Origin of the sequence: Pseudomonas putida (assembly GCF_016406145.1) — a bacterium.
In the GTDB taxonomy this organism is placed as follows: domain Bacteria; phylum Pseudomonadota; class Gammaproteobacteria; order Pseudomonadales; family Pseudomonadaceae; genus Aquipseudomonas; species Aquipseudomonas putida_E.
The window spans coordinates 56188-112901 of record NZ_CP066306.1 but is presented as its reverse complement, the minus strand read 5'-3'; the positions used below and the strand labels follow the sequence as shown (position 1 = coordinate 112901).

The following is a 56714-nucleotide window of genomic DNA, read 5'->3' as shown; positions in this document are numbered from 1 at the left end:
GATGCCTCCTGGTCACTCGGTTACGTATCTATGGGTTCAGAGGCTACCCACCTTCGGCAAGTTCAGATCAATCGCACCGCAAGCATTGAATCTTCCGAATGTGCCCATACAGAGTTTAAAAGGCCTTCGGCCAATCACTTTTGCGGAGGCTCCAATGACGCAGCTGCGTGACCTGAAAATTTCCACCCTCGACCTGGTGCCGGTACGGGCCGACTCTGGCCCGGCGCAAGCGTTGCGCAATTCGCTGGACCTGGCCCAGCATGTCGAGCGCTTTGGCTACAACCGCTTCTGGGTTGCCGAACACCACAACATGGACGGCATCGCCAGCTCCGCGACCTCGGTGCTGATCGGTTACCTGGCGGGGGGTACTTCAACCATCCGTGTCGGCTCCGGTGGCGTCATGCTGCCCAACCATGCCCCCTTGGTGATCGCCGAGCAGTTCGGCACGTTAGCCAGCCTTTATCCAGGGCGTATCGATCTGGGCCTGGGCCGTGCGCCGGGCTCCGACCAAATGACCGCACGCGCCCTGCGCCGAGAGCGTTCGGGCAGCGCCGATGATTTCCCGGACGATGTCGAAGAATTGTCGCGCTACCTTGGCCCGCGCACAGATGATCAAAAAGTGATCGCCGTACCTGGCCACGACACCGAGGTGCCGATGTGGCTGCTCGGCTCCAGCCTGTTCAGCGCACAGCTGGCCGGCATGCGCGGCATGCCCTACGCCTTCGCCTCGCACTTCGCGCCGCGCTACATGCATGAGGCGATCCGTATCTACCGCGACCATTTCAAGCCGTCTACCACGCTCGACAAGCCTTACGTGATGCTGGGCATTCCGATGGTGGTGGCCGAAACCGACGACAAAGCCGAGTTCCTGGCCACTTCGGTGTACCAGCGTATTCTTGCCCTGATACGCGGGCAGAGCCTTATGCAACGCAAGCCGGTACCGAGCATGGATGGGCTGTGGCTGCCACATGAGCGCGATGCGGTGGGTAGCTTCCTGGGCCTGGCGATGATCGGCAACCCGCAGAAGGTGAAGGCCAAGGTCGAGGTGCTACTGGAGCAGACCGGGGCGGACGAGCTGATCTTTACCTGCGACCTGTATGAGCATGAGGACCGGATCAGGTCGTATGAGTTGTTGGCGCAAGCCTTGAAATCGGAGTAGGCCCCATTCGCCGGCAAGCCGGCTTCCACTGGGAACTCCAAGGCCGCGAGATATTGGAAACGCAGTGGGGCAGGCTTGCTGGCGGTTGGGCCAGCGCTCAACCACGCCGGTAGACAATTTCCTTGCTGCCACCTTCACAGCTCCCCACAACCTTGCCAGCGGGGTCTCCCTTACTGACGATCTCAAGTGTGTAGCCCTTCACACCTTTGGCATCCAGCTTCGCGGCAATCTCGGCCTTGAGCTCCTCGCAAGGCTTGCCCGCCGCCAGCGCGCCACCCGCCAGCGTCATCAGGCCCACCGCCAGAATCAGTTTCTTCATCACTCGCTTTCCTTGTGCAGATGAAAATGGGAAGGGGCGCCGGCAAAGGCGCCCCTGTCTGTATTACGCCATCACGCCGGCCTTTGCCAGCCAGACCCTGTTTCAGCTATTGGCGATGCGGAAGCCCACTTTGAGCGTGACCTGAAAGTGCGCCACCTTGTTGCCTTCGATGTGGCCACGGGTGTCGACCACTTCGAACCATTCCAGATGCTTGATGCTCTTGGCCGCTTCGGCCAAGGCATTGTTTATTGCGTCTTCGATGCTGGTGGTCGAGGAACCTACCAGCTCGATCTTCTTGTAGGTGTGATGATCGGTCATGAGCGCTCTCCTTGGGTGACAGTGAAATTGAGCCTAGCAGTGCCGGCCTGGTTTACCTGCGAGCCGTCAGGCTGGGCGAAAGTTCGATCGCACTTTCGCCCCGGGCCGCAGTCGCAATCCATACAGTCCATACTGCAAAGGAGAGTCACCATGCACCGCAATTCGCTGCGTAAAACATCCCTGGAAAGCATGGAAGCGGAGATCGAAAGCCTCCTTAAGAGCCTGGAGAGCCTCAAGCATGATGCGTCGGAGGAGTCGCAGAAGTCTGTGAAGGCAATCCGCAGCAACGCCGAAAGCGCGTTGAAACACTCGCGCAGCCTGCTTAGCGATGCTTATGAGGAAGTGAAGACCCGCACCCGCCAGACCGGTATCGCAACCCGTGATTATGCTCAGGAGCACCCGGTGACCACTGCTGGCGTAGCCATCGGCGCGCTCGGCCTGCTCGCGGCGTACCTGTTGTACCGCCGCAACTAACCTGCCTGCCGCTCCAGTTCGCGGCGCAGCCACTGCGCCAGCTGCTCGGCGCGCCCGTCTGCGGCGCGCCGTGGCACCCAAAGTGCCAGCGCCGCTGCAGTAGGGGAAAAGCCCCACGGTGCGCTGAGTCGCCCGGCACGCAAGTCATCCGCCACCAGCGGCTGCGGTGCGATAGCCACCCCCAGCCCTGCCACAGCCGCCTCCAGCAGGTAATACAAATGCTCGAAGGCCTGCCCATACTGCAGTGCAGCCGGGTCCAACCCCTGTTGTCCGGCCCAGGTCGGCCACGCCTGCGGGCGTGAGGTGGTATGCAGCAAGGCTTCGTCCAGCAGCGCCACGGTGGGCGCACTGCGCAACCGCTCGAAACCGGTAAAGTGTGGGCTCAACACTGGCCCGATACGCTCTTCGGCCAATACATGTACCTGCATGTCCGCAGGCCAAGGGGGTTCGGCATACACCAGCAGCGCATCGAGCCCCGGCCGACGCGGATCAAGGTCGCCTTCCCCTGCTGACAGATGCAGCCGCAACTCTGGTAGGTCTGCTTTCAGGCGCCCAAGCCGGGGAATGAACCATCGCGCCAGCAGGCTACCCGAGCACCCCAGCACGAATGGCGCCTCGCTGACATCCCGGCTGAGTTCGGCGCAGACACTGCGCAGCCTGTCGAACGCTTCACCACTGGCATCACGCAGCCTGACCCCGGCATCTGTGAGTTTGATGCCACGCCCGTCCTTGACGAACAAGGCCACACCCAGGTGTTCCTCCAGCACCTTGATCTGCCGGCTCACGGCGCCATGAGTCACATGCAGCGCTTCGGCAGCCTGGCTGACGCTATTGAGCCTGGCGGTGGATTCGAAGGCCCGCAGGGCGTTCAGGGGAGGGAGGTCGTGGGCCATTTGACGTGTGAGTTTTCCTGACAGGTTTGCGCAATCTTATCGGTTTTCAGCCGGGCTTGCCGTGGTTAGAGTAAAGCCCATCACTCATTCATTACGCCCTGGAGCGCCCCATGACCCAGTCCCAATACCGCCCCGGCCCCGACGCCAACGGCCTGTTCGGCTCGTTCGGTGGCCGCTATGTGGCCGAAACCCTGATGCCGCTGGTGCTGGATCTGGCCCGCGAATACGAAGCCGCCAAGGCCGACCCCAAGTTCCTCGAAGAACTGGCCTACTTCCAGCGCGACTACATCGGCCGCCCCAACCCGCTGTATTTCGCCGAGCGCCTGACCGAGCATTGCGGCGGCGCCAAGATTTTCTTCAAACGTGAAGAGCTCAACCACACCGGCGCGCACAAGGTGAACAACTGCATCGGCCAAGTGCTGCTGGCCAAGCGCATGGGCAAAAAACGCCTGATCGCCGAAACCGGCGCCGGCATGCACGGCGTGGCCACTGCCACCGTCGCCGCACGCTTCGGGCTACCCTGCGTGATCTACATGGGTGCAACCGACATCGAGCGCCAGCAGGCCAACGTGTTCCGCATGAAGCTGCTGGGCGCCGAGATCGTCCCGGTTACTGCCGGCACCGGCACACTGAAAGACGCAATGAACGAAGCCCTGCGCGACTGGGTCACCAACGTCGACGACACCTTCTACCTGATCGGTACCGTGGCCGGCCCGCACCCGTACCCTGCAATGGTCCGCGATTTCCAGTCGATCATCGGCAAAGAGACCCGCGCCCAGTTGCAAGAAAAGGAAGGTCGCCTGCCCGACAGCCTGATTGCCTGTGTTGGCGGTGGCTCCAATGCCATGGGCCTGTTCCACGAATTCCTCGAAGACGAGAGCGTCAAGATCATTGGTGTGGAAGCCGGTGGCCATGGCGTGAACACCGGCAAGCATGCGGCCAGCCTCAACGGCGGCGTACCCGGCGTGCTGCACGGCAACCGTACCTACCTGCTACAGGACGATGACGGCCAGATCACTGACGCCCACTCGATTTCGGCCGGCCTCGACTACCCGGGCATCGGCCCCGAGCATGCCTACCTGCATGAAGTGAAGCGTGTGGAGTACGTCAGCATCACTGACGATGAGGCCCTCGACGCGTTCCACGCCACCTGCCGCCTGGAAGGCATCATCCCTGCCCTGGAAACCTCGCACGCCCTGGCAGAAGCGATCAAGCGCGCGCCGAACCTGCCCAAGGACCACCTGATGGTCATCTGCCTGTCAGGCCGTGGCGACAAAGACATGCAAACCGTGATGAACCACATGGCCGCCCAGGAGAAACAGGCATGAGCCGTCTTGAACAACGCTTTGCCGAGCTGAAAGCCGAAGGCCGCTCCGCACTGGTAACCTTCGTCACCGCCGGCGACCCTGGCTACGATGCCTCACTGCAGATCCTCAAGGGCCTGCCGGCGGCCGGTGCCGATGTGATCGAACTGGGCATGCCGTTCACCGACCCGATGGCCGATGGCGTAGCCATCCAGCTGGCCACGCTGCGTGCGCTGGAAGCAGGCCAGAACCTGGCCAAGACCCTGCAGATGGTGCGTGAATTCCGCGTCGACAACCAGGCCACACCGATCGTGCTGATGGGTTACTACAACCCGATCCACCGCTTTGGTGTAGAGAAATTCGTCGCAGAAGCCAAAGAAGCGGGTGTCGATGGCCTGATCATCGTCGACCTGCCGCCGGAGCACGATGCTGAGCTCGCCACCCCGGCCCAGGCCGCTGGCATCGACTTCATTCGCCTGACCACCCCAACCACCGACGATGCGCGCCTGCCACGGGTGCTGGAGCGCAGCTCCGGGTTCGTCTATTACGTGTCGGTGGCAGGCGTGACCGGCGCCGGCTCGGCAACCACCGAGCACGTGACCGAAGCCATCGCCCGCCTGCGTCGGCATACCGATCTGCCGATCAGCGTTGGCTTCGGCATTCGTACACCAGAGCAGGCCGCAGCGATTGCGCGCCTGGCTGATGGCGTGGTGGTGGGGTCGGCGCTGGTCGACAAGATCGCCCAGGCCAAGGACGCCGATCAGGCCGTTGCCGATGTATTGAGCCTGTGCTCTGCGCTGGCTGAAGGTGTGCGCGGCGCTCGACGCTGATCCGCTTGGCCTCTTCGCGGGTTTGTCCGCGAAGAGGCCACCACATCGCTAACCGCCAAAAACCGACAACTTCAAAGGCCGCAAAGCCCCCATCCAGATCGCATGATCGCGGTGATCCGCCAGCTCATCCCCGGTCAGCGGGTGCAGAAACACCACCAACCCCTTGCGATACAACGCCAACCACGGCAACACCACGCCCAACACCTCCGGCCCGAACGCCAGCTGGCAGCTCCAGTCCGGGTGCGGCCCGACCGGCTTCTCGTGCATGCGCCCCATGGTCACGGGGAACAGCCGCGCCGCCTCCTCGCACAGCTCACGCGCTTGCTCGATAGTCGATGCGTCGTAATAAACGTGGGCGTGATAGCCCTTGATCCTCTGCACGATGTCTCCTGATTGCGGTCAAACCATCACCCACCTGCAAAGGGAGTGATGCAGTGAAAAATGCCGAAACCCCAGTATTCAAGCTGGTGCTGTTCGGGGCTGAAAGCAGCCTGGGCAGTGCCCTGATGGTCGAGTTGCTGTCACGTCAGCACGAGGTCACTGCCGTGGTCGATGACCTCAACCGCCATGCTCCGCGCCCGGGCCTGCATTTTAAGATAGGCGGGCTGGGTGATGCCGACCAGGCGGAGCAGGGCGCAGCAGGGGGCTCGGCGGTGATTGCCCTGTTGTCGGCGCTGGCGTCGGGTGACCTTGCAGCGCAAGGTCGGATGAGCGAAGCGTTGGTGGCCGGGCTTTCTCGCACGACTATACGCCGGGTGCTGCTGGTGGGCGATTTTGATGTGCTGGATGCGCCGGGCAAGTACACCGAAGCGGAGCGTGAGTGCGTGGACCAGGTTGTGGATGCACTGCAACGCAGCCCTTTGCACTGGACATTGATCAATGCGCCACAGGCACTGATGGACCTGGAGCGAATGGCGGCGGGGATGGCCGATATGCTCGAGCTGGATCTGCATCGGGGCGAGCATCTGAACTTCGTGACGTAGAGCGCCGGGGCCTACAGGTACTGCGCGAGCTCAAGTCCTGCCATGGACCCGTGGGAGCTGGCTTGCCGGCGATGGGCTGCGCAGCAGCCCCAATCACTGACTCCGCTCATCTTCCAGCCAATCCACAAACCGCTCGATCAGCGCCCCACGCCGCTTGCGCGGCGGCAACACCACGTAATACCCCCGCGCCGAGCGCAAGCTCCCCTCCAGCGGCCGGCACAGCAACCCTTGCTCGACCAGCCCATCGACCAGATGCCGCCAGCCGATCGCTACCCCTTGCCCGGCAATTGCCGCCTGGACCAACAGCGTGTAGTTATCGAACCGAAGCTGCCCGGGCGGCGGCGGGCTTTGCACGCCAAAGCCACGAAACACCCCCGCCCAGTCGAACCAGCGGCTGGCCTGTTCGCCACGCAGATGAAGCAGTGGCAAGCGTTGCAAAGCCGCGGCTGACAAGGGTTTGCCATGAGTCAGCCGAGGGCTGCAGACCGGGAATACTTCTTCATCGAACAGCCAGCGGCTCTCGCCTTGATGGAACCGCCCATCCCCAAACAACACCGCCACATCGATATCCGGCCGCAGCATCCCCTGGCTGCGCTCACCGGTCACCAGGCTAACGTCCACCTGTGGATAAGCGTCGTGGAACCGCTGCAACCGCGGCATCAGCCAGAACGCTGCGAAGGCGAAATCGGTGGCCACCTGCAGTACTTCGCGCTGGCCCCGCCCGCTGGCTTGGGCAATGCCGTCATCCATGGCCTGCAGGCCTTGATGAACCTGCTCGAACAATAGCTGCCCGGCATCGGTCAGCGCGATGCCGCGGTAGATACGGTCAAACAGACGCGTGCCCAACCGAGCCTCCAGCCGTTTGACCTGCTGGCTTACCGCCGGCTGGGTAGTGCCCAACTCCAGCGCCGCAGCCGTGAAACCACGCAAGCGGGCAGCGGCCTCGAAAACGCGCAATGCGTCGAGCGACAAGTCGGCAAGGTGATCAAACATAAGCTCAGCTAATCCCAGGCATTGCCCGCGATGGGCTTTACCCAAGTTATTCACAGCCGCATCTTGATAGGCAAGCAGTTCGCATAACCTTCAACGATGGAATCGAACCATGACGCAACCGAATATCCTGTTCATCATGGCCGACCAGATGGCCGCGCCGATCTTGCCGATATATGGCCCTTCACCGATTCAGATGCCCCATCTGAGCCGCCTGGCCGATCAGGCGGTGGTGTTCGATTCTGCCTACTGCAACAGCCCGCTGTGCGCACCCTCGCGCTTTACCCTGGTAAGCGGCCAGTTGCCCAGTCGTATTGGCGCCTACGACAACGCCGCCGACTTCCCGGCCGATATCCCGACCTACGCCCACTACCTGCGCCGGCTCGGCTACCGCACCGCGCTGTCGGGCAAGATGCATTTCTGCGGCCCGGACCAGTTGCACGGCTACGAAGAACGCTTGACCAGCGACATCTACCCCGCCGACTACGGCTGGGCAGTTAACTGGGATGCCCCGGACAAGCGCGCAAGCTGGTATCACAACATGTCATCGGTATTGCAGGCCGGCCCTTGCGTGCGTACTAACCAGCTGGATTTCGACGAAGAAGTGGTATTCAAGGCCCGTCAGTACCTTTACGACCATGTCCGCGAGAACGATGGTCGGCCGTTCTGCCTCACCGTGTCCATGACCCACCCCCACGACCCGTACACCATCCCCAAGCGCTACTGGGATCGCTACGAGGGTGTGGATATCCCCATGCCCCGTACCGAATTCGGCCAGCACGAACTCGACCCGCACTCACAGCGCCTGCTCAAGGTGTACGACCTGTGGAACAAGCCCCTGCCTGTGGACAAGATCCGCGATGCACGCCGTGCCTACTTCGGTGCCTGCAGCTACATCGACGACAACATCGGCCAGCTGTTGCAGACCCTGGAGGAGTGCAACCTGGCCGACGACACCCTGGTCGTTTTCTCTGGCGATCACGGCGACATGCTTGGCGAGCGCGGGCTCTGGTACAAGATGCACTGGTTCGAGATGTCGGCGCGGGTGCCGCTGCTGGTCCACGCGCCCAAGCGCTTCGCCCCGACGCGGGTCAGTGCTTCGGTATCGACCTGCGACCTGCTGCCGACGCTGGTCGAGCTTGCCGGCGGTACTGTGGATAAAAGCTTGCATCTGGACGGCCAATCGCTGCTCGGCCACCTGCAAGGGCAGGGTGGCCATGACCAAGTGATCGGCGAGTACATGGCCGAGGGTACCGTCGGACCATTGATGATGATCCGCCGTGGCTCGTACAAGTTCGTGTACAGCGAAGACGACCCATGTTTACTCTATGACCTGAGCCGCGACCCGCACGAGCGGGAGAACCTCACCGGCAGCCCGGACCATCAGGCGCTGCTGCAGGCATTTGTCGACGAAGCACGCCAGCGCTGGGATATCCCCGGCCTGCGCCAGCAGGTACTGGCCAGCCAGCGGCGCCGCCGCCTGGTTGCCGAAGCGCTGGCCATCGGCAAACTGAAAAGCTGGGACCACCAACCGCTGGTGGATGCCAGCCAACAGTACATGCGCAACCACATCGATCTCGACGACCTCGAGCGCAAGGCACGTTATCCACAGCCCGCACCCCTGGATTGAGAAGAGAAGCCGCCATGCAGAAGTTCTCCACCATCGTGTTCGCCCTGGCCCTGAGCCTGGGCACCGCCACGGCCCACGCCGAAAACGCGCAATGCAGCACCGTAAGGATGGCCGACCCCGGCTGGAGCGACATCGCCACTACCAACGCCATCGCCCGCTTGCTTCTGGAGAGCCTGGGCTATCAGGTGAAGATCGACAGCCTGGCGGTGCCGATCATCTACGGCGGCCTAAAGGACGGTAAGGTCGATGCCTTCCTGGGTAACTGGATGCCGGCGCATCAGGGTTTTCATGACAAGTTCGTTGCCAATGGCGATGTGCACCAGCTGTCGCGCAACCTTGAAGGCACCGAGTTCACCCTGGCGGTACCCGATTACGTGTGGGATGCCGGCGTGAAAAGCTTCGCCGACCTGCAACAGCATGCCGATCAGTTCGACAAGAAGCTGTACGGAATCGGCTCGGGCGCGCCCGCCAACCTGTCGCTGAAGGAGATCATCGACAAGAATGAATTCGATCTCGGCCAATGGAAGCTGGTCGAATCAAGCGAACAGGCAATGCTGGCGCAGGTCGACCGCGCCGTGAAGAAAAACCAGTACATCACCTTCCTGGGCTGGACCCCGCACCCGATGAACGTAAAACTGAAGATGCATTACCTGACGGGCGGGGAGAAGTGGTTCGGCAGCAAGGGTGAGGTCTATACCCTGACGCGCAAAGGTTATCCACAAGCCTGCCCTAACCCCGCAAAATTGTTGGGTAACCTGACATTCACCCTGGACATGGAAAACAGCATCATGGCTGAGGTTGTAGATAAGAAGATCAGTTTCGATGAAGCGGCCAAGGCGTGGGTCAAGGCGCATCCAGATCTGCTTCAAAAGTGGCTTGATGGAGTGACCACCAGTTCTGGCGGCGATGCCAAAGAGGCTGTCAACGCCAAACTCTGATTGGTTTATCTGTTAGGTTGCTGGGGCCGCGTTGCGGCCCATTCGCGACGCAAGGCCGCTCCTACACGCAGGGTACGATTTGGCGTAGGAGCGGCCTTGTGTCGCGAAACGAGGGCAAAGCCCTCGCCTGCGCTCTTGAATCAGGAACTGCCCATGCCCCGCTTAAACCACCTGCTGCCCTTCTTGACCTGGCTGCCCCGTCAATCGGGCCGCAGCCTGCGCGAGGACCTGCTGGTCGGCCTGAGCGGTGCCATCCTTGCCCTGCCGCAATCCATCGCCTATGCCCTGATCGCCGGCCTGCCTGCCGAATATGGTCTTTATGCGGCCATCGTGCCGGTATTGGTCGCCTGCCTGTGGGGCTCGTCCTGGTACCTGATTTGCGGACCGACCGCCGCCATCTCCATCGTCCTTTACGCCAGCATCAGCCCCTTGGCGGTGGCCGGTAGTGCCGATTACGTGACCCTTGTGCTGCTGCTGACCTTTCTCGCTGGCATCTTCCAACTGCTGCTCGGGCTGCTACGCTTCGGCGCACTGGTCAATTTCGTTTCCCATTCGGTGGTGCTTGGCTTCACCCTGGGCGCCGCCATCGTCATTGCCCTCGGCCAGTTACCCAACCTGCTGGGTATGGACTTGCCGAGCCAGGCCACGGCGTTTAAAACAGTACAAGACTTGGCAAGCCATGCTGGTGAGGTCGACTTGCCGTCCTTGATACTGGGCTTGGGCACCGTCCTTGTCGGTATGGCCTTCAAACTTTGGCGGCCACGCTGGCCGAGCCTGTTGATAAGCCTCATCGTAATCAGCCTGGTGGCGTGGCTGCTGCCTGGTTTCTTCGGCCATGTACCGCGGGTGCCAGCGTTCACCGGCCAGCTCCCCCCAGTCAGCCCACTGCCGTTACTGGATGTGGAGCTGATGCTGCGCCTGCTGCCCAGTGCCGTGGCGGTGGGCATGCTGGGCCTGGTAACCAGCCTGTCGATTGCCCGTTCGCTGTCGGCACGCTCCGAACAGCTTATCGACGCCGACCAGGAAATCCGCGCCCAGGGGATGTCGAACATCGTCGGTTCATTTTTTTCCGGCTACCTGTCTTCTGGCTCCTTCACCCGCTCTGGGCTCAGCTACGACGCTGGCGCCCGCTCGCCCATGGCCGGGGTGTTCTCGGCGCTTTGGGTGGCGCTGTTCGCCGTCACCGGTGCAGGGTTGATCGCACACCTGCCGATACCGGCCATGGCCGGCAGTATCCTGCTGATCTGCTGGGGCCTGGTGGACCACCGGGGCATCCGTGCGCTGTTCAGGGTCAGCCGGTCGGAGTTCCTGGTTATGGCCCTGACTGCTGCAGCAACCTTGCTGCTGGAGCTGCAGACAGCGATTTATGCCGGTGTGCTGGCTTCGCTGTTCTTCTACCTCAAGCGCACTTCACGGCCACGCGTGCAGCAGAGCCGCGAAGGGCAGGCCGACGTGCTGCGGGTGGGCGGGTCGATCTTCTTCGGTGCGGCGCACTACCTGCAGGTGCGCCTGCAGCGTTGCCAGGGCCCGCATGTGGTGATCGATGCACGCCAGGTGAATTTCATCGATTACTCGGGTGTGGACATGTTGCACCGCGAGGCACGGCGGTTGCGCCGGGCCGGAGGGAGCCTGACCTTGCTTCGGGCAAGGCCGCAGGTGGTCGAGGAATTGCAGAAGCTGGAAGGGGTGGAGCTTTGCCCCATTCAATTTGCGGAGTGATCTTCGGGGCTGCTTGCCAAGGCCTGAGGCCGGCGCTGTACCTGTAGGAGCTGGCTTGCCGGCGATGGGCCGCAAAGCGGCCCCAGAAATCTCAGCCCCGAGCGAGCTGCCGGCGCAACTCAGCCAGCACCGGCGCCGTTTCCGGACGTACCCCACGCCAGATGAAGAACGCCTCCGCCGCCTGCTCTGCCAACATGCCCAGCCCATCCAGCACCTTGGCCGCCCCCAGCTTGCTGGCCCACTGGCAGAATGGCGTCGGCTCCTTGCCATACATCATGTCGTAGCACACGGTGCGCCCGGCCTCGACCAGGCTGTCGGCAATCGGCGGCAGCTCGCCGGACAGGCTCGCCGACGTGGCGTTGATGATCACGTCCACCGGCTCCTGCAGCCAGGCGAAACCGCTAGCCATCACCGGCCCCATCTCATCGAACTCGCGTGCCAGCTGCTCGGCCTTTTCCAGTGTGCGGTTGGCAATTACCAAGGACTGAGGGTCATGCGCCAGGATCGGCTCCAGCACGCCGCGCACTGCGCCGCCGGCGCCAAGGATCAGAATACGTTTGCCAGTCAGTTCAACCCCGGCATTCACTGTAAGGTCGCGCACCAGGCCGGCGCCATCAGTGTTATCGCCCCGCAGCGAGCCATCGGCCAGCTTGCTCAAGGTGTTCACCGCCCCGGCCCGTTGGGCGCGCGGGGTGAGGCTGTCACACAGGCGGTAGGCCTCTTCCTTGAATGGCACGGTCACGTTGGCGCCACGGCCTTGCTTGAAAAAGCCCCGGGCGCAGTCACTGAACTCGTCTAGCGGCGCCAGCAGGGTGGCGTACTCCAAGTCCTGGCCGGTCTGTTCGGCGAACAGGCGGTGAATCAACGGCGACTTGCTGTGGCCGATCGGATTACCAAATACGACGTACTGGTCCATGAGGGCTCCTCGGTTATCCACAAGCTTAATGGGCAAGCCAATCGCGGTCTTGCAGGAAGTACTCGGTCAGGCGCGCTTCTTCGCTGCCAGGTGCCGCCTTCCAGTCGTAGCCCCAGCGTACTTGCGGTGGCAGCGACATCAGGATCGATTCGGTACGGCCGCCGGACTGCAGGCCGAAGAGTGTGCCACGGTCATACACCAGGTTGAACTCCACATAGCGCCCGCGGCGGTACTCTTGGAACTCGCGCTGCTCGGCGGTATAGGGCGTGTCCTTGCGGCGCTGGACGATCGGCAGGTAGGCATCGACGTAGGCATCGCCGATGGCGCGGATGAAGGCGAAGCAGGTATCGAAGCCCCACTCGTTCAAGTCATCGAAGAACAGCCCGCCGATGCCGCGCGGCTCGCCACGGTGCTTGATGTGAAAGTAACGGTCGCACCAGGCCTTGTAGCGCGGGTACACGTCGGCGCCGAACGGCGCGCAGGCCTGTTCGGCCACGCGGTGCCAGTGGATGCAGTCTTCCTCGTTGCCGTAGTAGGGGGTCAGGTCGAAGCCGCCGCCAAACCACCACACAGCTTCTTCACCTTCTTTTTCGGCGATGAAGAAGCGCACGTTGGCGTGGGAAGTCGGCACGTGCGGGTTATGCGGGTGGATCACCAGCGACACGCCCAAGGCCTCGAAGCCACGGCCTGCCAGCTCGGGGCGGTGGGCGCTGGCCGACGGAGGCAGGCCGCTACCGAACACGTGGGAGAAGTTGACGCCGCCTTTCTCGATCAGCTTGCCGTCGCCGATCACCCGCGTGCGGCCCCCGCCACCGGCTTCGCGCACCCAGGCATCCTCGACGAAGCGGGCGCCGCCGTCCTCAGTTTCGAGGGCAGAACAGATGCGGTCTTGCAGGTCGAGCAGGTAGGCTTTCACGGCCTCGGTGCGGCTAGTCATCGGGTCACCAGGAACGGGCAGGGAAGAATTCGCCGCGTAGCATACCACCGGCAGCTGGCGCGCCGCAGTTGACGGCGATCAAGCAAAGGCGTCCGATAGAAGGCCTTCCCCGATCCCGACAACAGGAGTGCGAGATGGCCAAGCGTATCCAGTTCAGCCAGCATGGCGGCCCGGAAGTATTGCAGCTGGTGGAGTTCGACCCGGCACCGCCCGGGGCGCAGCAGGTCCGAGTGCGTAACCATGCGATCGGTTTGAACTTCATCGACACCTATTTCCGCAGCGGGCTGTATGCCCCGCCTGCGCTGCCTTCATGCCTGGGCACCGAGGGTGCCGGGGTAGTCGAGGCGGTAGGTGAGGGCGTCACCCGCCTGAAAGTGGGCGACCGCGTGGCCTATGGCGGCGGCCCGCTGGGTGCCTACAGCGAGGTGCACACCTTGCCGGAGGCCAACCTGGTCAAGCTGCCCGACAACATCAGCTTCGAGCAGGCGGCGGCGGTGATGCTCAAGGGCCTGACCGTGCAGTACCTGCTCAAGCAGACCTACGCCGTGCAGCCGGGCGATGTGATCCTGTTCCACGCCGCCGCCGGGGGGGTGGGCTCGCTGGCATGCCAATGGGCCAAGGCGCTGGGGGCCAAGCTGATCGGTACCGTCAGTTCGGCCGAGAAAGCAGAGCGGGCCAAGGCACTGGGCGCCTGGGAGACCATTGACTACAGCCGCGAGGATGTGGCCAAGCGCGTGCTGGAGCTGACCGATGGCAAGAAATGCCCGGTGGTGTATGACGGCGTGGGTGCCGACACTTGGCTGACCTCGCTGGACTGCCTGCAACCGCGCGGCTTGATGGTGAGCTTTGGCAATGCGTCGGGCGCCGTGAGCGGGGTGAACCTGGGGATCCTGGCGCAGAAAGGGTCGCTGTATGTCACACGGCCGACCTTGGCCAGTTATGCCAACAATGCCGAGAACACCCAGGCCATGGCGGATGACCTGTTTGCGGTGATCGCCAGTGGCAAGGTGGTTGTGGATATCCAGCAGCGGTATCCGTTGAGTGAGGCGGCCAAGGCGCAGAGCGAGCTGTCGGCGCGGCGGACGGTGGGGTCGACTGTTTTGTTGCCTTGAGTGCCTGGCTTGGAGCTTTTAGAGCCTTTGAGATAGAGCGCCGTGCGGACGGCGCTCGTTCTACGCAAGAATGCAAAAACCAAGGCGAGCACCTGCAAGCCTCACAACTACCTCTGCTGCGCAGGCGCTGACTCGATGCCATCAAGCATCGCCTCTACCAACCCCTCCGCCATCTCGATCGCATGCAGGTTCGACCAGTACATGCCGCGGCCTTCTTCGCGCAGGTAATCGAGGGTCTTGTAGCCAGTCTCGTAGGCACAGCGCAGGTAGAGGGCTACGTGGACCAAGGCGTCTGCGGCGGAAATGTCGGGGTTTACGGTGAACAGCGCTGAATGGCCGGCGTCGCAGCGGCCGAAGGGGCGGGTGGAAGTGCAGGGAAGTGGTGGATCTGGGACGAGTTTCTTGATCATGGAAAATGCTCCTCAATGCCGCTACCAATCACTACCACGTGAATTGGGTGGCGACTGTCCGCGAGGTGGTAGACCCGGGCATTTTCCAATCCAGGCAGGCTCGAAAGCCTCCCGCGCACAGCCGCCATAGACTGTCATGGAAATGATGCATCCGGGCTACCACACCCGATCGCCAAGTTGTTCGGCGACGGTCTGAAGCCTAGAGACAGGACTTCCCACTGAGAAGGTGATGGTATTCGATGCGGGTTGTAGGAGTTTTCCCAAACTGATGTGCTGGCAGCATTCAGGGCCGCTTTGCGGCCCATTCGCCGGCAAGCCGGCTCCCACACAATTCCAGTGGGAGCCGGCTTGCCGGCGATTCGAGGGCGCAGCCCTCGCCAGCGTCAACCCGGGCGGACGATCTCGCCCGTGGCCAGGTTACGAATCACACTCGGATTCTTCCGCCCACCCAGGGCCCCACCCAGCACCATGTCCAGGTCACCATGAAAATACTGCTCCACTCGCAACCGGCTCTTCGCCGCCGGGCGCCCGCCCGGGTTGCAAGAAGTGGAAATCAACGGCCCGACCAGCGCGCACAACTCGCGCACCTGCGGGTGATCACTGACCCGCAGTGCCACGGTGTCATGCTGCCCCGTCACCCACTCCGGCAACAGGTCCTGGTGCGGCACCAGCCAGGTATTGGGCCCAGGCCAGGTGCTGCCCATGCGGTCGATCCAGTCCTCGGGGAAATCCTCGAACAGAAAGTCGAACTGGCGGATGTTGTCGGCGACCAGGATCAGCCCTTTATCCACAGGCCGCGACTTGAGCGCCAGCAAGCGATACACCGCGTCCTCGTTCCATGGGTCGCAGCCCAGGCCCCAGACCGCTTCAGTCGGGTAGGCGATCACCGCACCGGCCCGAATCTCACGCGCGGCTTGTTGCACACGCCAACTGCTCACCATTTGTGTCTCTCCGCATTTAAGCCATGCGCGCAGTTTACTTAGCCAGCGCGGGCAAACCAACGCCCGGCTTCATTGGTCACCCGGCCCTCGAGCTCCAGCTCGGTCAATTGCGCCAATACTTGCGCCAAGGGCAGCTCACTACAAGCAGCCAGTGCCTCGCTGGTCTGCGGTGCAGCATGCAGCAAGGCAAGCAATGGATGGGACGGTTTATCCACAACTGCCGGCGGCAGGTTCTGCCAACCCTGCAAGCTTTCCAGGATCTGCCCCACGCTTTCCACCAGCAGTGCGCCGTCGCGAATCAACTGGTGGCAGCCTTTGGCGCCGGGGTGGTGGATCGAGCCGGGAACGGCGTAAACCTCGCGGCCTTGCTCGGCGGCCAGACGGGCTGTGATCAAAGAACCGCTGGCCAGGCTCGCCTCAACCACCAGCACACCGAGTGACAGGCCACTGATGATGCGATTGCGTCGCGGAAAGTTACCCGGCAGCGGCCCGGCATCGAGCGGGTACTCGGAGACCAGCGCGCTACCGCTGTCGATCATCGCTTTGGCCAGGTCACGGTGGCGCTGTGGATAAAGTTTTTGCAGCCCAGTGCCTAACACACCGATCGTGCCTCCCCCGGCCTGCAATGCGGCCCGATGAGCGGCACCGTCGATTCCCAAAGCAAGCCCACTGGTGATGGTGAAGCCGGCCTGCGAGAGGTAACGGGAAAATGCCTTGGCGGTATCGAGCGCCGGGGGTGAAGCACGCCTGCTGCCCACTATTGCCAGCTGTGGCCTTTCGAGCAAAGCCGGGTCGCCTGCGACGAAAAGCAGCGGCGGGGCATCATCGATTTCGCCCAGTAGCGCGGGGTAGCCGGGGCTGTCCCACATCAGCAAATGCTGGCCCGGATGCTCTATCCAGGCCATTGCAGCCAGCGCTCCGTCGCGTACTTCGGCACTGCGCCGGGCGTCGATGGTGGCCTGCGCAATGCCCAGCGCACGCCAGGCGCCCGCCGGTGCACTGAGCGCTGAAGAAGCACTGCCAAAGGCTTGCAGCAAGGTGTGAAAGCGACGCAATCCCGTCTCGGGAAGGCGGTGCAGACGTAACCGCGCTTCCAGTTCGGCAGGCGGGCAAAGCGACGAATGGTGGAACGGCATAGAGATCATCCTTGATCGAAACAGGGCCATTTACGTGGCACAACCTGTGGATAAGTTTGTGGGTAACACTTTGAAAAGCTGTCCATTAAATGGACGCTATCAAGCCCATAAACACCCTAGACGAGCTTGCCAGGTGCCGAAATCGTCGATTCCCTTTATTATGTATGCTCAGTTTTCAACCGAACGCACAGTGATTGCCTGACCCTATGGCCATTTTGAACATTCTCGAATTCCCAGACCCGCGCCTGCGCACCATCGCCAAACCGGTGACGGAGTTCGACGACGCCCTGCGCCAGCTGATCGACGACATGTTTGAAACCATGTACGAAGCGCCTGGCATCGGCCTGGCTGCCACCCAGGTCAACGTCCACAAACAGATTGTGGTCATGGACCTGAGCGAAGACCGCAGCGAGCCGCGGGTCTTCATCAACCCTTCGGTCGAAGAGCTGACCCACGACATGGGCCAGTACCAGGAAGGATGCCTGTCGGTGCCGGGCTTCTACGAGAACGTCGACCGCCCGCTGCGGGTTCGCGTCAAGGCGCAGGACCGTGACGGCAAGCCTTTCGAGCTTGAAGCCGAAGGGCTGCTGGCGGTATGCGTGCAGCACGAGTTCGATCACCTCAACGGCAAGCTGTTCGTCGACTACCTGTCGCAGCTCAAGCGCGACCGGATCAAGAAGAAGCTGGAAAAGCAGCACCGCCAGCAAGCCTGATCCCACCTTCCAGAAGGCTTGCTCCGGCAAGCCTTTTTCTTTTTTGAAGCGAGAACTCCATGCGCATCGTCTTTGCAGGCACTCCAGAGTTTGCCGCCGAACACCTCAAGGCCCTGCTCGACAGCCCCTACGAAATCGTGGCCGTCTACACCCAGCCCGACCGCCCGGCCGGCCGTGGCCAGAAGCTGATGCCAAGCGCGGTCAAAGCGCTGGCGGTGGCCCATGACATCCCGGTGTTCCAGCCGCCAACCCTGCGCAATGAAGATGCCCAGGCGGAACTCGCCGCGCTCAAGCCGGACCTGATGGTAGTGGTCGCCTATGGCCTGATCCTGCCCCAGGTGGTGCTGGACATCCCGCGCCTGGGCTGCATCAACAGCCACGCCTCCCTGCTGCCACGCTGGCGCGGCGCGGCGCCGATCCAGCGCGCCGTGGAAGCCGGCGACGCCGAGAGCGGCGTCACCGTGATGCGTATGGAAGCCGGCCTGGACACCGGGCCGATGCTGCTGAAGGTGGTGACCCCGATCAGCGCTGACGACACCGGTGGCAGCCTGCACGACCGCCTCGCTGCAATGGGCCCGGCAGCCGTGGTGCAAGCCATCGCCGGCCTGGCCGACGGCAGCCTGCAAGGCGAGGTGCAGGACGACGCCCTGGCCACGTATGCGCACAAGTTGAACAAAGACGAGGCACGCATCGACTGGAGCCGCCCGGCCGTGGAGCTTGAGCGCCTGATCCGTGCCTTCAACCCTTGGCCGGTGTGCCACAGTACCCTGGATGGCGAAAGCGTGAAGGTGCTGGCCGCCAAATTGTCCACAGGTGAAGGCGCCCCTGGCGAGATCCTGTCAGCCAGCAAAGACGGCCTAGTGGTCGCTTGCGGTGACCAGGCCTTGAGCCTTACCCGCCTGCAATTACCAGGCGGCAAAGCCCTGGCCTTCACCGACCTGTTCAATAGCCGCCGCGAGAAATTCGCCACCGGCAAGGTGCTTGGCCAATGAACCCACGCCTCGCCGCCGCCCGTGCCTTGGCCGCTGTGCTCAGTGGCAAGGCCTCGCTGAACAGCTCGCTGCCTGCGCAACTGGACAAGGTCGATGAACGCGACCGCGGCCTGACCCAGGACCTGGCGTTCGGTACCGCCCGCTGGCAGCCACGCCTGGACCTGCTCGCAGCCCAGCTGCTGCAGAAGCCATTCAAGGCCGCTGATGCCGATGTACAGGCACTGCTGCTGATAGGCCTGTACCAGTTGTTCTACACGCGCATCCCGGCCCACGCCGCCATCGGCGAGACAGTCGGTTGCGCCGACAAGCTGAAAAAACCGTGGGCCAAGGGCCTGCTCAACGCCGTGCTGCGCCGCGCCCAACGTGAAGGCGAGGCACTGCTCGCCGGCATGGAACGCGACCCGGTTGTACGCACCGCCCACCCACGCTGGCTGCAGAAAGCCCTCAAGGCGTTCTGGCCCGAGCAGTGGGAAGCCATTTGCGCGGCCAACAACGCTCACCCGCCGATGATCCTGCGGGTCAACCGCCGCCACCACAGCCGCGATGCCTACCTTGCCCTGCTGACCGAAACCGGCGTTGGCGCCAGCGCCTGCCAGTTCAGCCGCGACGGCATTGTGCTGACTGAGGCCTGCGACGTGCGCAGCCTGCCGGGCTTTGCCGAGGGCTGGGTGAGCGTTCAGGACGAAGCCGCGCAGCTGTCGGCCGACCTGCTTGAACTGGCCCCCGGCCAGCGCGTGCTCGATGCCTGCTGCGCTCCAGGCGGCAAGACGTGCCACCTGCTCGAGGCAGAAGCGGGCCTGGGACACCTGGTGGCCATCGACCTGGAAGCCAAGCGCCTGACCCGGGTGCGCGAGAACCTCGAACGCCTGCAGCTGGATGCCGAACTGATCGCCTGCGACGCCCGTGACACCGCCAGCTGGTGGGACGGCAAGCCGTTCCAGCGCATCCTGCTCGACGCGCCCTGCTCGGCTACCGGCGTCATTCGCCGCCACCCGGACATCAAGCTGACCCGCCAGGCTGACGACATTCCGGCGCTGGCCGCGCTGCAGGGCGAGTTGCTCGATGCCCTGTGGCCGACCCTGGAGGTGGGCGGCATGCTGCTGTACGCCACCTGCTCCAGCCTGCCGACCGAGAACACCGAAGTGATCGGGGCCTTCCTTGCCCGCACACCGGGCGCCCGTGAGCTGGACCTGGCCACCGAAGCTGGTATCCGCCAGCCCCATGGTCGCCAGCTGCTGGCCCAGGAAGGCGGCCATGACGGTTTCTACTATGCCAAGCTGATCAAGATCGCCGCCTCGCGCGGTTAAGAAAAAAGTTAGGGAGTAGCGGATGAAGATCATCATCCTTGGCGCAGGCCAGGTAGGCGGTACGCTGGCAGAGCATCTGGCCAGCGAAGCCAACGACATCACTGTGGTCGATACCGACGGCGACCGCCTGCGTGACCTGGGCGACCGCCTGGATATCCGTACCGTGCAAGGCCGCGGCTCGCTCCCGACGGTCCTGCGCCAGGCCGGTGCCGATGACGCTGACATGCTGGTGGCGGTGACCAACAGCGACGAAACCAACATGGTCGCCTGCCAGGTCGCCTATTCGCTGTTCCACACGCCCACCAAGATCGCCCGGGTGCGTGAATCGGCCTACCTCACCCGCGAAGAGCTGTTCGACAACGACCACATCCCGGTGGACGTGCTGATCAGCCCCGAGCAGGTCGTGACCAACTACATCAAGCGGCTCATAGAACACCCAGGTTCGCTGCAGGTGATCGACTTTGCCGAGGGCAAGGCGCAGCTGGTGGCGGTCAAGGCCTATTACGGCGGCCCATTGGTGGGCCAGCAGTTGCGCCAGATCCGCGCGCACATGCCCAACGTCGATACCCGCGTGGCCGCGATCTTCCGTCGTGACCGGCCAATCACCCCTCGGGGCGACACCGTGATCGAAGCCGATGACGAAGTGTTCTTCATCGCCGCGAAGAAAGACATCCGCGCCGTGATGGGCGAGCTACGGCGCATCGACGAGACCAACAAGCGTGTGGTCATCGCCGGGGGCGGGCAGATCGGCGAACGCCTGGCCGAGGCCATCGAAAGCCGCTACCAGGTGAAGATCATCGAGATGAGCGCGGCCCGTTGCCGGCACCTCTCCGACACTCTGGAAAGCACCGTGGTGCTGCAGGGCAGCGCCTCGGACAAGGACCTGATGCTCGAAGAGAACATCGCCGATGCCGACATATTCCTCGCCCTGACCAATGATGACGAGGCGAACATCATGTCGTCACTGCTGGCCAAGCGGCTCGGTGCGGGCAAGGTGATGACGATCATCAACAACCCGGCCTACGTAGACCTCGTGCAAGGCGGTGAAATCGATATCGCCATCAGCCCCCAGCTGGCTACCATCGGTACCTTGCTGGCGCATGTGCGCCGTGGCGATATTGTCAGCGTGCACTCCCTGCGCCGCGGTGCGGCAGAGGCCATCGAGGCTGTGGCACATGGCGACTCGAAGTCGAGCAAGGTGATCGGCAAGGCCATCGAAGATATCGCCCTGCCGCCGGGCACCACCATTGGCGCGATCATCCGCGACGAGCAGGTGCTGATCGCCCACGACGACACAGTGATCGAATCGGGTGACCATGTAATTCTGTTCGTTGTGGATAAAAAGCACATTCGCGACGTGGAGAAGCTGTTCCACGTCGGCTTGAGTTTCTTCTAAGGGAGGCGGGCATGCGCGAATCGCTGGAGAAGATGCTCGCCAAGGGTGTGGATAACCCGCTGCTACGGTTCGGCCTGGGCAAGGCCTGGCTGGACGAGGGCAACGGCGCCGAAGCGGCAGTGCACCTGGCCCGTTGCGTGGAACAGGACCCCAAGTATTCGGCAGCGTGGAAGCTGCTCGGCAAGGCGTATCAACTGCAGGGCGACCTGACGGCGGCGCGCAAGGCCTGGGAAGACGGGATCGTGGCGGCGCAGGCCCATGGGGACAAGCAGGCCGAGAAAGAGATGGCGGTGTTTCTCAAGAAGCTGAATAAAGCCTGAAATGCCGGGGCTGCTTTGCAGCCCATCGCCGGCAAGCCGGCTCCCACTGGGTTTGCCCTGAGCTTGAGAGCAGCGGGGTAGCTGTGGGGAAAGGGGCGCAAGGCGCCCCAAAAATCTCAGTACCAGCGCGCCTCGCCAGGCGGGCGCTTCTTGAAGCGCTTCATGCTCCACATGTACTGGCTCGGGTATTCGCGCACATAACGCTCGACCACCTTGCTCATGGCCGCCGCCGACACGTTCACATCCGTGCTGTACATCTCTTCTGGCGCAGCCTCCAGAAACACCTTGAAGCCCGAGCCATCCGGCAAGCGCAGGGCATGCAGGAACACCCCCACCGCCTTGCCACCGGCCAGCATGTTCGGCACGAACTTGCTGGTCAGCGCCTGGGTGCCCAGAAACGGCACGAACACACCGGCCGATTCCGCCGGCTCCGGGTCGGCGGGAATCCCCACCTGCCCACCGCGGCGCACTTCCTTGATCACGCTGAGGATGCCTTCCTTGGTCGAAGGCGCCACGCGGTTGCCCATCTGCACACGCTGTTCACGCAGCAGGTCATCCACGGCCTTGAGCTTCGGCGGGCGGTAGAAGATGATCGGTTTGCACTGGTTGCAGTAGAAGTGGTTGAGCACTTCCCAATTACCCAGGTGGCTGGTGATGCCGACCACACCCTTGCCTGAGGCCAAGGCCTGCTCCAGCACTTCCAGGCCGTGCACTTCCTTGACCAGCTCAAGCGAACGCTGTGGCGGCCAGATCCAGGCACAGGCACTTTCGACAAAGGATTTGCCGATATCTCTCAGCGCCCGGCCGACCAGTTGCTCGCGCTCGACCGGGTCCATCTCAGGGAAGCACTTGGCGAGATTGATGCGCACGACATTGCGCGAACCGTTGGGTACTTTCCACATCAGCCAGCCGATCCCGGCACCGACGCGCTGTACCGCGCCCCAGGGCAGCTTGGCAAACAGACGCAGCACCCCGACCATCAGGGCGCCCTTGAACTTTTCCACAGGCCAATTCCTTATTTCAGCAAGGCGCGCATTGTAACCCCTCAGCGCAGCAAGGCGGCGTAACGATCACAATCGGTGGTGTGGTCCATGACCATGCCGGTAGCCTGCATGAATGCGTAGCAGATGGTCGGGCCGACGAATGTAAAGCCGGCTTTTTGCAACGCCTTGCTCATCGCCTTGGCCTCGTCGGTGACCGCCGGCACTTCGCTTCGGGCACTGAAATGGTTGATCTTCGGCTCGCCGCCGACGAACGACCAGAGCCACTCGGCCGGGTTATCCACAGCCAGCCACGCCTGCGCATTGCGCCGGACAGCCTTGAGCTTGAGGCGGTTGCGGATGATGCCGGCATCGAGCATCAGCTCTTCGATGCGCTCATCGCTCATCTGCGAAAGCTTCACCGGGTCGAAGCCATGCAGCACCTCGCGATAGCGCTCGCGTTTACGCAAGACGGTGATCCATGATAGCCCCGCCTGGAACCCTTCGAGCAAAAGCATCTCGAACAGCAACGCCGGATCACGCTGCGGTGTTCCCCATTCCTGGTCGTGGTAGGCCTGGTACAACGGATCGTCGGTACACCAAAAGCAGCGTGGCATAAGGCTCCAATGAGTAGAGGGCGAGGCGAATCAGGTTATACTCCCGCTCTTTACATCCGCATCCCCAGATACAGGTGAATTTCGTGAGCCAGCCTACGCCAGCCGTGCGTACCTTCCAAGACCTGATCCTCGCCCTGCAGAATTACTGGGCAGCTCAAGGTTGTGTGGTGCTTCAGCCCTACGATATGGAAGTAGGCGCCGGCACTTTCCATACCGCTACATTCCTGCGCGCCGTCGGCCCAGAAACCTGGAACGCCGCCTACGTGCAGCCCAGCCGTCGCCCTGCCGACGGGCGGTATGGCGAAAACCCCAACCGCCTGCAGCACTACTACCAGTTCCAGGTGGTGCTCAAGCCCAACCCGGCCAACTTCCAGGAGCTGTACCTCGGCTCGCTGAAAGCCATCGGCCTGGATCCGCTGGTCCACGATATCCGTTTCGTCGAAGACAACTGGGAATCGCCGACCCTGGGCGCCTGGGGCCTGGGCTGGGAAATCTGGCTCAACGGTATGGAAGTGACCCAGTTCACTTACTTCCAGCAAGTAGGCGGCATCGAGTGCTACCCGGTCACCGGTGAAATCACCTACGGCCTGGAGCGCCTGGCCATGTACATCCAGGGTGTCGACTCGGTGTACGACCTGGTCTGGGCCGACGGCCCGTTCGGCAAGGTCACCTACGGCGACGTGTTCCACCAGAACGAGGTGGAGCAGTCGACCTACAACTTCGAGCACGCCAACGTCGAGAAACTGTTCGAGCTGTTCGACTTCTACGAAAGCGAAGCCAACCGCCTGATCAAGCTGGACCTGCCGCTGCCGACCTATGAAATGGTGCTCAAGGCCTCGCACACCTTCAACCTGCTCGACGCCCGTCGCGCCATCTCGGTGACCGAGCGCCAGCGTTACATCCTGCGCGTACGTACCCTGGCCCGGGACGTGGCGCAAAGCTATCTGCAAGCCCGTGCACGCCTGGGCTTCCCGATGGCTACCCCTGAACTGCGTGACGAAGTGTTGGCGAAGCTGGAGGCTGCACAATGAGTGCTCAAGATTTCCTGGTAGAACTGGGCACCGAAGAGCTGCCACCCAAAGCCCTGGCCACCCTTGGTGACGCCTTCCTGGCCGGCATCGAAAAAGGCCTGCAGGCCGCAGGCCTGAACTACACCGGTAAACAGGTGTACGCCGCGCCGCGTCGTCTGGCCGTGCTGATTCGCCAGCTGGATGTACAGCAGCCTGACCGCAGCATCAATATCGACGGCCCGCCCCTGCAGGCTGCCTTCAAGGACGGCGAGCCGACCCAGGCTGCCTTGGGCTTTGCCAAGAAATGCGGGGTAGAGCTGTCGGAAATCGACCAGAGTGGCGCCAAGCTGCGCTTCTCCCAGCATATCCCGGGCAAGGCCACCGCCAGCCTGCTGCCGACCATCGTCGAAGATTCGCTCAACGACCTGCCGATCCCCAAGCGCATGCGCTGGGCCGCCAGCCGTGAAGAGTTCGTACGCCCGACCCAGTGGCTGGTGATGCTGCTGGGCGATCAGGTCGTCGACTGCACCATCCTGTCGCAGCAGGCAGGCCGTGAATCCCGTGGGCACCGCTTCCACCATCCGCAAAACGTGGTCATCACCACCCCGGCCAACTACGTCGAAGACCTGCGCAAAGCCTACGTGCTGGCCGACTTCGCCGAGCGCCGCGAACTGATTGCCAAGCGCACCACCGAACTGGCAATGCAGCAGGAAGGTACTGCGATCGTGCCGCCAGCGCTGCTGGATGAGGTGACTGCGCTGGTCGAGTGGCCGGTACCGCTGGTGTGCTCGTTCGAGGAGCGTTTCCTCGAGGTGCCGCAGGAAGCCTTGATCACCACCATGCAGGACAACCAGAAGTACTTCTGCCTGCTGGACAGCGAAGGCAAGCTGCTGCCGCGCTTCATTACCGTGGCCAACGTCGAAAGCCGTGACCCCAAGCAGATCGTCTCGGGTAACGAGAAAGTCGTGCGCCCGCGCCTGACCGACGCCGAGTTCTTCTTCAAGCAGGACAAGAAGCAGCCGCTCGAAACCTTCAACGAACGCCTGAAGAACGTAGTCTTCCAGGCGCAGTTGGGCACCGTCTACGACAAGGCCGAGCGCGTATCCCGGCTTGCCGCGTACATTGCTCCGCTGATCGGCGGTGACGCCCAGCGCGCTGGCCGTGCCGGGCTGCTGTCCAAGTGCGACCTGGCCACCGAAATGGTCGGCGAATTCCCAGAGATGCAGGGCGTTGCCGGTTACTACTACGCGCTCAACGACGGCGAACCGCAAGACGTCGCCTTGGCGCTGAACGAGCAGTACATGCCGCGCGGTGCTGGCGCCGAGCTGCCGCAGACCCTGACCGGTGCTGCGGTGGCCATCGCCGACAAACTCGACACCCTGGTCGGTATCTTCGGCATCGGCATGCTGCCCACCGGCAGCAAAGACCCGTACGCCTTGCGCCGCGCGGCCCTGGGCGTGCTGCGTATCCTGATCGAGAAGCAACTGGACCTGGACCTGACCCCTGCGGTCGAGTTCGCAGTCAAGCAGTTCGGTGCCAAGGTCAAGGCCGCCGGCCTGGCCGAGCAGGTGCTGGAGTTCATCTTCGACCGCCTGCGTGCGCGCTATGAAGACGAAGGCATCGACGTTGCCACCTACCTGTCGGTACGTGCCCTGAAGCCGGGTTCTGCCTTGGACTTCGACCAGCGCGTGCAGGCCGTGCAGGCCTTCCGCAAGCTGCCGGAAGCCGAGGCGCTGGCCGCAGTGAACAAGCGTGTGTCGAACCTGCTGAGCAAAGCCGAAGGCGCCATTGCCGAACAGGTCGAGCCGAAGTACTTCGACAACGCCAACGAGTTCTCGCTGTATTCGGCCATCCAGCAGGCCGACCAGGCTGTGCAACCGATGGCAGCCGCACGTCAGTACAGCGAATCGCTGGCCCGCCTGGCGGCCCTGCGTGACCCGGTCGACGCCTTCTTCGAGGCAGTGATGGTCAACGCCGAGGACGCCAAGGTTCGCGCCAACCGTTATGCCCTGCTCAGCCGCCTGCGCGGCCTGTTCCTGGGCGTTGCCGACATTTCGCTGCTGGGGTAAGCCTTGAAACTGCTGATTCTCGATCGTGACGGGGTAATCAACCAGGACTCCGACGCCTACATCAAGTCGCTGGAGGAGTGGATCCCGATCCCCGGTTCGATCGAGGCCATCGCGCAGTTGAGCAAAGCGGGCTGGACGGTGGCTGTGGCCACCAACCAGTCCGGCATTGCCCGTGGCTATTATTCGCTGGCAACCCTCGAAGCCATGCATGCGCGTCTGCGCACGCTGGTGGCAGAGCAAGGCGGCGAAGTCGGCTACATCGTGTATTGCCCGCATGGGCCGGACGAGGGTTGTGACTGCCGTAAGCCCAAGCCCGGCATGCTGCGGGCAATCGCCGACCATTATCAGGCCGACCTGCGCGGCGTATGGTTTGTCGGCGACAGTAAAGGTGACCTGGAGGCCGCCCTGGCCGTCGGTGCACAACCGGTGCTGGTGAAAACCGGCAAAGGCGAGCGGACGCTTGAAAAGGGTGTTGCGCAAACCACACTGATTTTCGACGATCTGGCAGCTATCGCCAGAGAACTAATTTAAACAATGCGCCCAAGGGCGCATTTTTATCAGGCGGGCAAGCCCGCAACGGTACATGCCACTATGTCGATCCTGCAGGCGATCAGAATCTTTCTTTTTTACCTGCTGCTGGGCACCAGTTCGCTGCTGTGGTGCTCGCTGAGCTTTTTTATCGCGCCATTTTTGCCGTTTCATAAGCGCTACCGCTTCATCAACGTCTACTGGTGCCGTTTTGCCGTGCTGCTGGCCCGGGTGATTCTGGGTATCCACTACAAAGTCACCGGTGCCGAGAACGTGCCGAAAGAGCCTTGTGTGATCCTGTCCAACCACCAGAGCACTTGGGAGACGTTCTTCCTGTCAGCCTATTTCTCGCCATTGAGCCAGGTGCTCAAGCGTGAACTGCTGTACGTGCCGTTCTTTGGCTGGGCCATGGCCATGCTGCGGCCGATCGCGATCAACCGCGATAACCCCAAGGAAGCATTGCGCCAAGTGGCGAGCAAGGGTGACGAATTGCTCAAGCAGAAGGTCTGGGTGCTGATCTTCCCGGAAGGTACTCGGGTACCCTTTGGCACCGTGGGCAAGTTTTCCCGTGGCGGTACCGCGCTGGCGGTAAACGCCGGGCTGCCAGTGCTGCCGATTGCGCATAACGCCGGCAAGTACTGGCCCAAATCGGGGTGGGGCAAGCGCTCTGGCACCATTGAGGTGGTAATCGGGGAGCCAATGTATGCCAATGGCACCGGCCCGCGTGCCATTGCAGAGCTGAATGACCGTGCCGCGGCCTGGAACGAAACGACTCAGCGGCGCATGGGCTCGTTGCCACCGGTAGATGAAAAACCACACGAGCGGATTGCCTGACGATCTGTGGATAACTTGTTAGCAATTTTTGGACGAAATGCCACAAGTGATAGCTAAGTATATGAATTTGCTATTTATTTTTGTGTATGACATTTTTCTGAAAAACGTGCATAAGTTTTTTTGAGGCATAAGAAAACCGGCTTTTACAGCCGGTTTTTTTATGGCATCAAGACATCATCAGACCTTGTCGATATCCACATCCCTGGTTTCTTTCAGGCAGAAGATTCCCACCACCAGGCTGATCCCGGTTACCAACACCGGGTACCACAAGCCGTAGAAGATATCCCCGGTGTACACCACCAGCGCGAACGAAACCGTGGGCAGGAAACCGCCAAACCAGCCATTGCCAATGTGATAGGGCAGCGACATAGACGTATAGCGGATACGCGTCGGGAACAGCTCCACCATTACCGCCGCCAGCGGCCCATAGGTCATGGTTGCGATCAGGATCATTGCAACGATCAACACCACCACCATCACCTGGTTGACCTGCGACGGATCCGCCTTGGCCGGGTAGCCTGCCTGCTCGATGGCTGTGCGCATGGCTGTTTCGTCAAATCCGTTGATGGTCTTGTCGCCAATGTTCACCACCACTTGGCTGCCCGCCACATTCACCGAGCTGTACGGCAGGCCCTGTTTGACCAGGAAGGTCTTGACCTTGTCGCACGGGCTGTCGAAACGCGCCTTGCCGACCGGGTCGAACTGGAAGGTACAACCTTGCGGGTCAGCGGTGACCACGATCGGCGCCTGACGGCTCGCTGCGTCGATCTGCGGGTTGGCGTAGTGGCTGAGGGCCTTGAACAGCGGGAAGTACAACACCGTGGCCAGCAGCAGGCCGAGCATCAGGATAGGCTTGCGGCCGATGCGGTCGGACAGCCAGCCGAAGAATACGAAGAACGGCGCGCCGATCACCACGCTGATGATCAGCAAGGTATTGGCCTGGGCCGGATCCATCTTGAGCATCTGGGTCATGAAGAACAGCACGTAGAACTGCGCCGTGTAGAACGTCACGGCCTGGCCGGCGTTGATGCTGAATAGTGCGGTGAGCACCACCTTGAGGTTTGGCCAAGAGGTGAACGACTCGCGGATAGGCGACTTGCTGACCTTGCCCTGGGCCTTCATTTTCACGAAGGCCGGCGACTCGTGCATGCTCATGCGGATCCAGGTGGAAATGCCCAGCAGCACGATCGACAGCAGGAACGGCAAGCGCCAGCCCCAGGTTTCGAACTGATCGCCGGTGATGTAGCGGCTGCCCAGCACCACCAGCAACGACAACAGCAGCCCCAGGGTAGCGGTGGACTGGATGAAGCCCGTGTGGAAGCCGCGCTTGCCGGGCGGTGCGTGTTCGGCCACATACGTCGCCGCGCCACCATACTCGCCCCCCAGCGCCAGCCCCTGCAGCATGCGCAGTACCACCAGGATGATAGGCGCGGCAATACCGATGCTTGCATAGGTAGGCAGTAAACCAACGGCGAAGGTGGACAAGCCCATCAGCACGATGGTGATCAGGAAGGTGTATTTTCGCCCGATCATGTCACCCAGCCGGCCGAAAACCAGCGCGCCGAAGGGCCGTACCAGGAAGCCGGCGGCGAATGCCATCAGGGCGAAGATGAAAGCGGTGGTGTCGTTGACGCCAGCAAAGAACTGCTTGCTGATCACTGCCGCCAGCGCACCGTAGAGAAAAAAGTCATACCACTCGAAAACCGTCCCGAGGGATGACGCGAAAATGATCTTGCGTTCTTCACGACGGCTTGGGCTGCTCGCCGTCGCCCCCTGCTCTTGGATGTAATCCGACATCGTTGCTGTCCTCGGCCCGCAGGCCACAGTGATTATTCTTGTTGTTCCACTGTCGGCAGCTTCTGACCGCAAGCCGCCGGTACTGCACGCACCCGGGTCAGGGCGTCGGTAACGCGTCTTCGTTCAGGTAGGTCTGGGTAGCAGCTCCCTTGAGAATGAGTTGGGCCGCCTTCTCGGCGATCATCAGGGTGGGTGAACAGGTATTGCCGGAGGTGATCTGCGGCATGATTGAAGCATCCGCCACGCGCAGGCCGGGGATGCCGCGTACACGCAGCTGGTTATCCACAACGTCCAGCGGGCCGCTGCCCATACGGCAGGTCCCGACCGGATGGAAGATGGTGGTGCCGATCTTGCCTGCCGCTTCGAACAAGTCCTCCTCGGTTTGCAGGGCAGGGCCTGGCAGGTATTCCTGAGGATCGAAAGCGGCGAGGGCAGGGGCCTGGACGATGCGACGTGTGATACGGATGGCGTCGGCGGCAACGCGCAGGTCTTGAGGGTCGCTGAGGTAGTTGGGGTCAATCAGTGGCGCGCTGTTCATGTCCGAGCTACGGATATCGATGCGCCCACGGCTAGCAGGGCGCAGGTTGCACACCGAAGCGGTGAAGGCGGGGAAGCGGTGCAGCGGCTCGCCGAAGCGTTCCAGCGACAGGGGTTGTACGTGGTATTGCAGGTTGGCGGTGAGCTGCTCCGGGCTGGACCGCACGAACGCCCCAAGTTGGCTCGGCGCCATGGCCAGCGGGCCGCTGCGGTCGTAGAGATAACGCAGGCCCATACCCATCTTGCCCCACAGGCTGTTGGCCATCTGGTTGAGCGTTCTGGTGTTGCGGATCTGGTAGATCAGGCGCAATTGCAGGTGGTCTTGCAGATTGCCACCGACACCGGGCATATCGTGCCGTACGCCGATGCCGAGCGTTTCCAGCAGCGTGCGCGGGCCAATGCCGGAGCGCTGCAGGATGCCGGGCGAACCCACCGCCCCTGCACATAGGATGATCTCGCGGCGCGCAGCGAACTCGTGCCAGGCGCCTTGCCAAAATGCTCTCACTGCGCGGGCGCGGGTGTTGTTCAGCAGCACTTGATCAACCTGCACGCCGGTCAGCACGGTGAGGTTGGAACGGTTATGCACAGGTCGTAAAAAAGCCTTGGATGCATTCCAGCGCACACCGCTGCGCTGGTTGACCTGAAAATATCCACAGCCTTGGTTGTCGCCGGTATTGAAGTCATCGACCTTGGCGATACCGCTCTGCTCGGCGGCATCTCGGAATGCATCGAGGATCGGCCAACTGTAGCGCTGGCGTTCCACCCGCCATTCGCCAGTGGCGCCATGGTGATCACTGCCACCTGCAAAGTGATTTTCGCTGGCCTTGAACAGCGGCAGCACGTCCTTCCAGGCCCAACCGTCATTGCCCTGTTCGGCCCAATGGTCATAGTCCGCAGCCTGGCCACGCATATAGATCATGCCGTTGATCGATGAGCAGCCCCCCAGCACCTTGCCCCGGGGGTAACCCAGGCTGCGACCACCCAGGCCGATTTGCGCCGCGGTCTTGAAGCACCAGTCAGTGCGGGGGTTGCCGATGCAGTAAAGGTAACCGACGGGGATGTGAATCCAGGGGTAATTGTCGCGGCCCCCGGCTTCCAGCAGCAATACGCGGCAGGACGGGTCGGCGGACAACCGATTGGCCAGCAGGCAACCGGCAGGACCGGCACCCACGATAACGTAGTCGAAGACAGAATCGGCTGATGGCATGTGCAACCTCGCGCCTGATTTTTATTCTTGTCGTCGTACATCTTATTGATTAATTTCGCTGAGGAAACACGAGATTTCGCGCAGCCGTTGTGCGTTTTAGCACAGCGAAAAACAGGGAAAGGATGCATGTTCGACTGGAATGATCTGCGGTTTTTCCTCGAGTTGCAGCGCAGTGGCCGCCTGCTCAGTGCTGCCAAGCGTCTCAACACGACCCATAGCACGGTTGCCCGGCATATCGAGAGCATCGAGAAAAGCCTGGGCACCCCACTGTTCGTGCAACACGCGCAGGGCTACGAATTGACGCCCTCCGGCCAGGCGCTGCTCAAGCACGCCGAAGCCATGGAGAACGTCGCGTTGCTGGCGCAGGAAGAAATCACCCAGGCCATCACACCGCTGGGCAAGATTCGCCTTGGGGTCACCGAAGGCATCGGCATCATGTTCTTCACCCCACGCATGAATGCGCTGTTCGATCGGTATCCGGGCCTGGAAGTGGAGCTGGTGGCCGTGCCTCGCTTTGTCAGCATCCTCAACCGCGAGGCGGAAATCAGCATTCACCTGGAGCGTCCCAGTGCCGACCTGCTGATTACCCGCAAACTCACCGACTACCGCCTGGCCCTGTATGCCAGCCAGGCTTACCTGGACCGCGCGCCACCTCTACGCAACCGTGAAGATCTGGCCCGACACAGCTGGATCGGCTACGTCGACGACCTGTTGTTCAGCCAGGAGCTGCTGTTTCTAAACAGCTTCTGCCGGGCGCCCAATGTGGCCTTTCGCAGCACCAGCGTGATCGCCCAGCAAACTGCTGCGCGCGCCGGCCTGGGCATCGCCGTGCTGCCCAACTACATGGCTCGCCACGACCCGACACTGGTACGCATACTGCCCAGCGAAACCATCCAGCGCAGCTACTGGATATGCACCCGTCGTGAATTGCACAAGTCGGTACGCCTGCGGGTGGTCTGGGACTACCTGCTGGCGCTGTGCGCGCAGGAACAGGCCGAGCTGCTAGCCGAGTAGCGCCTTGCCGGCCAGCAGCAGGGCAGCCCCGAAGCCGGCCACCGAGAACAGCTGCTGCAGGCGAGGCCCGGCCAGCCGGGCCGCCAGCGGCCGCGCCAGCAGCAGGCCAAGCACAGCACCAACGGCAAAAGGTGCGCCCACCTGCCAGTGCATCACACCGGCCAGGCTGGCACTGACCACGCTACCTGTAGACACCAGAGCGATCACCGCCAACGAGGTCGAAACGATGCTCTTCATACGCAGGTTGGTGTAGCGGTTCAAGGCAGGGATGATCACGAAGCCACCCCCCACTCCCAACAAGCCGGACAACAATCCGGAGAGTGCTCCGGTCATGGCCAGCGCCCGCGCGCAGGGCAGTGTCCAGCGCAAACGGCCCTGCAACGGGTTGAGCACACAAGGCTCGATGAAACGGTGGGCTTCGTTGGTCTCGCCACGCAGCTCACTGGCAGCCTTGCGCCACATGCGCAGGCAGGCGTAAACCAGCACGCCGGCGAACACCAGGGCCAGGGGTGTGTCGGGCAGACGATGGGCGAGCATCAGCCCGAACGGTGCAGCAGCGATGCCGATCAGGGCGATGAACAGCGCGGCGCGATAACGCACCAGCCCTTGGCGCAAGCCGAGGATCGCCCCCACGGCAGCGGCAAGGCCTACAGCAAGAAGGCCAATCGGCGCAGCTTCGACCATCGACAGACCAAGACCAAACACCAGCAGCGGCACCGCCAGGATGCCGCCCCCCGCGCCAGTCAGCGCCAGCACTGCGCCAATGATCGCGCCCAGGCCGGCACCGAGCAATTGATGTTCGATCACCGTGCTGCCTCGGCCGCCACCGGCTGAGGCCGTGCCAGCCACTCCCGCCCCTTTAGCATGCCTTGCCAGTACAGCGGCGGCAGCACTCGCGCCTTGAGCAGCCAAGCGAGGCGCGTCGGCTGGCGGCCATCCAGCAACCAGCGCGGGAAGCTCGGCGCGACCTTGCCGCCATAGGTGAACTCGGCAAGCACGATCTTGCCGCGCTCGACCGTCAGCGGGCAGGAGCCGTAACCATCGTACTGGGCAAGGTTAGCCAGCCTGCCCAGCGCCACCAGCACGTTGTTGGCAACCACCGGCGCCTGCTTGCGCGCGGCGGCTGCGGTCTTGGCGTTGCTGGTGCTGGCGACATCGCCCAGGGCATGGACGTTGGCAAACTGACGATGACGCAGCGTATGCGGGTCGACATCGACCCAGCCAGCAGCATCGGCCAATGGGCTTTGACGAATGAAGTCGGGGGCAACCTGTGGCGGCACCACGTGCAGCATGTCGAAGGCTTCAGTGTGTGTTTCAGTGCTGCCATCGGCAAAGGTGCGGAGAAAAGTGGCGCGCTTGTTGGGGCCATCTACTGCAGCCAGACAATGGTTGTAATTGAGGTCCACACCGTACTTGTCGATGTAGGCCATCAGGGCCGGTACGTAATCGGGCACACCGAACAGCACAGCGCCGGCATTGAAGAAGCAGGCTTTGATGTCGCCCAGCCGCCCCTGACGCAGCCAATGGTCGCAGGACAGGTACAGCGCCTTCTGCGGCGCACCGGCGCACTTTATCGGCATGGGTGGCTGAGTGAACAGGGCGCGGCCTTGCTTGAGGTTCTGCACAAGCTCCCAAGTGTAAGGTGCCAGGTCATAGCGGTAGTTGGATGTAACGCCGTTGCGCCCCAGGGTATCACTGAGCCCGTCAATGGCAGCCCAATCGAGCTTGAGGCCGGGGCAGACCACCAGCTGTTCATAGCTGATGGTGCGACCATCTTCGAGCATGACCAGCTGGCCCAGCGGGTCGAACCCTTGCACGCGTGCCTTGATCCAGCGCACGCCACGAGGAATGGTCGAGGCCATGGTGCGCGCGGTGCTCGGTGCGTTGAACACACCCGCACCGACCATGGTCCAGCCGGGCTGGTAGTAATGAACGTCGGCAGGGTCGACCACCGCGATATCCAGTGACGGGTCGCGGCTGATGAGGCTGGCAGCAGTGGCGATGCCGGCAGCGCCGGCACCGACGATGACCACCTTGTGGTGGTCGGAATGAGCAGGGGACAACAAGGCAGGCATGGCGTAAATCCTGGGAATTCTAATGATGAGGTAGCGCGGTCAGAGCTTGTTCAACGGGATCTTCAGGTAGCTCACGCCGTTGGATTCCGGCTGCGGAAAATGGCCACTGCGCATGTTGACCTGCACCGAAGGCAGGATCAGGACGGGCATCTCGAGGGTCTTGTCACGAGCCTCACGCATGGCGACAAAGCTGTCCTCATCGATGCCCTGGTGGACATGAATGTTGCTGGCGCGCTGCTCGGCCACGGTGGTGACGTAACGCATGTCACGCCCGCCCGGCAGGTAGTCATGGCACATGAACAGCTGAGTCTGGTCAGGGAAGGCCAGCAGGCGGCGGATCGATTGGTACAAGGTGCGAGCATCAGCGCCTGGGAAGTCACAGCGCGCGGTACCGTAGTCAGGCATGAACAGGGTGTCGCCCACGAACAGCGCTTTTTCCCCTGCATCCTCTACCAGGTAACTCATGCAAGCCGGGGTGTGCCCCGGCGTGTGCAGCGAGCGGGCATGCAGGTTACCTATGCGGAAACCTTCTTCGTCCATGAGCAACACATCGAACTGGCTGCCGTCACGGGCGAAGCCCGGCTCAGCGTTGAACAAGTCTCCGAAGACTTTCTGTACCTTGGTTATCTCGGCGCCAATGGCGGTGTGGCCACCGAGCTTTTCCTTGAGATACGCCGCGGCTGAAAGGTGGTCGGCGTGTACGTGGGTTTCCAGAATCCACTGCACCTTGGCGCCCAGGCTCTGTACCCGATCAATCAGACGGTCTGCAGACTCGGTGCAGGTGCGGCCTGACTTGGGGTCATAGTCGAGTACGCTGTCGATCAACGCACACTGGTTGGTCTCACGGTCCAGCACCAGGTAGCTGATAGTCGAGGTTGCGTCGTCGAAAAAGGCTTCCACCTGAAGGTTGTTGCCGATGATCATCACGTTCTCCAAATAATCCACCCCGCCTTTTAGAGGCGTAGGCAGTGACGGGTGGTTTATCAAGATGCATGCCAAGGGTTTAACCCGTGCCAAAGCCAGTAAAATCGACCCCTGATGGCGCAAGGCAGGCCGGTTTGTCAGCTGCCCTGGCAGTCGACTGTCAGCCAATGGCAGTGTTTGGCAGTCCTTGTTACCCTCAACGGCTTATCCAATCGGTGCCGTCATGCCTGAATCCCATCCCCTCATCCTAGCTCTGGTTTCCTACCTCGAACACGATGCGTTGCCCACCATCGTGCTGGACACCGACTACAACATCCTCGCAGCCAATGCCGCCTATCGTCGGCAGTTTGGCCGTGATGACCGTGCGCCGCTGGGTGAGAAGTGCCACCGGGTTTCCCATCACTACGCCGTGCCTTGCGACCAGGCCGGGGAGCACTGCCCCATGCGCAAGGCCTGGGGCAGCAAACTGCCGGAACGGGTACTGCACATTCATCACACCCCGCGCGGGCCTGAGCATGTGGATGTGGAACTACGGCCGATCCTCGATGAGCAGGGCAGGGTGGTCGCCTTCGTAGAACGCCTGACAACGGTCACACTAGCCTCGGCCCAACCTCAGCAACAGGGCCTGGTCGGCCGGGCGCCAGCATTCAAAACGGCATTGGCCAGCCTGCAACGTGCGGCACCCGCACAGATCCCGGTATTGCTCCAGGGTGAATCCGGTACAGGCAAGGAGCTTTTCGCCCGGGCGATCCATATGGGCAGCCCGCGGGCGAATGGCCCTTTGGTGGTGGTCGACTGCACCGGCTTGACCGAGTCACTGTTCGAGAGTGAATTGTTCGGCTATGAGAAAGGAGCCTTTACCGGCGCCAACCAGCGCAAGATCGGCCTGGCAGAAGCGGCCCACGGCGGCACGCTCTTCCTCGACGAGATTGGTGAGGTGCCACTGGCGATGCAGGTCAAATTGCTGCGCCTGATCGAATCCGGCAGCTTCCGCCCGGTTGGCAGCCTGCGTACCGTGCATGCGGACTTCCGCCTGGTGTCTGCAACACACAAACCGCTCAAGCAGATGGTTGCAGAGGGCACGTTCCGGGAAGACCTGTATTACCGCATCAGTGGCTTTCCTATCCGCCTGCCCGCCTTACGCGAACGCGTAGAGGATCTGCCGCTGCTGGCGCAGAGCCTTCTGCAGCGCATGGCAGGCAAACCTGCCGCGAGCCTTACTGACGCTGCGCTGCAGCGATTGGCCCTGCATACGTTCCCGGGCAATATCCGCGAGCTGCGTAATATCCTCGAAAGGGCGCGGCTGTTTGCCGATGATGGGCTGATACGGCCTGAGCATCTGCCGGAAGATGTAGGCCCGCAAATCGCAACCGGTGCGAACAAGGCGCGCGCTCGCAGCGACCTGAGTGATCTGGCACAAGCGCTGGAACAGTTTCAGGGCCCGCGTAGCGAACTGGCGCGCCACTTAGGCATGAGTGAACGTACGCTATATCGGCGCTTGAAAGCGCTAGGGCTGAATCCGGCTTAGGGCTTGGTGATTCTTTACCGGACCTTTACCTCTTGCCAGGGATTACTCATCTCGAATCACGGTCTGAAGCATTAACCGTAATCGGCGTCTCATTGAAACCCGCCGGACGTGTACATGCAAAGGATCGACATACGATGAAAAAAACCCTCTCCGTGCTCTGCGCTACGTTGATGCTTAGCGTACCACTGGCCAGCTTCGCCCAACCCGGCCCGCCCCAAGGGCACGATGGCGACCGCTCGCATCAGGGCCAAGGTCATCCGCAGCAGAGCAAGCAGCCAGGCCACCCGCAACAACATGGCAAACCCGGCAACGGCCAGGCTCAGTCCTACCGTAATCCAAACTTCCGTCCACAACCGGGGATGCCGGTACCTCACCAGCAATGGAAGCGTGGCCACGTGGTAGACCCGCACTATCGCAATGACCGTTACTGGGTGACCGACTGGCGCGCCCGGCACCTCTCGCCGCCGCCCCGCGACCACCGTTGGTTGTACGTCAACGGCGACTACGTGCTGGTGACCATTGCTTCCGGGGTGATCGTAAACATCCTCAGCGGTTACTAAAGCCGTATAAAACCAGCCGCCAACAAAAAGCCCGCTTGCGCGGGCTTTTTGGTAAGAACAACCTGTGTAGGTTCACAAAATAGGTGATAGGCCAGACCCCGTGAAATTGGAATCTTCGCCATTTTTTTTGTGAAATGAAGGGGTGCTTTTCACAGAAAAGCCGAGAAATCCCTACTCACCAATCACAAAAGTTGATTGGCCTGGAAAGGGCCGTTTACGACCGACGCGTGACTTTTCGGTAAGGGATGAGGAGTAGTCGCAGCGATCCTTTAGCTCCTAGTCTGGCGACCTTGGGTTCAGAATCCGACTGGCAATGCCCGCCGTCACTACTTCAGAGGAACCAGCTTCCTCTGCTGCCAAAATTGCGGGGGGCTCATGCTGGTACCCAGGCCCGACAAATGCGCAGTTGCAGCCCTCAATTGCAAGGCTATCCAAAGCGGCACGCGTGTCAATCAAGATCTGATGCATGACGATGGCCGGCCTCACGGAGGTGAAACCGGAGATTCAGATTGACTAAACCGACCCCGTAGACACCAACCTCCACGAAGGCCGCTATCGACCCAAAGCTGTCCTTCAAGAAAGGCAGCTAACGGCGAGAAGCGGTCATTTTGTATCTACAGGTTTCGGGGCGATTCACTCGTCTGATGCTCAGGAGCACCAGGATGGGCGTCAAGGAGGTGGTCATCTTGAGGTGGACTATGCTGACCAGTTGCTCTCAAATCTAATCGTGAGGTCCTCCATGGCAAACCCCAATCTGCTGGCTCTATTCAGAGATGAAGTCCTTCTGACCGGGCCTGAAAGCTCCCTTCCAAGCAACCTATCTCAGTTCTGGCTTGAGGAGCTCCAGAGTCATCTGGAGAGGTATTTCGACGGTTTGAACTCGGATTCAGATGCAGAAGAGAAGGATCTCGACATCTCTCTCCCACTCGCAGCGATCATCCACATCTTGTTCGCGAAGAATGGTGGGGAGGAGATATCCGAGAGCTCTGAAAAGCTGTACGAGTATTTCCAAGACTACCGGCTCGAACTGGCCCTTGAAGAGATCACGCGAAAGACTCATGTGGCTGCCGAGGCTGCAACCATTGAGACCATCTTCACCAACCGAGATGTCCTGGTGGAACAAGGCCCCCTTCTTCAATAGGTACCTCCACCGATGCCATCGCCGGCGGGCACGCTCCGAGGCATTGATGGAATGCATTTTGACGGCTGCCGAGATCAGCGAATGAAAGAAATTGCTGCGCCGATGTTCGATCTAATCGCTTTGTCGCTTCCACGAGGGTTGGGGTTTGGGGACAGCCCGCCAGTAGGGGCATGGCTTAGTGAGGACGGAATTTCTTGTGCCGCTCTAACCCGAAATATCCATGCCGGCAGCTTCGGAATTGTCACCTTGCGGCGTCGTGTCGATAGCGTGTGGGTGCTCCTCAGCCATAGTGAGCGCACCACTGGCGAGTCTGAAGCCCGCGCCTCAATCAGCCATTTTCTCTATACCCAAGCCCATCCGCTTCCACTCCCTTCAGGTGAACGACGACGTGCTCCTCTAAGCAGAATGGGTAAGCGCACACCAAGCGTGGTGTTCAAATCACTATTTGATCCAAGCCGCCGTATTGGGGCGTGGGCGCTGAATCAACTGTATCTCGCACTGCCATCCCCAGACAGAAATTGGGTTCCCGATTGCCAGACTGAGAATTTTCACACCCGCCTCTGGGAAGCCCACCTATTAGCGATTTTTCGTGAACAGGGACTCTTGGTCACCCAGCCTAAAGAATCACCCGATTTTCACATCGAGAATAGGCTGGGAGATGAGGCCTGGGTTGAAGCAGTGACAGCCAACCCGGAAGAGCGGTATGAGCATTTTGGCGCCTCGCCGGTCCCCCCACCCGCTGACCGACATGAGCGTTTCTTAGGAGCGGCTGCAGAAAGGTTTGCGAGGACCATCCAAAACAAATTGGACAAGCGTTACGAATCCCTACCGCACGTGGAGGGTAAGCCGCTCATTCTGGCCTTAGCCGATTTCCATGCGCCCAGTTCAATGCTGTGGAGCAGGGAGTCGCTCATCAGCTATCTCTATGGCTTTGCAGTTCACTCATCTGCGCATCGTGGTACGCACCTGATAACTGTGGAGGAAGAGACATCTCTGCTATCAGGGCGCCCCAACGGCCTATTTACGCTAATGGAAAATGCCCATCTTTCAGCGGTCATTTTCACCAATGCCTGCACAGTGCCAAAGCTCAGCCGAGTGCCGATCTCAGGTGGAGCTCATCTAGACGGGTACCGATACTTGCGGTTTGGTGAGTTTTTCGACCGTTCTCCGGGAGCATCACGAGGTATCCCATTTCTGTTGGATGTAGCGTCCAGCGACTACGGTCAGCTCTGGCCGCAATATGGCTACGAGCCGTGGTCTGCTGAAGTGGAGGTATTCCATAACCCTATGGCACTATACCCGGTGCCTAATGAGTTGATACCAGAAGTCACCCACTGGAGAGAAGTAAACGGAAGAGTCGAGTGCGAATCTTTCTTTGATGTATCCATACTCCGATCCAGAACACTCGTCCTCAGTGCAAACGCTAAGGTTCCGTCACTCGATGAGTTGCTGACAGCAGCCAGTCCTCCAGAGCTCTGACGGCGGCGGGGTGGCCGCATCGTTGCCACGCAGGTAGATGAGAATTTCTCAGCAAGCTACCCAGCCAGGGGAAGGACATGAGATCCCCTGCGCAATTCAGGACCGTTGAAGCGTCACCTCTCTTCGGGTAAAAGCATGACCGTCATACAACGCTACAACAGCGTCATACCCGAGAGCATAGGAAGAAAAATGTCGATCCAAGGACTAAAACGATACTTTGGAAACAAGATTCACGCAGTGATAATGATGGCCCCGCTTAAGCGGGAAATGATACGCCTCGGCATATGCACCCTTATGGCGATTATTCTGAATATCATCTTGTATACCGGCGTTGAAGTAGACGGCACCATCAAGCCGTGGGCAGAAACCCCGATAAAACTGTTTGCATCGTCGATGTTATTCGCCTTCATGATCAAGGCTTTTCTGCCAGTTCTCGGCTGGACGATACTGAAAGCAATGCTGTTGAGTGCGAACAATGCCTTCAGCGGCATACTGAGTTTTTTGGGCAATCAGTTCACAGGCGTCATGTACTGTACCGGAATTATTATGGGTTCTATCACGATTAAATTGTATATGGTTTCCGGGGTTTTAGACTCTGAGTTTGCTTATCTGTCCGCAATCGTATTTGCTTCCGGGGTTTTATATTTCTATGTGCTGCAATGCGCCATTCAAAAAACAATGAGTCCGGCCCTGCGTACACCAGCAGTACCGCGTTAAACCACTAGGCTGTGACTATTCATCTCTGGTGCTCAGTAGGCGCTCGCTCTGCTGAACCCTCACCCATACACAACCATTAATGGACTGGCCCGCCTTCGACTTTATGAAGAAGGCGAGCGAGCACGTGACTGATTGCGCATGTATTCCGAGATGAGACTTTCGAAATTGATGTCCGCCTCCTCAACGAGAATATTGACGTGACAGTACAGCTCTTCAGGACCTCTGAGATAATTGAAAATCCTTGATCTAACGATGCCGCAAACCCCTTCTTTGACCGCCGTAGAGGGGAGGTTGATAACATCGCCAACGCACGGGATAAGAGCTAGGCCATGGTCGCTGTTGAAGACAATGTCAGCTGGACAGGCATCAATGCTGGCATCGGATTGTCCTTGCGAAACCTGCTGATAATCAATGCTATACCTCATGTACAGCCTACCTCATTTGTTGAGTGAGGAATCAGCGCCGCGGATCGTAAACAGAAACCTCAAGTTCGCAAGCGACGGGAGCATGTAGCGGATTTTCGGTACTAGAGAGCTTGGCAACTATCGTTTTTCAAGCACATACCCTACGCCCCGAAGCGTATGTATCAGTTTGGTCTCGAAAGGGTCATCTATCTTGGCTCTGAGTCTTCGAATCGACACCTCTACAACGTTTGTGTCGCAGTCAAAATTCATATCCCAAACCTGCGAAATAATTTGGGTGCGGCTCAGCACCACACCGGTATTACGCATCAGGTAATGCAGTAACGCGAATTCTTTCGTGGTCAGGTCAATGCGCTGACCGTCCCTGAATGCCCTGTGCCGGCTCTGATCAAGCTCCAGGTCAGCGACGCGAATGACCTCTACGGATGCAGGGTGATCTGACCTGCGCATCAAGGCGCGAACCCGGGCCAGCAGCTCAGGGAACTCAAATGGCTTGATCAGGTAGTCATCTGCTCCGTTCTCCAGCCCCCGGACCTTATCCGCCAGCCGGCTTCTCGCCGTCAGCATCATGATACGGGAAGGGCAGTTTTTACGACGCAACAACTCAAGGACCTGCCAACCGTCCATCTCTGGCAGATTTATATCCAGGATAATCAGCTCATATTCGTGCTGCTTAGCCAAGAATAATCCATCTGACCCGGTGTGGACGCAATCTACGACATAGCCACATTCCGTCAGACCTTGACGCACATACTCCGCAGTTTTTACTTCATCCTCAATTACCAGAATTCGCATGGGATTTTGTCTCGATATCACTGAGCAATTAACCGCGCACGCGCGCCGGCATTATTGAAAGGGATGGTAAATCAAAATGAGCGTGCCGGGGCTCAAATGACGGATTTGTAATTTCTAGGTAATACAGTTGATAGTCTGGCGGTATATCTTGTCGCGGTTTGGGTTTGACAGTTGCGGGCCCTCTCTCCAGCAGGTGATTTGACCTTATGAAGTATTGGGTTATTTTCTTCTTTGTGCTGGCTTCGTTCCGCTCAGATGACGGCGAGGTCGCTCACATTGAAGAGACTGGTCATTGGTGTAGTCATGAACTTCACCGGCATGCGATGCGTACAATCGAACGCCTACTTGAATTTTAGGCAAAAAAAGGCGCCCAATGGGCGCCAAATATCCACCTTTTACCAAAGGAGCACTTAAGCCACTCAAGGTGAATTCGTAATGCTCGTTTTACTAATAGGACCAGTTAATGAATAACTGGTCCAGTTAGCGAATTACAGAATCGAAAGCGGGTACTCAATGATCACACGGGTTTCATCCAGATCCGATTCGAATGCAGTGGCACGTGTGGTTGCCTGGCGCAACCGGAAGGACAGATCTTTTGCTGGACCGGTTTGGACAACGTATTTGACTTCGACGTCACGCTCCCAACGCTTCTGATTGTCGAGCGGGTTGCCGTTGTCATCAGTGCGCATGTAGAACTGGTTAGCGTTCGAGTAATCCGCGCCCGAGCCTCTGGCGTAGCGGGTCATGAACGTCAGGCCTGGAATGCCGTAGCTGGTGAAGTTCAGGTCATAGCGCAGCATCCAGGAACGCTCTTTCGGCGAGTTGAAGTCGCTGTACTGGATGGAGTTGTCGACGAAAATCGAGTCCGACTGACGCAGGTAGTCAAAATCGTCGTCGCCGTTGTTGCGCTGGTGCGACAGGGCTAGGGTATGGGCACCGTAACGCACGCCGACCTTGGCACTCCAGATGTTGTTGTCGAATTCACCCAGGCGCTTCTTACCTTCATCTACGGCTTTGTAGTAGTTGAAGCCACCGATCAGCGCCAGATCGTCGCTCAGCGGGTAAACCACGCTGGTGCCGGCGTAGTACTGATTCCAGACGTCTTTCAGCTGGCTGGCGTAGACGCTCACAGTCCAGTTGTCGTTGATCGAGTAGTCACCGCCACCGTAACCGATCCATGGCGAGTTGACCGGGCCGCCGTAGAACGTCACGAAGTTGTCGTTCAGGTTGCTTGAGACCGGCTGGCTCATCGCATGCAGACGACCACCCTGCAGGGTGAGGCCTTGGATGCTGGTGTTCTCAACGGTCACGCCGCGGAAGCTTTCTGGCAGCAGGCGAGAGTCGCCGGATGCAACGACCGGAGTCGATGGGAAAACATCACCTACTTTCACGATGGTATCGAACAAGCGGACTTTGGCTGCGCCGCCGACCTTGGTGTATTCGTCGCGAGCTTCGCCCTTGTTATCAACGGGTAGCACGTCGAAGGAGCTACGGCCGCCGTTGCGCCCATCACCGGTGTCGAGCTTGAGGCCGATCATGGCGAAGGCATCAACGCCAAAGCCAACGGTTCCCTGGGTAAACCCAGAGTTGAATTTGCTGATGATCGCGTGCGCCCAGGCTTCGGAGTAGCCGTTGGTGTTGCCCTTGCCACTGTTATAAGTGGGGGCAGTGCTGTCGCGGTTATCACGGTTGAAGTAGAAGTTACGGTTCAGCACTGTAAGGCTGCTGCCTTCAATGAAGCCTTCTGGCTTGTCTTCTGCCTGTGCCGAAATAGCATAGCTTCCAGACAGCGCAGAAACTGCCGCCAAATACAGTGGTACTTTGATTTTCATCCGATGCTCCTTTGATTCACGGCAGTTTTTATTATGTTTACCGGCGCGGGTGTCGTTAATTGTTCTGACCAGGCGGCGCGCCTAGCGTAGCGCGAGCTCATATTTGCAGGCCGAAGATAACGGGGGGGTGATAGGAAAATTACAATTTCGTCATCTACCTGTTGTTCGGGCCTTCGCACCGCGTGTTTGCCATCTCCGTTGCTTGTAACGAAATCATCGTGTCGGGTTTGGTTTCCCAGTATTTTCGGGCATTACAGGACATTCTTACGGAATTGTAATTTTCTAGCCACCCCTCTGATAGCTACCGCTCATTAGAGTGCCATCACCTAATCAAGTGGGGCTTGGCAGCTGTTTCGGCGTTCTCGCCAAGCTTTATCGAAGTTTGTGCACGAGGACCATCAAAGTGCCCCGGTATAACCGCAATGTCTTACCCAAGACCCCCGTCTCGCCCTGGAAGATCGCTGCACTCTGTGCAGTCATCTCTGGGTTGATGGCGCCTGCAGCCCTTGCCCAAAGCATCAGCTTGCCCCAGGCGCTTTCGACGGCCATGGATGCCAACCCAGACCTGGCCGCGGCCAGGCAAGAAATTGGGATCGCTGATGGTGCTCGCAAGCAGGCCGGGCTTATCCCCAACCCCACAATCTCGTATGACGTGGAAGACACCCGTCGTAACACCAGCCAGACGACTGTCTCTCTCAGCCAGACCCTTGAGCTGGGCGGTAAGCGGGGGGCTCGTGTTGACGTCGCCACATACGGGCAGACCGCCGCACAGCTTGAGTTAGACCGTCGCGTTAACGGCCTGCGTGCAGATGTCGTCCAAGCCTTTTACGCCGCGTTGCGGGCCCAGACAGGTCTCGACCTGGCCAAGCAATCTCTCGAACTGACTGAGCGCGGTCTTCGCATCGTCGATGGCCGTGTTCGCGCAGGTAAGTCGTCCCCAGTGGAGGCGACCCGCGCTCAAGTGCAACTGGCCGAAGCCCAGCTGCAAGTTCGACGTGCAGAAACGGAAAAAGCGACCGCTTACCAACAGCTCGCTCAAATTACCGGGAGCTCAGTCACCGTGTTTGATCGACTCGAATCGCCAACCCTCTCCCCGGGCTTGCCACCTCGCACTGAAGATCTGCTGGCTAAGCTCGACCAAACAGCAGAAATGCGTCAGGCCGTGGTGCAGATAGACAAGAGCGATGCCTCGCTCGGCTCAGAGAAAGCTCAGCGTATCCCGAACCTTACTGTCAGTGTAGGTAGCCAGTACGACCGCTCTGTGCGCGAGCGGGTCAACACTGTGGGCCTGTCTATGCCTTTGCCGCTGTTCGATCGTAACCAGGGCAACATTCTTTCCGCTTCTCGTCGTGCAGATCAGGCCCGGGACCAGCGCAATGCTGTTGAGCTGCGCCTGCGCACCGAAACCCAAACCGCGTTGAACCAATGGTCCACCGCCATGCAGGAGGTCGAGTCCTACGACAAGACCATTCTGCCTTCAGCCCAACAAGCCGTAGAGACCGCAACCCGCGGCTTCGAGATGGGCAAATTCGGTTTCATCGAAGTGCTGGATGCCCAGCGCACCTTGATCGTCGCTCGTGGCCAATACCTCGAATCGTTGGCAGCGGCGACCAATGCGCGTGCGCAGGTGGAAAGGGTTTATGGCGAAGTCGGCTCAACCGCCGGCACTCGCTGAACGGGCCAAACATTTTCTTCGGCACACAGCCTTGAACAAGCCGGTGCCTACGATCAGCAGGAGTAGCAATGGATAACAAACGCAAGATCGCCCTCGCGGTAGCCGCTGTGGCAGCCCTCGGATTTGGCAGCCTTGCCTGGAACAACAGTTCCGGACAGCAGGCCGCCAGTACTGCCGAGCATGGCGCTAACGATGGCCATGGCGACGAAAAGAAAGCCGCATCTGCCGCCAAAGAGGAAGGTGATGAGGGCCATGGTGAAGAAGGCCACAGCGAAGAGGGCGGTGAAGAAGAGGGCAAGCTGACGCTCAGCGCTGAACAGATCAAGGCCGCTGGTGTTGCCCTGGAAGCTGCAGCGCCTCGTGACCTCGGTACCGTCGTGAGCTTCCCTGGCGAAATTCGCTTCGACGAAGATCGTACTGCCCACGTGGTTCCTCGTGTTCCTGGCGTTGTTGAGGCTGTCCAGGCCAACCTGGGCGAGACGGTCAAGAAAGGGCAAGTCCTCGCGGTAATCGCCAGCCAGCAGATCTCTGACCTGCGCAGCGAACAACAGGCCGCACAGCGTCGCGTCGAACTGGCGCGTGTGACCTTCGAACGTGAGAAGCAACTGTGGCAGGACAAGATCTCTGCAGAGCAAGACTACCTCCAAGCACGCCAAGCGCTGCAAGAAGCGGAGATCTCCTTGGCCAACGCCAAGCAGAAGGTCGGCGCAATCGGTGCCTCGGTTAACTCCGTTGGCGGTAATCGTTACGAGCTCCGCGCTCCCTTCGACGCCGTGGTAGTGGAGAAACACCTGACCGTCGGCGAAGTCGTCAGCGAGGCGACCAACGCCTTCATCCTTTCCGACCTGAATCAGGTCTGGGCGACCTTCGCAGTTCCGCCGACAGATCTGGGCAAGGTCACGACTGGCCGTGCAGTGAAAGTCTCTTCGCCTGACATGAACGTCGAGGTCGAAGGGAAGGTGGGTTATGTCGGCAGCCTGCTGGGCGAGCAAAACCGTGCAGCTACTGTCCGCGTCACCTTGACCAACCCCAACGGCGCCTGGCGTCCAGGCCTGTTCGTAAACATTGCGGTCACCTCCCAGACCGATCGAGTTGCCGTAGCGGTCCCTGAGCACGCTGTGCAGACCGTTGAAGACAAACCTTCGGTATTCGTACGCACCCCAGATGGCTTTGACACCCGCCCGGTAAAACTGGGTCGCCGCGACAATGGGTACGTGGAAATCATCGACGGTATTGAAGCCGGCGCCCAGGTAGCAACCAGTGGCAGCTTCACACTCAAGTCCGAGCTCGGCAAAGCTTCTGCCGAACACGGTCACTGATGCGAACTGACAGGATGATTTCTCATGTTTGAACGTATCATCAGATTCGCCATCGAGCAGCGCATCGTAGTAATGATCGCCGTTCTGATCATGGCGGGTATCGGTATCTACAGCTATCAAAAGCTGCCCATCGATGCGGTACCCGATATCACCAACGTCCAGGTGCAGATCAACACTGCAGCGCCTGGTTACTCGCCCTTGGAAACCGAACAACGGATCACGTTTCCAGTTGAAACGGCCATGGCCGGTCTCCCGGGCCTTCAGCAGACCCGTTCCCTGTCTCGCTCTGGCCTGTCTCAGGTCACCGTGATCTTCAAGGATGGCACTGACATCTTCTTTGCCCGCCAGTTGATCAACGAGCGGCTGCAGGTTGCGAAGGAACAGCTGCCAGAAGGTGTAGAGGCCGTCATGGGTCCGGTATCTACCGGCCTCGGCGAGATCTTCCTGTGGACTGTTGAAGCCGAAGATGGCGCGGTCAAAGAGGACGGTACGCCGTACACCCCGACCGACCTGCGCGTGATCCAGGACTGGATCATCAAGCCTCAGCTGCGTAACGTCCCGGGTGTGGCCGAGATCAATACCATCGGCGGTTATGCCAAGCAGTTCCTGGTTGCGCCGGATCCAAAGCGCCTGGCTACCTACAAGCTGACACTCAATGACCTGGTCGCAGCGTTGGAAAGTAACAACGCCAACGTCGGTGCCGGCTACATCGAGCGTAATGGTGAACAGTTGCTCATCCGTGCACCGGGTCAGGTAGGCAATATCGAAGACATCGCCAACATCGTGATCACCAGTGTGGATGGTGCACCGATTCGCATCAGCAGCGTTGCTGACGTCAGCATCGGTAAAGAGCTCCGTACAGGTGCTGCTACTGAGAACGGCCGCGAAGTCGTGCTCGGTACCGTGTTCATGCTGATTGGTGAAAACAGCCGCACCGTATCTCAAGCTGTCGCCGCCAAATTGGCGGACATCAACCGCACCCTGCCAAAGGGCGTGGTGGCTGTGACTGTTTACGACCGTACCAACCTGGTTGAAAAAGCCATCGCGACGGTGAAGAAGAACCTGGTGGAAGGCGCGATCCTGGTTATCGCCATTCTGTTCCTGTTCCTCGGCAACATCCGTGCGGCTCTGATCACCGCGATGGTGATTCCGCTGTCCATGCTGTTCACCTTCACAGGCATGTTCAACAACAAGGTCAGTGCCAACTTAATGAGTTTGGGGGCACTCGACTTCGGCATCATCGTCGACGGTGCCGTGGTTATTGTAGAAAACGCGATCCGTCGACTGGCTCATGCGCAACATAAGCATGGCCGCATGCTCACCAAAACCGAACGCTTCCACGAGGTCTTTGCCGCGGCGCGAGAAGCTCGCCGGCCGCTGATCTTCGGTCAGCTGATCATCATGGTGGTGTACCTGCCGATCTTCGCCCTCACCGGCGTCGAAGGCAAAATGTTCCACCCGATGGCCTTCACCGTTGTGATGGCGCTGCTGGGTGCAATGGTCCTGTCCGTTACCTTTGTTCCTGCAGCTATTGCCATGTTCGTCACTGGCAAGGTGAAGGAAGAGGAAGGCGTGGTCATGCGCACAGCTCGACTGCGCTATGAACCGGTTCTGCAATGGGTGCTGGGACATCGGAACATCGCTTTCTCGGCCGCAGTAGCCTTGGTCGTGCTCAGTGGTTTGCTGGCAAGTCGTATGGGTAGCGAGTTCATCCCAAGCCTCAGTGAGGGTGACTTTGCGATGCAGGCCATGCGTGTGCCTGGAACGAGCCTCACTCAATCTGTCGAGATGCAGCAGCGTCTGGAGAAAGCGGTGATTGCGCAGGTGCCTGAAGTTGAGCGGATGTTCGCACGCTCGGGTACCGCAGAAATTGCATCTGACCCGATGCCGCCGAACGCCTCTGACGCCTACATCATGCTCAAGCCTCAGGATCAGTGGCCTAACCCGAAGAAGCCTCGTGATGAGCTGATTGCTGAAGTGCAGAAGGCCGCAGCGGGTGTTCCAGGAAGCAACTACGAGTTGTCGCAGCCAATCCAACTGCGTTTCAACGAGCTGATTTCGGGCGTGCGTAGTGACGTCGCTGTGAAAGTCTTCGGCGATGACATGGACGTGCTCAACAACACCGCCAACAAGATCGCGGCAGCGCTCAAAGCGGTCCCGGGCTCATCGGAAGTGAAAGTTGAGCAGACATCCGGCCTGCCGGTGCTGACCATCAACATTGACCGCGAAAAAGCAGCACGCTACGGCCTGAACATCGCGGATGTTCAGAACTCGATCGCTATCGCCGTGGGTGGCCGTCAGGCCGGCACGCTGTATGAGGGCGACCGTCGGTTCGACATGGTAGTACGCCTACCAGAGACCGTTCGCACCGACGTAGCGGGTATGTCCAGCTTGCTGATCCCGGTACCTGCCAATGCGGCACAGGGTGCCAATCAGATCGGCTTCATCCCGCTGTCCCAGGTCGCCAATCTGGACCTGCAACTGGGCCCGAACCAAATCAGCCGCGAGAACGGCAAACGTCTGGTTATCGTCAGCGCCAACGTTCGAGGCCGCGATCTGGGGTCCTTCGTTGAGGAGGCGACCGCATCGCTGGACAAGAAGGTGCAAATCCCTGCGGGCTACTGGACGACTTGGGGGGGCCAGTTCGAGCAGCTGCAGTCGGCTGCCAAACGCCTGCAGATCGTTGTTCCAGTCGCCTTGCTGCTGGTCATGACCTTGTTGTTCCTGATGTTCAACAACCTGAAGGACGGCATGCTGGTCTTCACCGGTATTCCATTCGCACTCACCGGTGGTGTTGTGGCGTTGTGGCTGCGGGACATCCCACTGTCGATCTCGGCAGGTGTCGGCTTCATTGCACTGTCCGGCGTTGCAGTACTGAACGGCCTGGTGATGATTGCCTTCATCCGCGGGCTAAGGGAGGAGGGACGAACGCTCAGACAGGCAGTCGATGAAGGTGCATTGACCCGTCTGCGACCTGTTCTGATGACAGCCTTGGTAGCGTCCCTGGGCTTCATCCCGATGGCTTTGGCCACCGGCACCGGTGCCGAAGTTCAGCGGCCATTGGCGACGGTGGTGATTGGCGGGATCCTGTCCTCCACCGCACTGACCTTGCTGGTACTGCCTGCCCTGTATCACTGGGCACACCGCAAGGATGAAGACGGCGACGAGGCCGAAGTGGTTAGCTAACAGCCTCCGCTAAAGAGAAGCCCACAACACGTGTTGTGGGCTTTTTTGTTTAAAGTGAAGTAGATGCACTTACCTTTCAAAATTGTAAGTTTCTCGTCATGCCGGTGATGCCTATGCATTGCTAAGGTTACGCCCGAGAAGTTTTGAAATTGAGAGGGTTTTATGAAAAAGCTAATTATCGCTGCTGCACTTGTTGTTTTCTCGGTGGCTTCGCAGGCCAACACTTTCTCCGAGAGCAAGCAGCTTCAATACACCAAGGAACACCAGACCGCAGTGGCCAAGTACGCGGAGAAAAATGGCAAGCCAATGCCAGAGATTCAGGATTACAAATATGGCATGAAGATAGACGTTGCGAAATTCGTACGTCAGTCGCAGGACCCCCGTACCTGCCAGGTCTATCCACGGTTGATGACCTTCGAGGACTCCCAGGGCACGCTCAAGACTGTTCGTTACTCGATGTATTCGCAATGCATCAACAACAAGTAGTAAACGATTTGAACAGAACAATTAGAGAATTCATAAATGCCAGGCAGTGCCTGGCATTTTTTATTACGCCCGATACCCCATAGCTTCGAAATGTTAACGCCTGGGCTCGGGCAAACCGTGCAATAGATCTTAGCCAACCAACAGAGACGGCTCCCCAACTGCAGAGGGCAATTGGAAGCCTTGACCCCAGAAGGGACGAGTTATGAAGAGTTTGCTTGAACGCCCTGATGACCAAGCCGGGCATGAAGGTCATAGCCATGAGCATGGCGGCATTTTTGGAATGAACACAGAGCTGATTTTCGCGCTGATCTGTGGTGCTCTCCTGGGTGCCGGAGCTCTCGCAGGAAAACTTGGCCTGATTGATCGTCTGCCTCTGATTCTGTACGTGTCGGCCTACGTGTTCGGTGGATGGTTCACCACTAAGGAAGCGGTTACCAACATCCGTCAGAAACGCTTCGAGATCGACTCGCTGATGCTTCTCGCCGCAGTCGGTGCCGCGAGCATCGGCGCCTGGGCGGAGGGGGCTCTGCTGCTGTTCCTGTTCAGTCTGGGGCATTCCCTTGAAAGCTACGCGATGGGGCGGGCCAAGAAAGCGATTGAGGCACTGTCCAAGCTCGCACCAGCCACCGCGATCGTACGCAGAGCAAATGGCACGGTGGAGATGCCCGTGGAGCTGCTGGTTCCCGGTGACGTTGTCATCGTGCGCCCCAATGACCGCCTGCCGGCCGATGGTTTTGTAGTCGTAGGCTCCTCAAGTATCAACCAGGCGCCAGTAACCGGTGAGAGCGTCCCCGTGGACAAGCAACCTGTTCCTGATGCCGAACTCGCACGCAGCAAGCCAGATGCAGTGGATGCAGCCTCGAAAGTCTTCGCCGGTACCATCAATGGCGAAACGCTCATCGAGGTTGAGGTAACACGGCGCTCTACGGAGAGTACCTTGGCGCGGGTCATCAAGATGGTCAGTGAAGCCGAAGTCAGGAAGTCACCGACCCAGCGATTCACGGACCGCTTCCAACGCATATTCGTCCCGTTGGTTTTACTGCTGGTAGTCGGGCTGCTATTTGCCGGCATTTTCCTTGACGAGCCGTTCCGTGACTCGTTCTACCGGGCGATGGCCGTACTGGTTGCAGCCAGCCCCTGCGCGCTCGCGATCGCTACACCAAGCGCCATTCTCTCTGGCATCGCCAGGGCAGCCCGAGGTGGCGTGCTGATCAAGGGCGGTGCGCCACTTGAAGAGCTTGGATCATTGAATGCCATGGCATTCGACAAGACCGGTACCCTGACCGAAGGGCGCCCACGTATCACCGATGTAATACCCATAGGCGGCACGCAGATCGAGGATCTGCTAAACGTCGCCATCGCTGTGGAGTCGATGAGCGACCATCCGCTGGCTGCGGCAATTGTGCGTGACGGTGAAGAGATGATTGGCACACGGCGCCGATTCCAAGCCAAGAACATGAGCAACATGATTGGCCGCGGCGTGCGTGCTGAGCTTGATGGGCAGTTCGTCTGGATTGGCAAGGTCGAGATGTTCGGTACCAATGGTATTCCCGCACTCAGCAAGGCAGCCCTGGAGGCTGCGGAGCGTCTACGTCAGTCAGGCCGTACCACCATGGTGGTACGGCGTGCTGACAAGGATCTGGGCGCTATCGGGCTATTGGACACACCCCGGGAGGGGGCCAAAGAGGCACTCCAGAAGCTTAGAGAGATGGGCATCGAACGCATGGTCATGATTTCTGGAGACCACAACCGCGTTGCAGAGGCTGTAGCCAAACAAGTTGGCTTAGATGAAGCGTGGGGAGACCTGATGCCGGAAGACAAGGTCAAGGCCATCAAAAACCTGCGCCTTAGCGCCAAGGTGGCCATGGTGGGTGACGGCGTCAATGATGCCCCTGCCATGGCCAGTTCGAGCGTTGGTATCGCAATGGGGGCTGCTGGATCTGATGTTGCCCTGGAAACGGCTGATATCGCGCTTATGGCTGACGACATCAGGCAACTCCCATTTGCGGTGGGGCTGAGCCGTCACACGCGATCGATCATCCACCAGAATCTGTTCGTCAGCTTGGGGATTGTGGCCATCCTGGTTCCGTCCACCATCATGGGCTTGAGCATTGGTGCCGCTGTTGCGATCCATGAGGGCTCCACACTGTTGGTCGTCTTCAACGCCTTGCGCCTGTTGGCCTACCGCAGAAGCACCTGATCCCTGAGCTTCAATCATGAAGCTAAGCAGGGAAATGACCTGAAGTAGAAGTACGGGTCGTGCGCGATCAGCGCACGACCCGTACTTTTCTCTCACTCGTCGATCCCGATGCGCTTGAGGCTTTCAAGGGCCTTTCCGCACTCAGGTGAGCCATGCCGTAAGCCGCAGGCCAATGCAGCTTTGAGGCTCATGACACCGGCTACGAAACCGACTTGATTGCCGACTCCGTGTCCGTCCGCAAATCCCTGATCATACGCAATCTCGACAAGCGCATTGATCGCCGCCAGGGTGTCCTGTTTGTTTTTACTCTTTTGCATATCTACTCCGCGAGCATTCAGCTCATATCGCTCGGTTAGGTGGCGGCGCCTTCAGGTTTGGGGTGAGCGAATCCCGCTCCCATAGCCAATCCCTAACGGGGGGCTCAGCCCGCCACCGTAAGGAAAATCAGCTATTGAGAGCAGATGACTCGTTTTGGTCACCCGTGCTGCTCGCCTCACCGCATTGGCACTGAGTGGGTACATCCGGGTAGTCGCTGTGATTCTCAATGAACAGCGTTCGGCAGGTTTCGCACCCATAGATCCGGGGCAGGGATTTAAGGCCGCTCGGAAGCACGTCACTCAGAGGCTCGTTATGCCAAGGAGCCCCGTCAAGGATTCTTGAACGCAGGATGTTTCCCAGGCGCCAGGTGTCACTTTGTGCGCGCCAGGACCACATCGGCGCAGAAAGCGAATACTGGATGAAGGTCTCTTGTGACTGCCTGGATAGCGGGTACTTGGGGCGGGTCCAGCCGGAATCGATGATGCTGAACCCCATGCCCATTTCTGCGCTCGGGTGGGTCTTTTCACCAAAGAAACGGTCATGCGTCGCTGGAGCCGTCGCATGATGGTCAGTCGGTGGGAATACCCACAGATAACACTCATCCCGGTTGACCATGCTGATGAGCTCGCTTGGCCCCCGCATGGGGGAATTTGCAGCCAGGGCGAAGCGATCCTTCCACGACATTTTGGGAGGCGGCGCAATACCAGCAGCGATGGCCAACGTGGCAGTCTTGGGGACGAAGCGATCGCCTAGCTCGTTCAGATCCAGGTTCTTGCAGAGAGCCTTGAAGGCCTTTTTGCGAGTCTTCGAGCTGAAGGAGGGGTCAAGGAGCAGGCGAACCTGGTTCACGCCGATTCCCGCAGTTCGTAGCACCTCAATGACTTCTTCAGCCACACCGACTGCTTGAAGATCGGTCAATCCTAAGCACGTTTTCGCCCGCTCGACCGCCGCGTAGAGGTTGTACTGCCGTGTCTCGTTGTCACGACAGACCTGAATTGGCAGCTTGTCTTGGATGGCAACTTGCGGTGCAACGGAGCCGATGGCCGCGTGGAACAGCTGGTGGAGGTGCAGATGAGAGTACGGGCGGCCAGAAGCCGAGAACGAGGCGTGCAGCTGAGCAGCGAGAGGTTGAAGCAGCTTTTTTGCAGACATGACTATCCCCTAATGAGCGACGTTGGGGTAGCTGCGCTTGTAGGGCCGTTAGACGCGAAGCTGGACGTCGAATCAGGTTCAATCATGAATAGGAGTCAGGTTTGATTTGCTTGCACGGCCACCATGCAAAGCCCGACGCGGCAATCACATCAGATTCGCCGAGCTTTGGCAAGAGCGGTCATCGGTAAGCGAAAGCAGGTAGGAGGAGGGCGCTCCATGCTTGATCACCTCCAGAAACAGGAAAGCCGGAAGCACGTTGAGCGCTTCCGGCTTTCTCACGTCAGACTGATGAGAGGGATCAGAAGACGTATTGCAGGCGGGTCACGATGGCATTGCCGCTGTCGTCGCCCACGGTGTTCTCGTTGTTGTCGGTGCGCACGTTGATGTAGTTGGCACTGACTTTCACCGCCTCGTTGACGTACCAGTTCACACCCACCGTGTGGCTCTTGGCCTTGCGCTCGTTCGATTGGTCCGCCGCGGTGACCAGGTTGCCGTCTTCGACCTTGATATCGTCAAAGCGGTAGAAGACTTCCCAGGCCCCCAGTTCCTTGTTCTCTGGTTTGATAGTGTCGAACTTGGCACCATCGAGCTTGTAGATACGCGGCTCGCCGGTCAGGGTGTAAGCCATCTGGGCGTAGTAACCGGAGGCCTTCATGTCGTTGTTGGCCTGGTCAGCTTTCAGCTTGCGGCGAAGGTATTCCGCTTGAACCGAGAACGGGCCGGTGGCCCAGGCACCTTCGAGACCCCAGACCGAGTCGTCCTTCCACAGGCCATCTTGTGCAGCAGCACCGCCAAACAGCATGCGGTTGCCGTTGGTGCCGGCATCGCCGCCGCCATTGGTATCTACACCGCGGACGCCCAGACGCGAACGAATCCGGGTATCGACCGCACTGTTTTTGAGGTCGCGGTAAGCGTACTGAGCACCGACGTGCAGGACGTTGCCATCACTGTGCAGCGGTGCGAACACGCCACGTACGTTGTAGCGCTTGGTGCTGTCGCCATCCGAGTTGTTATTGGTTTCGCTGAAAACGCTACCGGAAACATAAGCCATGTCAGCGATGGTGCTGGTGGCTTGAACACCCATGCCGGCGTTGTCGTTGATCCAGTCCGCCAGGTCGTACGAGAGGTTCCGCTCCATGGCGGTGGTCCACTTCGAACTGGTGGCTTTCTCAAGACCGAAGTCGGTGTAGAAACGGCCAAAGCGCAGTTGCACCGGCTTGAAACCCGTGTAGGTCAGGCTGGCTTCGTCGAAGTAGCCGTCGGAGTCGTTGCCCGTGTTGCGGGAAAGGTCGTAGTTGAGCTGATACTTCCAGTCGCGGTACAGCACGCCACCGAGCTCAAGGTAGGCGCGACGGAAGTAGCCTGCGTCAGCGGTATCGCCATTCTTGGTGAAGACACCATCGAAACGGCCGTAGTCGGCCTGAACTCGGCCGCCCAGTTTGAAACTGAATTCCTTGTCAGAAGTCGATACTTCAAGACCGCCCTTGGTCTTCAGAACGATGTCAGCTCCGTCAGTGGTTACTGTTCCGGAGAATGCTTGCGAGGAAAATGTGCCTATTATTGCGGCAGCCAACAGCTTTTCCCGCATGTTCGAAGAACGGATCATTGCTTGCCTCTCGTATGTTAAGTGCTTAGCTACCGACGTTATATTTCGCCCTGCGCCGGCCTAAATTTATCTTGCAGATGGGAGCAGGCCACGGTTGTCACCCGCTGTAACAAGATGCCTTTGTTCTAAGCACTCTGACTAGGTTGCAAGCGAATATGACAGTTGTGTTTCTGTAGTGTTAACGGAGGAGTTTGAAACCTAACAAAACTGTTACCGAACAAGCCAGTCCTTCTTATCAAAGAAGCTCTTCTTGATCAATCTTCGAATTTCCAAAACCTGCGGATTGCGGACAAGCTTCGTTTTGATAACAAGATAGACATCTTTCTCCTCCAGGTCGTCCAGGAAACCCGGCACGGGTAGGATATTTCTCTCCAGTTTTCGGCTGTAGTCGGGCAGCACTCCAATACACGCACCGCCAACGACAAGGCCTCGTGATAGGTTGTAGCTCTTGACCCGAGTGGTACCGCCCTGATGCTCAGCCATTATCGATGCCCACTTTCGTGAGCCCGCCAAGATCTCTTCATCCCAAGGGACAACGAGCATGAAGTTGTGCAAATCCAAGCTCTCCACTGGAAGGGTGACGCTTCTTGAATAGCGGCTGGAAATGAACAGGGCGTGCCCAATCCGGCCAAGCCTTTCAAACCTATACGTAGGATGGCGATCAAGCGCGCCTTTATCATCTGGGCTCACCAAAGCGATACCCACATCGACTTCACACTCAGAAAGCATCTGCGTTGTGCATTCTGAATGGATTTCCAGCTGCATTTCGGCATGATCACGCACGTAGGCGACTAGATCGCGGTTTACGATGTCGTTCAGCACTGGCTCTGTGATCGCGATGGTAAGCCTGGGGACTTCCTTTTCACCGGACTTGCCAAGGCCGTCTGGGCCGAAGAGCTGGCACAGGTAATGGCTGACCCTCTCGCCTGTGCGGGTCAGGGCAAGCTTGTTGTGTTTGTAGACAAACAC

General features: G+C 60.0%; 53 protein-coding genes (1 of these 53 running past the window's edge). 29 read left to right on the top strand and 24 right to left on the bottom strand.

From position 1 onward, the window contains the following. Nucleotides 1-154 precede the first annotated feature (154 nt). Nucleotides 155-1159, top strand: coding sequence for an LLM class flavin-dependent oxidoreductase (locus tag JET17_RS00530; RefSeq protein ID WP_012312058.1), 1005 nt, complete (start codon nt 155-157; stop codon nt 1157-1159). Nucleotides 1160-1256: 97 nt separating this feature from the next. Here JET17_RS00530 and JET17_RS00525 read toward each other — a convergent pair whose 3' ends face one another. Beyond that, on the bottom strand, nt 1257-1478 hold the full coding sequence (locus JET17_RS00525) for a DUF1161 domain-containing protein (protein WP_012312057.1): 222 nt from the start codon (nt 1476-1478) through the stop codon (nt 1257-1259). A 102-nt stretch (nt 1479-1580) separates the two neighbouring features. Next, the gene (locus tag JET17_RS00520) at nt 1581-1796 is read right to left on the bottom strand and encodes a dodecin (RefSeq protein ID WP_012312056.1); all 216 of its coding nucleotides are present in this window, start codon (nt 1794-1796) and stop codon (nt 1581-1583) included. A 150-nt stretch (nt 1797-1946) separates the two neighbouring features. Between JET17_RS00520 and JET17_RS00515 the strand changes: the two genes are divergently transcribed. After that, the gene (locus JET17_RS00515) at nt 1947-2270 is read left to right on the top strand and encodes a DUF883 family protein (protein ID WP_012312055.1); all 324 of its coding nucleotides are present in this window, start codon (nt 1947-1949) and stop codon (nt 2268-2270) included. Here JET17_RS00515 and JET17_RS00510 read toward each other — a convergent pair. After that, the gene (locus JET17_RS00510) at nt 2267-3163 is read right to left on the bottom strand and encodes a LysR family transcriptional regulator (RefSeq protein WP_012312054.1); all 897 of its coding nucleotides are present in this window, start codon (nt 3161-3163) and stop codon (nt 2267-2269) included. The two genes, JET17_RS00515 and JET17_RS00510, sit on opposite strands and share 4 nt — an antisense overlap. A gap of 110 nt (nt 3164-3273) precedes the next feature. Between JET17_RS00510 and trpB the strand changes: the two genes are divergently transcribed. Together trpB and trpA are read left to right on the top strand one after the other, a co-directional pair. Continuing rightward, on the top strand, nt 3274-4491 hold the full coding sequence (gene trpB, locus JET17_RS00505) for a tryptophan synthase subunit beta (RefSeq protein WP_012312053.1): 1218 nt from the start codon (nt 3274-3276) through the stop codon (nt 4489-4491). Next, nucleotides 4488-5297, top strand: a complete 810-nt coding sequence (trpA, locus tag JET17_RS00500) for a tryptophan synthase subunit alpha (protein ID WP_012312052.1) — start codon at nt 4488-4490, stop codon at nt 5295-5297. Before trpB ends, trpA begins: the two co-directional genes overlap by 4 nt. A 48-nt stretch (nt 5298-5345) precedes the next feature. On the opposite strand, the gene JET17_RS00495 is transcribed toward trpA, so the two are convergent. After that, nucleotides 5346-5678 carry a DOPA 4,5-dioxygenase family protein gene (locus tag JET17_RS00495; RefSeq protein ID WP_012312051.1) on the bottom strand — a complete coding sequence of 111 codons (333 nt, stop codon included), beginning with the start codon at nt 5676-5678 and terminating at the stop codon, nt 5346-5348. Between the two features lie 53 nt (nt 5679-5731). On the opposite strand from JET17_RS00495, the gene JET17_RS00490 reads away from it, so the two are divergent. Beyond that, nucleotides 5732-6280 (top strand): NAD(P)H-binding protein, encoded by a 549-nt coding sequence (locus tag JET17_RS00490; protein ID WP_012312050.1) that lies wholly within the window; start codon nt 5732-5734, stop codon nt 6278-6280. Nucleotides 6281-6373: 93 nt separating this feature from the next. Here JET17_RS00490 and JET17_RS00485 read toward each other — a convergent pair whose 3' ends face one another. After that, a complete protein-coding gene (locus tag JET17_RS00485; protein WP_012312049.1) occupies nt 6374-7273 on the bottom strand; it encodes a choline sulfate utilization transcriptional regulator in 900 nt (299 codons plus the stop codon). Nucleotides 7274-7382: 109 nt separating this feature from the next. Here JET17_RS00485 and betC point away from each other — a divergent pair, with 109 nt between their 5' ends. The 3 genes from betC (at nt 7383) to JET17_RS00470 (ending at nt 11557) form a co-directional block, all read left to right on the top strand. Further along, nucleotides 7383-8900 carry a choline-sulfatase gene (betC, locus tag JET17_RS00480; RefSeq protein WP_012312048.1) on the top strand — a complete coding sequence of 506 codons (1518 nt, stop codon included), beginning with the start codon at nt 7383-7385 and terminating at the stop codon, nt 8898-8900. 14 nt (nt 8901-8914) lie between these two features. Then, on the top strand, nt 8915-9838 hold the full coding sequence (choX, locus tag JET17_RS00475) for a choline ABC transporter substrate-binding protein (protein WP_012312047.1): 924 nt from the start codon (nt 8915-8917) through the stop codon (nt 9836-9838). Between the two features lie 153 nt (nt 9839-9991). Continuing rightward, nucleotides 9992-11557 (top strand): SulP family inorganic anion transporter, encoded by a 1566-nt coding sequence (locus tag JET17_RS00470; RefSeq protein WP_012312046.1) that lies wholly within the window; start codon nt 9992-9994, stop codon nt 11555-11557. A 91-nt stretch (nt 11558-11648) separates the two neighbouring features. On the opposite strand, the gene aroE is transcribed toward JET17_RS00470, so the two are convergent. Then, nucleotides 11649-12473, bottom strand: coding sequence for a shikimate dehydrogenase (gene aroE, locus JET17_RS00465; protein ID WP_012312045.1), 825 nt, complete (start codon nt 12471-12473; stop codon nt 11649-11651). 25 nt (nt 12474-12498) lie between these two features. Further along, nucleotides 12499-13410, bottom strand: a complete 912-nt coding sequence (gene hemF / locus JET17_RS00460) for an oxygen-dependent coproporphyrinogen oxidase (protein WP_012312044.1) — start codon at nt 13408-13410, stop codon at nt 12499-12501. A 134-nt stretch (nt 13411-13544) separates the two neighbouring features. Here hemF and JET17_RS00455 point away from each other — a divergent pair, with 134 nt between their 5' ends. Further along, nucleotides 13545-14522: an NADPH:quinone reductase gene (locus JET17_RS00455; RefSeq protein ID WP_012312043.1), complete on the top strand. Its 978-nt coding sequence runs from the start codon at nt 13545-13547 to the stop codon at nt 14520-14522. A gap of 107 nt (nt 14523-14629) precedes the next feature. On the opposite strand, the gene JET17_RS00450 is transcribed toward JET17_RS00455, so the two are convergent. The 3 genes from JET17_RS00450 to dprA form a co-directional block, all read right to left on the bottom strand. Beyond that, nucleotides 14630-14932, bottom strand: coding sequence for a hypothetical protein (locus JET17_RS00450; protein ID WP_012312042.1), 303 nt, complete (start codon nt 14930-14932; stop codon nt 14630-14632). Between the two features lie 383 nt (nt 14933-15315). Continuing rightward, the gene (locus JET17_RS00445) at nt 15316-15873 is read right to left on the bottom strand and encodes an L-threonylcarbamoyladenylate synthase (protein ID WP_012312041.1); all 558 of its coding nucleotides are present in this window, start codon (nt 15871-15873) and stop codon (nt 15316-15318) included. A 38-nt stretch (nt 15874-15911) separates the two neighbouring features. Then, nucleotides 15912-17009, bottom strand: a complete 1098-nt coding sequence (dprA, locus tag JET17_RS00440; protein ID WP_012312040.1) for a DNA-processing protein DprA — start codon at nt 17007-17009, stop codon at nt 15912-15914. 206 nt (nt 17010-17215) lie between these two features. Between dprA and def the strand changes: the two genes are divergently transcribed. Genes def through JET17_RS00415 form a run of 5 tightly spaced genes read left to right on the top strand, consistent with a single transcriptional unit; the run spans nt 17216 to nt 21737 of the window. Further along, entirely contained in the window at nt 17216-17722 is a 507-nt protein-coding gene (gene def / locus JET17_RS00435) for a peptide deformylase (protein WP_012312039.1), read from the top strand. Nucleotides 17723-17781: 59 nt separating this feature from the next. Continuing rightward, the gene (fmt, locus tag JET17_RS00430; RefSeq protein ID WP_012312038.1) at nt 17782-18714 is read left to right on the top strand and encodes a methionyl-tRNA formyltransferase; all 933 of its coding nucleotides are present in this window, start codon (nt 17782-17784) and stop codon (nt 18712-18714) included. Further along, nucleotides 18711-20021: a 16S rRNA (cytosine(967)-C(5))-methyltransferase RsmB gene (rsmB, locus tag JET17_RS00425; RefSeq protein WP_012312037.1), complete on the top strand. Its 1311-nt coding sequence runs from the start codon at nt 18711-18713 to the stop codon at nt 20019-20021. The genes fmt and rsmB overlap by 4 nt, the downstream gene beginning before the upstream one ends. Before the next feature lie 22 nt (nt 20022-20043). Next, on the top strand, nt 20044-21417 hold the full coding sequence (trkA, locus tag JET17_RS00420) for a Trk system potassium transporter TrkA (RefSeq protein ID WP_012312036.1): 1374 nt from the start codon (nt 20044-20046) through the stop codon (nt 21415-21417). A gap of 11 nt (nt 21418-21428) precedes the next feature. After that, nucleotides 21429-21737 carry a tetratricopeptide repeat protein gene (locus JET17_RS00415; RefSeq protein WP_012312035.1) on the top strand — a complete coding sequence of 103 codons (309 nt, stop codon included), beginning with the start codon at nt 21429-21431 and terminating at the stop codon, nt 21735-21737. A gap of 116 nt (nt 21738-21853) precedes the next feature. Here the strand turns inward: JET17_RS00415 and JET17_RS00410 are convergent, their stop codons facing one another. Then, on the bottom strand, nt 21854-22741 hold the full coding sequence (locus JET17_RS00410; RefSeq protein ID WP_012312034.1) for a lysophospholipid acyltransferase: 888 nt from the start codon (nt 22739-22741) through the stop codon (nt 21854-21856). Nucleotides 22742-22782: 41 nt separating this feature from the next. Next, a complete protein-coding gene (locus tag JET17_RS00405; RefSeq protein WP_012312033.1) occupies nt 22783-23334 on the bottom strand; it encodes a DNA-3-methyladenine glycosylase I in 552 nt (183 codons plus the stop codon). Between the two features lie 83 nt (nt 23335-23417). Here JET17_RS00405 and glyQ point away from each other — a divergent pair, with 83 nt between their 5' ends. Genes glyQ through JET17_RS00385 form a run of 4 tightly spaced genes read left to right on the top strand, consistent with a single transcriptional unit; the run spans nt 23418 to nt 27775 of the window. After that, nucleotides 23418-24365: a glycine--tRNA ligase subunit alpha gene (glyQ, locus tag JET17_RS00400; protein WP_012312032.1), complete on the top strand. Its 948-nt coding sequence runs from the start codon at nt 23418-23420 to the stop codon at nt 24363-24365. After that, a complete protein-coding gene (gene glyS, locus JET17_RS00395) occupies nt 24362-26413 on the top strand; it encodes a glycine--tRNA ligase subunit beta (protein ID WP_012312031.1) in 2052 nt (683 codons plus the stop codon). The genes glyQ and glyS overlap by 4 nt, the downstream gene beginning before the upstream one ends. A gap of 3 nt (nt 26414-26416) precedes the next feature. Continuing rightward, nucleotides 26417-26944 (top strand): D-glycero-beta-D-manno-heptose 1,7-bisphosphate 7-phosphatase, encoded by a 528-nt coding sequence (gene gmhB / locus JET17_RS00390; RefSeq protein ID WP_012312030.1) that lies wholly within the window; start codon nt 26417-26419, stop codon nt 26942-26944. Nucleotides 26945-27004: 60 nt separating this feature from the next. Further along, nucleotides 27005-27775 (top strand): lysophospholipid acyltransferase family protein, encoded by a 771-nt coding sequence (locus tag JET17_RS00385; RefSeq protein ID WP_012312029.1) that lies wholly within the window; start codon nt 27005-27007, stop codon nt 27773-27775. Between the two features lie 177 nt (nt 27776-27952). Here JET17_RS00385 and JET17_RS00380 read toward each other — a convergent pair whose 3' ends face one another. Together JET17_RS00380 and JET17_RS00375 are read right to left on the bottom strand one after the other, a co-directional pair. Continuing rightward, on the bottom strand, nt 27953-29572 hold the full coding sequence (locus JET17_RS00380) for an MFS transporter (RefSeq protein WP_012312028.1): 1620 nt from the start codon (nt 29570-29572) through the stop codon (nt 27953-27955). 97 nt (nt 29573-29669) lie between these two features. Continuing rightward, nucleotides 29670-31316: a GMC family oxidoreductase gene (locus JET17_RS00375; RefSeq protein WP_012312027.1), complete on the bottom strand. Its 1647-nt coding sequence runs from the start codon at nt 31314-31316 to the stop codon at nt 29670-29672. Between the two features lie 126 nt (nt 31317-31442). On the opposite strand from JET17_RS00375, the gene JET17_RS00370 reads away from it, so the two are divergent. Further along, a complete protein-coding gene (locus tag JET17_RS00370) occupies nt 31443-32330 on the top strand; it encodes a LysR family transcriptional regulator (protein ID WP_012312026.1) in 888 nt (295 codons plus the stop codon). On the opposite strand, the gene JET17_RS00365 is transcribed toward JET17_RS00370, so the two are convergent. Genes JET17_RS00365 through JET17_RS00355 form a run of 3 tightly spaced genes read right to left on the bottom strand, consistent with a single transcriptional unit; the run spans nt 32319 to nt 35329 of the window. Continuing rightward, nucleotides 32319-33137, bottom strand: a complete 819-nt coding sequence (locus JET17_RS00365) for a sulfite exporter TauE/SafE family protein (protein WP_012312025.1) — start codon at nt 33135-33137, stop codon at nt 32319-32321. The two genes, JET17_RS00370 and JET17_RS00365, sit on opposite strands and share 12 nt — an antisense overlap. Next, the gene (locus JET17_RS00360; RefSeq protein ID WP_012312024.1) at nt 33134-34405 is read right to left on the bottom strand and encodes an NAD(P)/FAD-dependent oxidoreductase; all 1272 of its coding nucleotides are present in this window, start codon (nt 34403-34405) and stop codon (nt 33134-33136) included. The genes JET17_RS00365 and JET17_RS00360 overlap by 4 nt, the downstream gene beginning before the upstream one ends. A 39-nt stretch (nt 34406-34444) precedes the next feature. Beyond that, nucleotides 34445-35329 (bottom strand): MBL fold metallo-hydrolase, encoded by an 885-nt coding sequence (locus JET17_RS00355; RefSeq protein ID WP_012312023.1) that lies wholly within the window; start codon nt 35327-35329, stop codon nt 34445-34447. Between the two features lie 223 nt (nt 35330-35552). On the opposite strand from JET17_RS00355, the gene JET17_RS00350 reads away from it, so the two are divergent. The 5 genes from JET17_RS00350 (at nt 35553) to JET17_RS00330 (ending at nt 40754) form a co-directional block, all read left to right on the top strand. Beyond that, nucleotides 35553-36857 carry a sigma-54 interaction domain-containing protein gene (locus tag JET17_RS00350; RefSeq protein ID WP_012312022.1) on the top strand — a complete coding sequence of 435 codons (1305 nt, stop codon included), beginning with the start codon at nt 35553-35555 and terminating at the stop codon, nt 36855-36857. Nucleotides 36858-36991: 134 nt separating this feature from the next. Beyond that, complete coding sequence (locus JET17_RS00345) at nt 36992-37417, top strand: RcnB family protein (RefSeq protein WP_012312021.1); 426 nt, start codon at nt 36992-36994, stop codon at nt 37415-37417. Nucleotides 37418-38156: 739 nt separating this feature from the next. Further along, nucleotides 38157-38558, top strand: a complete 402-nt coding sequence (locus JET17_RS00340; protein WP_012269857.1) for a hypothetical protein — start codon at nt 38157-38159, stop codon at nt 38556-38558. Nucleotides 38559-38639: 81 nt separating this feature from the next. Beyond that, the gene (locus JET17_RS00335) at nt 38640-40037 is read left to right on the top strand and encodes a hypothetical protein (RefSeq protein ID WP_230491487.1); all 1398 of its coding nucleotides are present in this window, start codon (nt 38640-38642) and stop codon (nt 40035-40037) included. Between the two features lie 189 nt (nt 40038-40226). Next, nucleotides 40227-40754, top strand: coding sequence for a hypothetical protein (locus JET17_RS00330; RefSeq protein ID WP_012269855.1), 528 nt, complete (start codon nt 40227-40229; stop codon nt 40752-40754). A gap of 101 nt (nt 40755-40855) precedes the next feature. On the opposite strand, the gene JET17_RS00325 is transcribed toward JET17_RS00330, so the two are convergent. From JET17_RS00325 to JET17_RS00315, 3 genes are all read right to left on the bottom strand, one after another. Next, nucleotides 40856-41179, bottom strand: a complete 324-nt coding sequence (locus tag JET17_RS00325; RefSeq protein WP_010951457.1) for a hypothetical protein — start codon at nt 41177-41179, stop codon at nt 40856-40858. Nucleotides 41180-41296: 117 nt separating this feature from the next. Continuing rightward, nucleotides 41297-41971: a heavy metal response regulator transcription factor gene (locus JET17_RS00320; RefSeq protein WP_003253420.1), complete on the bottom strand. Its 675-nt coding sequence runs from the start codon at nt 41969-41971 to the stop codon at nt 41297-41299. Nucleotides 41972-42459: 488 nt separating this feature from the next. Further along, complete coding sequence (locus tag JET17_RS00315) at nt 42460-43803, bottom strand: OprD family porin (RefSeq protein ID WP_003253422.1); 1344 nt, start codon at nt 43801-43803, stop codon at nt 42460-42462. A 403-nt stretch (nt 43804-44206) separates the two neighbouring features. Here JET17_RS00315 and JET17_RS00310 point away from each other — a divergent pair, with 403 nt between their 5' ends. From JET17_RS00310 to JET17_RS00290, 5 genes are all read left to right on the top strand, one after another. Next, nucleotides 44207-45478, top strand: coding sequence for a TolC family protein (locus JET17_RS00310; RefSeq protein ID WP_010951456.1), 1272 nt, complete (start codon nt 44207-44209; stop codon nt 45476-45478). A 68-nt stretch (nt 45479-45546) separates the two neighbouring features. Further along, nucleotides 45547-46797, top strand: coding sequence for an efflux RND transporter periplasmic adaptor subunit (locus JET17_RS00305; RefSeq protein WP_010951455.1), 1251 nt, complete (start codon nt 45547-45549; stop codon nt 46795-46797). Nucleotides 46798-46821: 24 nt separating this feature from the next. After that, nucleotides 46822-49983 (top strand): CusA/CzcA family heavy metal efflux RND transporter, encoded by a 3162-nt coding sequence (locus JET17_RS00300; protein ID WP_010951454.1) that lies wholly within the window; start codon nt 46822-46824, stop codon nt 49981-49983. Nucleotides 49984-50145: 162 nt separating this feature from the next. After that, nucleotides 50146-50469, top strand: coding sequence for a DUF2790 domain-containing protein (locus tag JET17_RS00295; RefSeq protein ID WP_003253432.1), 324 nt, complete (start codon nt 50146-50148; stop codon nt 50467-50469). 202 nt (nt 50470-50671) lie between these two features. Then, nucleotides 50672-52669, top strand: a complete 1998-nt coding sequence (locus JET17_RS00290; RefSeq protein ID WP_010951452.1) for a heavy metal translocating P-type ATPase — start codon at nt 50672-50674, stop codon at nt 52667-52669. A 92-nt stretch (nt 52670-52761) separates the two neighbouring features. Here the strand turns inward: JET17_RS00290 and JET17_RS00285 are convergent, their stop codons facing one another. The 4 genes from JET17_RS00285 to JET17_RS00270 all read right to left on the bottom strand — a co-directional run. Beyond that, nucleotides 52762-52986, bottom strand: coding sequence for a hypothetical protein (locus JET17_RS00285; protein ID WP_010951451.1), 225 nt, complete (start codon nt 52984-52986; stop codon nt 52762-52764). A 127-nt stretch (nt 52987-53113) separates the two neighbouring features. Next, nucleotides 53114-54139, bottom strand: a complete 1026-nt coding sequence (locus tag JET17_RS00280; protein ID WP_011953109.1) for a hypothetical protein — start codon at nt 54137-54139, stop codon at nt 53114-53116. A gap of 298 nt (nt 54140-54437) precedes the next feature. Further along, entirely contained in the window at nt 54438-55745 is a 1308-nt protein-coding gene (locus JET17_RS00275) for an OprO/OprP family phosphate-selective porin (RefSeq protein WP_009395904.1), read from the bottom strand. A gap of 210 nt (nt 55746-55955) precedes the next feature. Then, nucleotides 55956-56714, bottom strand: the 3' portion of a protein-coding gene (locus tag JET17_RS00270) for a LysR family transcriptional regulator (RefSeq protein ID WP_011953108.1). 210 nt of this gene lie beyond the right edge of the window; 759 of the gene's 969 nt are visible here — the last part of the coding sequence; its start codon lies beyond the right edge, outside the window — the gene reads right to left on this strand; the stop codon is at nt 55956-55958.

Excerpts from the sequence above, each read along its gene's own strand:
- JET17_RS00525 (WP_012312057.1), bottom strand. The coding sequence starts at position 1,478 with ATGAAGAAACTGATTCTGGCGGTGGGCCTGATGACGCTGGCGGGTGGC.
- JET17_RS00330 (WP_012269855.1), top strand. The coding sequence starts at position 40,227 with ATGTCGATCCAAGGACTAAAACGATACTTTGGAAACAAGATTCACGCA.
- trkA (WP_012312036.1), top strand. The coding sequence starts at position 20,044 with ATGAAGATCATCATCCTTGGCGCAGGCCAGGTAGGCGGTACGCTGGCA.
- JET17_RS00515 (WP_012312055.1), top strand. The coding sequence starts at position 1,947 with ATGCACCGCAATTCGCTGCGTAAAACATCCCTGGAAAGCATGGAAGCG.
- JET17_RS00370 (WP_012312026.1), top strand. The coding sequence starts at position 31,443 with ATGTTCGACTGGAATGATCTGCGGTTTTTCCTCGAGTTGCAGCGCAGT.
- JET17_RS00335 (WP_230491487.1), top strand. The coding sequence starts at position 38,640 with ATGAAAGAAATTGCTGCGCCGATGTTCGATCTAATCGCTTTGTCGCTT.
- glyS (WP_012312031.1), top strand. The coding sequence starts at position 24,362 with ATGAGTGCTCAAGATTTCCTGGTAGAACTGGGCACCGAAGAGCTGCCA.
- JET17_RS00455 (WP_012312043.1), top strand. The coding sequence starts at position 13,545 with ATGGCCAAGCGTATCCAGTTCAGCCAGCATGGCGGCCCGGAAGTATTG.
- JET17_RS00375 (WP_012312027.1), bottom strand. The coding sequence starts at position 31,316 with ATGCCATCAGCCGATTCTGTCTTCGACTACGTTATCGTGGGTGCCGGT.
- dprA (WP_012312040.1), bottom strand. The coding sequence starts at position 17,009 with ATGCCGTTCCACCATTCGTCGCTTTGCCCGCCTGCCGAACTGGAAGCG.
- JET17_RS00300 (WP_010951454.1), top strand. The coding sequence starts at position 46,822 with ATGTTTGAACGTATCATCAGATTCGCCATCGAGCAGCGCATCGTAGTA.
- rsmB (WP_012312037.1), top strand. The coding sequence starts at position 18,711 with ATGAACCCACGCCTCGCCGCCGCCCGTGCCTTGGCCGCTGTGCTCAGT.
- JET17_RS00290 (WP_010951452.1), top strand. The coding sequence starts at position 50,672 with ATGAAGAGTTTGCTTGAACGCCCTGATGACCAAGCCGGGCATGAAGGT.
- hemF (WP_012312044.1), bottom strand. The coding sequence starts at position 13,410 with ATGACTAGCCGCACCGAGGCCGTGAAAGCCTACCTGCTCGACCTGCAA.
- JET17_RS00530 (WP_012312058.1), top strand. The coding sequence starts at position 155 with ATGACGCAGCTGCGTGACCTGAAAATTTCCACCCTCGACCTGGTGCCG.
- trpA (WP_012312052.1), top strand. The coding sequence starts at position 4,488 with ATGAGCCGTCTTGAACAACGCTTTGCCGAGCTGAAAGCCGAAGGCCGC.
- JET17_RS00380 (WP_012312028.1), bottom strand. The coding sequence starts at position 29,572 with ATGTCGGATTACATCCAAGAGCAGGGGGCGACGGCGAGCAGCCCAAGC.
- JET17_RS00305 (WP_010951455.1), top strand. The coding sequence starts at position 45,547 with ATGGATAACAAACGCAAGATCGCCCTCGCGGTAGCCGCTGTGGCAGCC.
- JET17_RS00470 (WP_012312046.1), top strand. The coding sequence starts at position 9,992 with ATGCCCCGCTTAAACCACCTGCTGCCCTTCTTGACCTGGCTGCCCCGT.
- JET17_RS00295 (WP_003253432.1), top strand. The coding sequence starts at position 50,146 with ATGAAAAAGCTAATTATCGCTGCTGCACTTGTTGTTTTCTCGGTGGCT.
- def (WP_012312039.1), top strand. The coding sequence starts at position 17,216 with ATGGCCATTTTGAACATTCTCGAATTCCCAGACCCGCGCCTGCGCACC.
- JET17_RS00285 (WP_010951451.1), bottom strand. The coding sequence starts at position 52,986 with ATGCAAAAGAGTAAAAACAAACAGGACACCCTGGCGGCGATCAATGCG.
- JET17_RS00385 (WP_012312029.1), top strand. The coding sequence starts at position 27,005 with ATGTCGATCCTGCAGGCGATCAGAATCTTTCTTTTTTACCTGCTGCTG.
- JET17_RS00355 (WP_012312023.1), bottom strand. The coding sequence starts at position 35,329 with ATGATCATCGGCAACAACCTTCAGGTGGAAGCCTTTTTCGACGACGCA.
- JET17_RS00360 (WP_012312024.1), bottom strand. The coding sequence starts at position 34,405 with ATGCCTGCCTTGTTGTCCCCTGCTCATTCCGACCACCACAAGGTGGTC.
- JET17_RS00350 (WP_012312022.1), top strand. The coding sequence starts at position 35,553 with ATGCCTGAATCCCATCCCCTCATCCTAGCTCTGGTTTCCTACCTCGAA.
- JET17_RS00445 (WP_012312041.1), bottom strand. The coding sequence starts at position 15,873 with ATGGTGAGCAGTTGGCGTGTGCAACAAGCCGCGCGTGAGATTCGGGCC.
- fmt (WP_012312038.1), top strand. The coding sequence starts at position 17,782 with ATGCGCATCGTCTTTGCAGGCACTCCAGAGTTTGCCGCCGAACACCTC.
- betC (WP_012312048.1), top strand. The coding sequence starts at position 7,383 with ATGACGCAACCGAATATCCTGTTCATCATGGCCGACCAGATGGCCGCG.
- aroE (WP_012312045.1), bottom strand. The coding sequence starts at position 12,473 with ATGGACCAGTACGTCGTATTTGGTAATCCGATCGGCCACAGCAAGTCG.
- JET17_RS00315 (WP_003253422.1), bottom strand. The coding sequence starts at position 43,803 with ATGAAAATCAAAGTACCACTGTATTTGGCGGCAGTTTCTGCGCTGTCT.
- JET17_RS00415 (WP_012312035.1), top strand. The coding sequence starts at position 21,429 with ATGCGCGAATCGCTGGAGAAGATGCTCGCCAAGGGTGTGGATAACCCG.
- JET17_RS00340 (WP_012269857.1), top strand. The coding sequence starts at position 38,157 with ATGGCAAACCCCAATCTGCTGGCTCTATTCAGAGATGAAGTCCTTCTG.
- JET17_RS00320 (WP_003253420.1), bottom strand. The coding sequence starts at position 41,971 with ATGCGAATTCTGGTAATTGAGGATGAAGTAAAAACTGCGGAGTATGTG.
- JET17_RS00520 (WP_012312056.1), bottom strand. The coding sequence starts at position 1,796 with ATGACCGATCATCACACCTACAAGAAGATCGAGCTGGTAGGTTCCTCG.
- JET17_RS00405 (WP_012312033.1), bottom strand. The coding sequence starts at position 23,334 with ATGCCACGCTGCTTTTGGTGTACCGACGATCCGTTGTACCAGGCCTAC.
- trpB (WP_012312053.1), top strand. The coding sequence starts at position 3,274 with ATGACCCAGTCCCAATACCGCCCCGGCCCCGACGCCAACGGCCTGTTC.
- JET17_RS00510 (WP_012312054.1), bottom strand. The coding sequence starts at position 3,163 with ATGGCCCACGACCTCCCTCCCCTGAACGCCCTGCGGGCCTTCGAATCC.
- choX (WP_012312047.1), top strand. The coding sequence starts at position 8,915 with ATGCAGAAGTTCTCCACCATCGTGTTCGCCCTGGCCCTGAGCCTGGGC.
- JET17_RS00345 (WP_012312021.1), top strand. The coding sequence starts at position 36,992 with ATGAAAAAAACCCTCTCCGTGCTCTGCGCTACGTTGATGCTTAGCGTA.
- JET17_RS00325 (WP_010951457.1), bottom strand. The coding sequence starts at position 41,179 with ATGAGGTATAGCATTGATTATCAGCAGGTTTCGCAAGGACAATCCGAT.
- JET17_RS00450 (WP_012312042.1), bottom strand. The coding sequence starts at position 14,932 with ATGATCAAGAAACTCGTCCCAGATCCACCACTTCCCTGCACTTCCACC.
- JET17_RS00280 (WP_011953109.1), bottom strand. The coding sequence starts at position 54,139 with ATGTCTGCAAAAAAGCTGCTTCAACCTCTCGCTGCTCAGCTGCACGCC.
- JET17_RS00275 (WP_009395904.1), bottom strand. The coding sequence starts at position 55,745 with ATGATCCGTTCTTCGAACATGCGGGAAAAGCTGTTGGCTGCCGCAATA.
- JET17_RS00485 (WP_012312049.1), bottom strand. The coding sequence starts at position 7,273 with ATGTTTGATCACCTTGCCGACTTGTCGCTCGACGCATTGCGCGTTTTC.